Annotated in this window: 54 protein-coding genes and 2 pseudogenes (1 of these 56 running past the window's edge); 37 read left to right on the plus strand and 19 right to left on the minus strand. The window is 57.0% G+C overall.

The features are described from left to right. The first annotated feature begins 76 nt into the window (after window positions 1–76). A complete protein-coding gene (locus ACR1XY_RS17250; RefSeq protein WP_480594919.1) occupies window positions 77–2,356 on the plus strand; it encodes a CoA transferase in 2,280 nt (759 codons plus the stop codon). Between the two features lie 89 nt (window positions 2,357–2,445). On the opposite strand, the gene betA is transcribed toward ACR1XY_RS17250, so the two are convergent. After that, the gene (betA, locus tag ACR1XY_RS17255; protein WP_480595132.1) at window positions 2,446–4,182 is read right to left on the minus strand and encodes a choline dehydrogenase; all 1,737 of its coding nucleotides are present in this window, start codon (window positions 4,180–4,182) and stop codon (window positions 2,446–2,448) included. Between the two features lie 5 nt (window positions 4,183–4,187). Beyond that, a complete protein-coding gene (locus tag ACR1XY_RS17260) occupies window positions 4,188–4,547 on the minus strand; it encodes a cupin domain-containing protein (protein WP_480594921.1) in 360 nt (119 codons plus the stop codon). Window positions 4,548–4,690: 143 nt separating this feature from the next. Between ACR1XY_RS17260 and ACR1XY_RS17265 the strand changes: the two genes are divergently transcribed. After that, window positions 4,691–5,287 carry a TetR family transcriptional regulator C-terminal domain-containing protein gene (locus ACR1XY_RS17265; RefSeq protein WP_480594923.1) on the plus strand — a complete coding sequence of 199 codons (597 nt, stop codon included), beginning with the start codon at window positions 4,691–4,693 and terminating at the stop codon, window positions 5,285–5,287. Between the two features lie 39 nt (window positions 5,288–5,326). On the opposite strand, the gene ACR1XY_RS17270 is transcribed toward ACR1XY_RS17265, so the two are convergent. The 6 genes from ACR1XY_RS17270 to ACR1XY_RS17295 form a co-directional block, all read right to left on the minus strand. Further along, window positions 5,327–7,087, minus strand: coding sequence for a SulP family inorganic anion transporter (locus tag ACR1XY_RS17270; protein ID WP_480594925.1), 1,761 nt, complete (start codon window positions 7,085–7,087; stop codon window positions 5,327–5,329). Window positions 7,088–7,172: 85 nt separating this feature from the next. After that, entirely contained in the window at window positions 7,173–8,852 is a 1,680-nt protein-coding gene (locus ACR1XY_RS17275) for a bifunctional protein tyrosine phosphatase family protein/NAD(P)/FAD-dependent oxidoreductase (RefSeq protein WP_480594927.1), read from the minus strand. Window positions 8,853–8,873: 21 nt separating this feature from the next. Further along, the gene (locus ACR1XY_RS17280) at window positions 8,874–9,758 is read right to left on the minus strand and encodes an MBL fold metallo-hydrolase (RefSeq protein ID WP_480594929.1); all 885 of its coding nucleotides are present in this window, start codon (window positions 9,756–9,758) and stop codon (window positions 8,874–8,876) included. 46 nt (window positions 9,759–9,804) lie between these two features. Next, window positions 9,805–10,017 (minus strand): YgaP family membrane protein, encoded by a 213-nt coding sequence (locus tag ACR1XY_RS17285; protein ID WP_480594932.1) that lies wholly within the window; start codon window positions 10,015–10,017, stop codon window positions 9,805–9,807. A gap of 103 nt (window positions 10,018–10,120) precedes the next feature. Then, window positions 10,121–10,792, minus strand: coding sequence for a Crp/Fnr family transcriptional regulator (locus ACR1XY_RS17290; RefSeq protein ID WP_480594934.1), 672 nt, complete (start codon window positions 10,790–10,792; stop codon window positions 10,121–10,123). A 598-nt stretch (window positions 10,793–11,390) separates the two neighbouring features. Then, window positions 11,391–12,620, minus strand: coding sequence for an alpha/beta hydrolase family protein (locus tag ACR1XY_RS17295; protein WP_480594937.1), 1,230 nt, complete (start codon window positions 12,618–12,620; stop codon window positions 11,391–11,393). 583 nt (window positions 12,621–13,203) lie between these two features. Here ACR1XY_RS17295 and ACR1XY_RS17300 point away from each other — a divergent pair. Then, complete coding sequence (locus tag ACR1XY_RS17300) at window positions 13,204–14,184, plus strand: hypothetical protein (RefSeq protein ID WP_480594939.1); 981 nt, start codon at window positions 13,204–13,206, stop codon at window positions 14,182–14,184. 107 nt (window positions 14,185–14,291) lie between these two features. Here the strand turns inward: ACR1XY_RS17300 and ACR1XY_RS17305 are convergent, their stop codons facing one another. The 3 genes from ACR1XY_RS17305 to ACR1XY_RS17315 are packed head-to-tail and all read right to left on the minus strand — an operon-like array spanning window position 14,292 to window position 16,359. Further along, window positions 14,292–15,089 (minus strand): iron chelate uptake ABC transporter family permease subunit, encoded by a 798-nt coding sequence (locus ACR1XY_RS17305; protein ID WP_480594941.1) that lies wholly within the window; start codon window positions 15,087–15,089, stop codon window positions 14,292–14,294. Next, window positions 15,089–15,829 (minus strand): metal ABC transporter ATP-binding protein, encoded by a 741-nt coding sequence (locus ACR1XY_RS17310; protein ID WP_480594943.1) that lies wholly within the window; start codon window positions 15,827–15,829, stop codon window positions 15,089–15,091. The genes ACR1XY_RS17305 and ACR1XY_RS17310 overlap by 1 nt, the downstream gene beginning before the upstream one ends. Window positions 15,830–15,831: 2 nt before the next feature. Next, complete coding sequence (locus tag ACR1XY_RS17315) at window positions 15,832–16,359, minus strand: transcriptional repressor (RefSeq protein WP_480594946.1); 528 nt, start codon at window positions 16,357–16,359, stop codon at window positions 15,832–15,834. 41 nt (window positions 16,360–16,400) lie between these two features. On the opposite strand from ACR1XY_RS17315, the gene ACR1XY_RS17320 reads away from it, so the two are divergent. From ACR1XY_RS17320 to ACR1XY_RS17340, 5 genes are all read left to right on the plus strand, one after another. Continuing rightward, window positions 16,401–17,492 (plus strand): zinc ABC transporter substrate-binding protein, encoded by a 1,092-nt coding sequence (locus ACR1XY_RS17320; RefSeq protein WP_480594948.1) that lies wholly within the window; start codon window positions 16,401–16,403, stop codon window positions 17,490–17,492. A 228-nt stretch (window positions 17,493–17,720) separates the two neighbouring features. Beyond that, window positions 17,721–18,830 carry a CobW family GTP-binding protein gene (locus ACR1XY_RS17325; RefSeq protein WP_480594951.1) on the plus strand — a complete coding sequence of 370 codons (1,110 nt, stop codon included), beginning with the start codon at window positions 17,721–17,723 and terminating at the stop codon, window positions 18,828–18,830. Window positions 18,831–18,833: 3 nt separating this feature from the next. Beyond that, on the plus strand, window positions 18,834–20,048 hold the full coding sequence (locus ACR1XY_RS17330; protein WP_480594953.1) for a GTP-binding protein: 1,215 nt from the start codon (window positions 18,834–18,836) through the stop codon (window positions 20,046–20,048). Next, the gene (locus ACR1XY_RS17335) at window positions 20,045–20,680 is read left to right on the plus strand and encodes a DUF1826 domain-containing protein (protein WP_480594955.1); all 636 of its coding nucleotides are present in this window, start codon (window positions 20,045–20,047) and stop codon (window positions 20,678–20,680) included. Before ACR1XY_RS17330 ends, ACR1XY_RS17335 begins: the two co-directional genes overlap by 4 nt. After that, window positions 20,680–20,937, plus strand: a complete 258-nt coding sequence (locus tag ACR1XY_RS17340; protein ID WP_480594957.1) for a DUF6525 family protein — start codon at window positions 20,680–20,682, stop codon at window positions 20,935–20,937. The genes ACR1XY_RS17335 and ACR1XY_RS17340 overlap by 1 nt, the downstream gene beginning before the upstream one ends. 290 nt (window positions 20,938–21,227) lie before the next feature. On the opposite strand, the gene ACR1XY_RS17345 is transcribed toward ACR1XY_RS17340, so the two are convergent. Together ACR1XY_RS17345 and ACR1XY_RS17350 are read right to left on the minus strand one after the other, a co-directional pair. After that, window positions 21,228–22,109, minus strand: a complete 882-nt coding sequence (locus tag ACR1XY_RS17345) for a fatty acid desaturase (RefSeq protein WP_480594960.1) — start codon at window positions 22,107–22,109, stop codon at window positions 21,228–21,230. A 269-nt stretch (window positions 22,110–22,378) separates the two neighbouring features. Next, window positions 22,379–23,200: a class I SAM-dependent methyltransferase gene (locus tag ACR1XY_RS17350; RefSeq protein ID WP_480594962.1), complete on the minus strand. Its 822-nt coding sequence runs from the start codon at window positions 23,198–23,200 to the stop codon at window positions 22,379–22,381. A gap of 112 nt (window positions 23,201–23,312) precedes the next feature. Here ACR1XY_RS17350 and ACR1XY_RS17355 point away from each other — a divergent pair, with 112 nt between their 5' ends. Beyond that, window positions 23,313–24,041 carry a DUF5765 domain-containing protein gene (locus ACR1XY_RS17355; protein WP_480594964.1) on the plus strand — a complete coding sequence of 243 codons (729 nt, stop codon included), beginning with the start codon at window positions 23,313–23,315 and terminating at the stop codon, window positions 24,039–24,041. Window positions 24,042–24,173: 132 nt separating this feature from the next. Here the strand turns inward: ACR1XY_RS17355 and ACR1XY_RS17360 are convergent, their stop codons facing one another. After that, window positions 24,174–24,902 carry an adenylate/guanylate cyclase domain-containing protein gene (locus ACR1XY_RS17360; protein ID WP_480594966.1) on the minus strand — a complete coding sequence of 243 codons (729 nt, stop codon included), beginning with the start codon at window positions 24,900–24,902 and terminating at the stop codon, window positions 24,174–24,176. A gap of 219 nt (window positions 24,903–25,121) precedes the next feature. On the opposite strand from ACR1XY_RS17360, the gene ACR1XY_RS17365 reads away from it, so the two are divergent. From ACR1XY_RS17365 to ACR1XY_RS17375, 3 genes are all read left to right on the plus strand, one after another. Continuing rightward, window positions 25,122–25,829 (plus strand): response regulator transcription factor, encoded by a 708-nt coding sequence (locus tag ACR1XY_RS17365; RefSeq protein WP_480594968.1) that lies wholly within the window; start codon window positions 25,122–25,124, stop codon window positions 25,827–25,829. Between the two features lie 326 nt (window positions 25,830–26,155). Beyond that, complete coding sequence (locus tag ACR1XY_RS17370; protein WP_480594970.1) at window positions 26,156–27,970, plus strand: ATP-binding protein; 1,815 nt, start codon at window positions 26,156–26,158, stop codon at window positions 27,968–27,970. 493 nt (window positions 27,971–28,463) lie between these two features. Continuing rightward, entirely contained in the window at window positions 28,464–29,462 is a 999-nt protein-coding gene (locus tag ACR1XY_RS17375) for an isopenicillin N synthase family dioxygenase (protein ID WP_480594972.1), read from the plus strand. A 137-nt stretch (window positions 29,463–29,599) separates the two neighbouring features. Here the strand turns inward: ACR1XY_RS17375 and ACR1XY_RS17380 are convergent, their stop codons facing one another. Further along, entirely contained in the window at window positions 29,600–30,472 is an 873-nt protein-coding gene (locus ACR1XY_RS17380; RefSeq protein WP_480594976.1) for a LysR family transcriptional regulator, read from the minus strand. A 45-nt stretch (window positions 30,473–30,517) separates the two neighbouring features. Between ACR1XY_RS17380 and ACR1XY_RS17385 the strand changes: the two genes are divergently transcribed. From ACR1XY_RS17385 to ACR1XY_RS17405, 5 genes are read left to right on the plus strand one after another with little or no spacing between them, the layout of a single operon-like run. Continuing rightward, entirely contained in the window at window positions 30,518–32,017 is a 1,500-nt protein-coding gene (locus ACR1XY_RS17385) for an aldehyde dehydrogenase family protein (protein ID WP_480594981.1), read from the plus strand. Then, window positions 32,017–32,991, plus strand: a complete 975-nt coding sequence (locus tag ACR1XY_RS17390) for a membrane dipeptidase (RefSeq protein WP_480595137.1) — start codon at window positions 32,017–32,019, stop codon at window positions 32,989–32,991. The genes ACR1XY_RS17385 and ACR1XY_RS17390 overlap by 1 nt, the downstream gene beginning before the upstream one ends. 4 nt (window positions 32,992–32,995) lie before the next feature. Beyond that, the gene (locus ACR1XY_RS17395) at window positions 32,996–34,684 is read left to right on the plus strand and encodes a hypothetical protein (RefSeq protein WP_480594984.1); all 1,689 of its coding nucleotides are present in this window, start codon (window positions 32,996–32,998) and stop codon (window positions 34,682–34,684) included. Beyond that, window positions 34,681–35,310: a DUF3726 domain-containing protein gene (locus tag ACR1XY_RS17400; protein ID WP_480594989.1), complete on the plus strand. Its 630-nt coding sequence runs from the start codon at window positions 34,681–34,683 to the stop codon at window positions 35,308–35,310. Before ACR1XY_RS17395 ends, ACR1XY_RS17400 begins: the two co-directional genes overlap by 4 nt. Before the next feature lie 12 nt (window positions 35,311–35,322). Next, complete coding sequence (locus ACR1XY_RS17405) at window positions 35,323–36,333, plus strand: Ldh family oxidoreductase (RefSeq protein WP_480594993.1); 1,011 nt, start codon at window positions 35,323–35,325, stop codon at window positions 36,331–36,333. 90 nt (window positions 36,334–36,423) lie between these two features. Here ACR1XY_RS17405 and ACR1XY_RS17410 read toward each other — a convergent pair whose 3' ends face one another. Next, window positions 36,424–37,302 (minus strand): DMT family transporter, encoded by an 879-nt coding sequence (locus ACR1XY_RS17410; protein ID WP_480594997.1) that lies wholly within the window; start codon window positions 37,300–37,302, stop codon window positions 36,424–36,426. Then, a complete protein-coding gene (locus ACR1XY_RS17415; protein WP_480595000.1) occupies window positions 37,299–37,469 on the minus strand; it encodes a hypothetical protein in 171 nt (56 codons plus the stop codon). Before ACR1XY_RS17415 ends, ACR1XY_RS17410 begins: the two co-directional genes overlap by 4 nt. Before the next feature lie 347 nt (window positions 37,470–37,816). Here ACR1XY_RS17415 and ACR1XY_RS17420 point away from each other — a divergent pair, with 347 nt between their 5' ends. Beyond that, on the plus strand, window positions 37,817–38,521 hold the full coding sequence (locus tag ACR1XY_RS17420; protein WP_480595003.1) for a DUF1868 domain-containing protein: 705 nt from the start codon (window positions 37,817–37,819) through the stop codon (window positions 38,519–38,521). Window positions 38,522–38,600: 79 nt separating this feature from the next. On the opposite strand, the gene ACR1XY_RS17425 is transcribed toward ACR1XY_RS17420, so the two are convergent. After that, complete coding sequence (locus ACR1XY_RS17425) at window positions 38,601–39,407, minus strand: class I SAM-dependent methyltransferase (RefSeq protein WP_480595006.1); 807 nt, start codon at window positions 39,405–39,407, stop codon at window positions 38,601–38,603. A gap of 98 nt (window positions 39,408–39,505) precedes the next feature. Between ACR1XY_RS17425 and ACR1XY_RS17430 the strand changes: the two genes are divergently transcribed. From ACR1XY_RS17430 to ACR1XY_RS17490, 13 genes and pseudogenes are all read left to right on the plus strand, one after another. Next, window positions 39,506–40,198, plus strand: coding sequence for a winged helix-turn-helix transcriptional regulator (locus ACR1XY_RS17430; RefSeq protein ID WP_480595008.1), 693 nt, complete (start codon window positions 39,506–39,508; stop codon window positions 40,196–40,198). A 696-nt stretch (window positions 40,199–40,894) separates the two neighbouring features. Further along, the gene (gene queC, locus ACR1XY_RS17435; protein ID WP_480595011.1) at window positions 40,895–41,596 is read left to right on the plus strand and encodes a 7-cyano-7-deazaguanine synthase QueC; all 702 of its coding nucleotides are present in this window, start codon (window positions 40,895–40,897) and stop codon (window positions 41,594–41,596) included. Beyond that, complete coding sequence (gene queD / locus ACR1XY_RS17440) at window positions 41,596–41,949, plus strand: 6-carboxytetrahydropterin synthase QueD (protein ID WP_480595014.1); 354 nt, start codon at window positions 41,596–41,598, stop codon at window positions 41,947–41,949. Before queC ends, queD begins: the two co-directional genes overlap by 1 nt. Then, window positions 41,946–42,656: a 7-carboxy-7-deazaguanine synthase QueE gene (gene queE, locus ACR1XY_RS17445; protein WP_480595017.1), complete on the plus strand. Its 711-nt coding sequence runs from the start codon at window positions 41,946–41,948 to the stop codon at window positions 42,654–42,656. The genes queD and queE overlap by 4 nt, the downstream gene beginning before the upstream one ends. 15 nt (window positions 42,657–42,671) lie before the next feature. After that, the gene (gene queF, locus ACR1XY_RS17450) at window positions 42,672–43,136 is read left to right on the plus strand and encodes a preQ(1) synthase (RefSeq protein ID WP_480595019.1); all 465 of its coding nucleotides are present in this window, start codon (window positions 42,672–42,674) and stop codon (window positions 43,134–43,136) included. Window positions 43,137–43,371: 235 nt separating this feature from the next. Beyond that, a complete protein-coding gene (locus ACR1XY_RS17455; RefSeq protein WP_480595022.1) occupies window positions 43,372–43,665 on the plus strand; it encodes a ribbon-helix-helix domain-containing protein in 294 nt (97 codons plus the stop codon). A gap of 104 nt (window positions 43,666–43,769) precedes the next feature. Continuing rightward, window positions 43,770–44,165 (plus strand): VOC family protein, encoded by a 396-nt coding sequence (locus ACR1XY_RS17460; RefSeq protein WP_480595024.1) that lies wholly within the window; start codon window positions 43,770–43,772, stop codon window positions 44,163–44,165. 26 nt (window positions 44,166–44,191) lie between these two features. Then, a pseudogene (locus ACR1XY_RS17465) lies at window positions 44,192–44,676 on the plus strand (Twin-arginine translocation pathway signal). Between the two features lie 51 nt (window positions 44,677–44,727). Beyond that, window positions 44,728–46,299, plus strand: a pseudogene (locus ACR1XY_RS17470) (GMC family oxidoreductase). A 283-nt stretch (window positions 46,300–46,582) separates the two neighbouring features. Next, window positions 46,583–46,972 carry an adenosylmethionine decarboxylase gene (speD, locus tag ACR1XY_RS17475; protein WP_480595026.1) on the plus strand — a complete coding sequence of 130 codons (390 nt, stop codon included), beginning with the start codon at window positions 46,583–46,585 and terminating at the stop codon, window positions 46,970–46,972. After that, window positions 46,932–48,284, plus strand: a complete 1,353-nt coding sequence (locus ACR1XY_RS17480; RefSeq protein ID WP_480595029.1) for a rhomboid family intramembrane serine protease — start codon at window positions 46,932–46,934, stop codon at window positions 48,282–48,284. The genes speD and ACR1XY_RS17480 overlap by 41 nt, the downstream gene beginning before the upstream one ends. Window positions 48,285–48,302: 18 nt before the next feature. Next, entirely contained in the window at window positions 48,303–48,890 is a 588-nt protein-coding gene (locus tag ACR1XY_RS17485; RefSeq protein WP_480595034.1) for a hypothetical protein, read from the plus strand. A 76-nt stretch (window positions 48,891–48,966) separates the two neighbouring features. Then, the gene (locus ACR1XY_RS17490; RefSeq protein WP_480595039.1) at window positions 48,967–50,517 is read left to right on the plus strand and encodes a polyamine aminopropyltransferase; all 1,551 of its coding nucleotides are present in this window, start codon (window positions 48,967–48,969) and stop codon (window positions 50,515–50,517) included. Window positions 50,518–51,173: 656 nt separating this feature from the next. On the opposite strand, the gene ACR1XY_RS17495 is transcribed toward ACR1XY_RS17490, so the two are convergent. Next, complete coding sequence (locus ACR1XY_RS17495; RefSeq protein WP_480595044.1) at window positions 51,174–51,326, minus strand: hypothetical protein; 153 nt, start codon at window positions 51,324–51,326, stop codon at window positions 51,174–51,176. Window positions 51,327–51,850: 524 nt separating this feature from the next. On the opposite strand from ACR1XY_RS17495, the gene ACR1XY_RS17500 reads away from it, so the two are divergent. From ACR1XY_RS17500 to ACR1XY_RS17525, 6 genes are all read left to right on the plus strand, one after another. After that, window positions 51,851–52,747 carry an AfsR/SARP family transcriptional regulator gene (locus ACR1XY_RS17500; protein ID WP_480595049.1) on the plus strand — a complete coding sequence of 299 codons (897 nt, stop codon included), beginning with the start codon at window positions 51,851–51,853 and terminating at the stop codon, window positions 52,745–52,747. Window positions 52,748–53,148: 401 nt separating this feature from the next. Continuing rightward, window positions 53,149–54,747 carry a phage tail sheath family protein gene (locus tag ACR1XY_RS17505; RefSeq protein WP_480595054.1) on the plus strand — a complete coding sequence of 533 codons (1,599 nt, stop codon included), beginning with the start codon at window positions 53,149–53,151 and terminating at the stop codon, window positions 54,745–54,747. A 26-nt stretch (window positions 54,748–54,773) separates the two neighbouring features. Beyond that, complete coding sequence (locus tag ACR1XY_RS17510; RefSeq protein WP_480595058.1) at window positions 54,774–55,301, plus strand: phage tail protein; 528 nt, start codon at window positions 54,774–54,776, stop codon at window positions 55,299–55,301. Between the two features lie 6 nt (window positions 55,302–55,307). Continuing rightward, window positions 55,308–56,030 (plus strand): T4 family baseplate hub assembly chaperone, encoded by a 723-nt coding sequence (locus ACR1XY_RS17515; RefSeq protein WP_480595062.1) that lies wholly within the window; start codon window positions 55,308–55,310, stop codon window positions 56,028–56,030. Then, window positions 56,027–57,079 carry a hypothetical protein gene (locus ACR1XY_RS17520; protein WP_480595067.1) on the plus strand — a complete coding sequence of 351 codons (1,053 nt, stop codon included), beginning with the start codon at window positions 56,027–56,029 and terminating at the stop codon, window positions 57,077–57,079. Before ACR1XY_RS17515 ends, ACR1XY_RS17520 begins: the two co-directional genes overlap by 4 nt. Further along, on the plus strand, window positions 57,076–57,671 hold the 5' portion of the coding sequence (locus ACR1XY_RS17525; protein ID WP_480595073.1) for a Pvc16 family protein. The gene runs 706 nt beyond the window's last position; the window shows 596 of its 1,302 coding nt (coding positions 1–596); it begins with the start codon at window positions 57,076–57,078; the stop codon falls past the right edge of the window. Before ACR1XY_RS17520 ends, ACR1XY_RS17525 begins: the two co-directional genes overlap by 4 nt.

Here is a 57,671-nt window from a genome sequence, read left to right on the forward strand (position 1 = left end):
CGCGACGCATTGAATTTGAAAGGCATCCCAGCATCCCGCAGTCAATTCGAAGGACCAGCTATGCATCGGAAACGATTTGTGCAACACGCTCGATCAGGGGCGGGAAACCGCGATCGAACTGGCCAAACGCGCCGATGTGGTGATCGAGAACTTCCGACCGGGGATCATGGATCGCCTTGGGTTGGGGCCGGATGCTCTTCGGGCTGCAAATGATCAACTGATATACCTTTCCATGCCCGGGTTTGCGTCTACCGATACGGAACTGGCCGCACTGCCCGCGTGGGAGGCCGTAATCGCCGCCTACACCGGGCAATTCACCGATATGGGCCTGAACCGGCGGCTGATGGGCATCAACCCGTCCTTCACGCCGCTGACGCTGGCCTCAGCCTATGGCGCAAGCTTCGGGGCCATGGCGGTTCTGTTTGCCCTGAACGCGCGCGAGCGCATCGGTGGGGATCATATCGAAGTCCCTCTGGCCGCCGCTCTGCTGGAAGGTCTGATCTACAATTGCGAGCAGATCGAGGATTACCCGGAGCGCTACAAGTCCCCGCGCGAGGTCGAACTGGATCGGCGCGCAGCCGAAGGCCTGCCGATGAACCTCAAGTTCGATGAGCTGTCCGAATTCCTCGACCCGTTCTATCGCACATATACCTGCGCCGACGGGCGGGGGTTCTATGTCGTCTCGGGCTCAGTTGCCACGCATCCCCGGCGTGTGCTGGAGACGTTGGGGCTCAAGGATCTGGCGGATGCGCTGCCCGATTTCTCGGCTTATCTAGACACAAAGGACTGGCCTGCGGAATGGTCGATGCGCAACTACCCCGTCGGCGCCTCTGATCGGGCGCGCGTGTCCTCGGCGATGAAAGAGGCATTTTTGACCCGCCCCGCGCATGAGTGGGAAGAGCTGTTCGGAACCGCCAAAGCCCCTGCCACGGCACAGCGGTTCAGCAAGGAATGGTTAGCCGACTCGCATGCTCTGGCCTCGGGTCTGGTTCTGCGAGTCGAAGATGCCGACTACGGAGAGATGCGCCAGATGGGCAACGTGGCCTGGCTGTCCGGGGATGAGGCGGCAGTGGACAAGACCGGCCCGACGGTTGCGAACTTGGACGCGTTGCTGGCCGAAGTCCCGCGCGCCAGCGGCACGACAGGCAGTGGTGGTTGGCTGGAAGGTTTGAAGGTTCTGGACCTCACCAATGTTATTGCAGGCCCAACCATCGGCTCAACTCTGGCGCGTTATGGGGCTGAAGTAACGCTGGTGCAGCCGGTTGAGCCCTCGGTCGATCCCTGGAACACGGTTGTTTTTGGCATTCACGCGCAACGGGGCAAGGAGAGCATCCTGCTGAACCTGCGCAGTGACGAAGGCCAAGAAGTTCTAGCCAAGCTCATTGCCGAAGCCGACGTGATCACGATGAACGGCACGGATGAACAGCGCGACAAGTTGGGGCTTGCACCCGAACAACTTAACGCGCTCAACCCGCGCCTCATCCTTGTTCAACTGGATGCGTTCGGCGGACCGATGCGGGGGCCGAAATCTGATCATTTGGGTTATGACGATCTGGCGCAGGCGGCCACTGGTGTCATGGTGCGATTTGGTGGCGGCATGGATACTCCCGAAGAACACGCACATTTCGGCACCATCGACGTTCTGACCGGTTTCTGCGCCTACGTGGCATTGGGAGGTGCGCTGTTGCGACTGCGCGAAACCGGAATCGGCGGCGTTGCACGGGCATCTCTGGCGGCGGCCGGCAACCTCATTCAGGCACAGTTCATGTATGATTATGACGGCCGTGCGCCCTTTGACGAACCTTCTGGCGGCGAGGCGCTGGGTTGGGGTCCGTTCTACCATTGCTATGAAGCGGCGGATCAGTGGATGTTCTTCGCCGCCCCGACCGAACGGCAAGCCGCCCTTGCCCGTGTCCCCGATCTTGCCGATCTTGCAGAGGCACCATCTGATGTTCTGCATGACGCCCTGGCGGAGCGTTTCAGGACGCAGCCCCTTTCTTACTGGCAAAAGGCATTCTCGGTCGGTCAGAGCACGGTTGCCCCGCTCGCATCCCTGCACGAAACACGCGACAAGGCCCTACAGCTTGAAAGCGCAGGTGACATCGACCTTTCTGATGCGACCTTCCGCGTTATTCGCCATGATCAACACCCGATGGGGCGCTGGTGTGATCTGGTCGCCCCGAATGCGGTGCGGCCTAAGTCCGGACGGATCAGTATTCCGAGGCCCATGCCGAAATATGGGCAACATACGCGGACCATTCTGGCGCGGCTGGGTTATGCGGGTCAGCAGATCGACAACCTAATCGCTACCGGTGCTGCAGGAACAAGCTGGTCGGAAAAATACCTGCCCGAATAATCTGGCCTAAAGCGGCGTCTCCACGCTGAGCTACTTGCCCATCAGAAGGCAATGCCTGATTTCCTCAACTGCCAGTTCTCGGCAATTGGTTATGGATACGTTGTGCCACTTACATGGTTTCGTTCTTCGGCAAACAGCGCACAGGTATCCCTGCCGCTCAGGTCCAAATCGATTGTCTGTGACCGCTGACAGCTCTGCCAATTGGCATCCACCATCACCGGCGCCGGATCGGCGGCGGGCAAGCTGGTGCTTCTGATCAGATCAGCGGCGCGTTCGGCCAACATCAATGTCGGCACATTGAGGTCCCCGGCCGTGGCCTGTGGCATGACTGAGGCGTCCACAACGCGCAAGCCCTCTATTCCGTGTACGCGCATCGTGCCCGGATCAATGACGGATTGAGAGTCCCCGCCCATCCGGCAGGTGCCGCAGGGATGATAGGCGCTTTCGACCCTGTCTTTGATGAACTGATCAATCTGCGCGTTACTGCTGCAATCCGACCCCGGAGCAAGCTCTTGCCCGGCGAAGGGGGCCAGGGCGGGTTGCCGGAAAATCTCGCGCGTCAAGTGGACGCAAGCACGCATTTCCTGCCAGTCGTCTTCGTGGCTCATATAGTTGAAACGGACGCGCGGGGCGCCTAGCGGGTCAGATGCATGTAGCCGCACCCTACCCCGGCTTTTCGATCGTTTCGTGCCCACATGCACCTGATACCCGTGGCCCTTGGCCAGCGATTTCCCGTCATACGAAATGGCCAGCGGCAGGAAATGAAACTGAATGTCCGGGTAAAGGATACCGGCGCGGCTGCGGATGTGAGCCCCGGCCTCGAAATGGTTGGTGGCCCCCAAACCATCGCGGCGCAGCAGCCAGCGAAATCCGATCCGGGCTTTTGCCCAAGGGCTCATATACGGGTAGAGCGATACCGGCTGCGTGCATTCCTGCTGCACGTACAACTCCAGATGATCCATCAGGTTGCCGCCGACGCCGGGTAAGTCATGGACAACAGCGATGCCAGCTTGTTGCAGCGTGTCTCCCGGCCCAATGCCCGAGCGCTGCAGGATCGCCGGCGACATGATCGAGCCTGCCGACAGGATCACCTCAGATCCCCGTGCCTGAACAAGCTTTCCCTTGTGGTCATATTCGACGCCGACCGCCTTGCGCCCTTCTGTCAGAATGCGCGTTGTGTGGGCATGGGTCACGACCCGAACGTTGCCCCGCGCCATGGCCGGACGCAGATAAGCGGTGGCGGCACTGCAACGCTCACCGCCGCCCACGTTCATTTCCATCGGACCGAAGCCTTCATGCTGGATGTCATTCATGTTGGCGCTGCGAGCATATCCGGCCTGAACGCCCGCCTCGATGAACGCCTGATAGAGAGGGTTGGTTTCCGACCCCCGGGTCACCTTGATTGGACCACATTGCCCCCGATATGCACTCAGGTCCGAAGCACTTTCCAGTCGCTTGAAATAAGGCAACACATTAGCCCAGTTCCATCCCGTGGCACCGTGATCCGCCCAAAGCTCATAATCCATCGGATTGCCGCGTACGTAGCACATGCCATTGATCGAGCTTGATCCCCCCAGCCCCTTGCCGCGCGGCAAGTTCATGACACGCCCGTCCAGATGCGGCTCGGGTTCGGTCACGAACCCCCAGTTAAAGCGTTTGGTGTTCATCGGGATCGACAGGGCCGATGGCATCCGCACGATCATGGCGTTATCGCTACCTCCGGCCTCGATCACCAGAATACGCTTGCCTGTATCCTCACCCAGCCGGTTCGCCAGCACACAGCCTGCGGACCCTGCGCCAACGATGATATAGTCGTAACGCTCCATCCGGTTCAGCGGATCATCGCCATGAATTTGACAACGGTTTCGGGCTGTTTCCACGTACCCGTGAACCCCTTGGGCAGCAGGAACGCTTGGCCGGGCCCGAACCTGTCAGAGCTGCCATCAGGGTAAATCAACTCGACCGTTCCTGAGATCATGTACATGAACTCGTCATAGGCATAGTCAACAATCTCATCCGTGTAAGGCTCACACCTCCAGGTCCCAACGCGCACCTCATCCGAGGCGCGATCGATCACTAGGTTTTCCCACTCCTGCGGAGAGGCCACCTCGGGCGAGCTCATGACCATCTGGCGAGGGTCAGCCATCAGGGCATGTGTCCCGGCATCGGTCAGGTTGATGGCGCGGATCATTTGGACCTCCGGAATTGTGTTTCGGAACGGCTAGCATTGATTGAACAGTGGTTCAACGAAATATTGAACAGCGGTTCAATGATGTCTCTGGCCTTCGGCTCATGCCCCGTCTACTACTGCCTGAAGTCAGGAGATCTCAGCCCGTGTCCCGTTTGACAGACATTGAAACACGCAAACTTCAGATAATTGAAGCCACCATGGACGTTCTGAATGATCAGGGGTTTTGTGCGCTGAAGATCAGGGATGTGGCGCGTCAGGCGGGTGTTTCTGCCGGGCTGGTCTGCCACTATTACGACACCAAACAGGGGCTGCTGCTGGCGGCGATCCGCCATGCGGTGACGTCCTACGGGGAGCAACTGGACCTGATCGCGGAACAGGGCACCCCTCCTCGGGACAAGGTGCTGGCGCTGGTGCGCATGGCGCTGGCGCCCGAGCAATCGAACAAACGGCTGTCGTCGGTGTGGCTGACGCTCTATTGCCTAGCCGGGTCGGACGCGGAGTATCATCAGGAACTGCTGCGCTATCAGCAGCAAAACCTTGTCGTTGTTCGCGCGGCAATTGCGCCGCTTTATTCCGGTGAAGAGGCCGGGCACATAGCGCGCATGATCGTTGCGCTGATTGACGGAGTATGGCTGCAACACGCAACTCGCGTCGAGCCCGTCGACCTGAAAGCGGCCCAGAATCTGGTGGCCACCCTGACAGAACAGGCGCTATCAGCGCACCGCTCAGACGGACCTTAGACTGCCCGCGCGACGCGATCGAAGAACCGGGATCGGGAGTTACCCGCTAACCGAGGACAACCTCGTCGCGCCAACCGCGTGTGTGTCACTTTCGGCAAGGCTTTTCCAAGCGTCATATTGCGACAGAAACACCCGGCCGTTCAGAACTTCGGGAAAATGTGTGCGGTTCAGCCTGTCCATGACCGGCCCCTTGACCTCGGACAGATGCAGACCAACCCCCATATCAGTCAGCCGGTGGTTTATCGCCTCAAGGCTTTCTAGGGCTGAAAAGTCCACCTCGTTCACCGCCGAGAACATCAACACCACGTTTCGAACCGCGCTGCCTTCGGCCACGCGGCTTTGGATCAATGTCTCCAGAAAACGCGCATTCACGAAATACAGGCTTTCGTCAACCCGCAGCGTCACCAGCGAAGGCACCGTCTCAACCTCATGGCGCAGGATGTTCCGGAAATGCTGGGTTCCGGGGACAAGGCCCACCTCGGCCACATGCGGGCGTGACGTCTTGTAGAGGTGCAACAGAACCGAAATCGTCACACCGGACGCCACCCCAACCTCGACACCTAAACCCAGTGTCAGAAGGATAGTTGCCGCAACGGCGGTAAAGTCAGCCCGCGAATAACTCCATGTCTTCTTCAGAATGGTCAGGTCCACAAGGCTGAGCACTGCGACGATGATAGTCGCAGCCAGCGTGGCCTTGGGCAGGTAGAAGACCAATGGCGTCAGCGCGACCGCGGCAATGGCCAGACCAATGGCGGTAAAAGCACCCGCCGCTGGCGTTTCCGCCCCGGCGTCGAAATTGACGACCGAGCGGGCAAACCCGCCGGTTACCGGATATCCTCCGGTAAAGGCGGCACCCAGATTTGCGGCCCCAAGACCGATCAATTCCTGGTCCGGATTGATGCGCTGGCGTTTCTTGGCGGCCAGAGTTTGCGCGACCGAGACGCTTTCGACAAAACCAATGATCGAAATCAGGATTGCGGGAACTGCAAGAGCGCTGATCAGGTCCGGGGAAAACCCCGGCAGGGTCAGGGGTGGCAGGCTTTGGGGGACGCTCCCGACGATCTGCACGCCCTCGGCAGCCAGGTCGAGTTGCCAGACGGTAACGGTTGTGGCGACCACCGCTGCGACAGGTCCGGCTTTGGTCAGAATATCGGCCAGCACCGGCGGCACACCCAGCCGGTTCAGTAACGGTCTAAGGTTTTTTCTGACCCAAAACAGAAATCCGGTCGCCAAAGTTCCGATTGCCAAAGTCACCCAGTTGACCTCGGGTAGATGGTCAAAGATCGAACCCAGCATTTCCGGCAGCGTGTGCCCATGTGCGCTGACCCCCAGTATATGCTTGACCTGACTGGTCGCGATCAGAATGCCCGATGCGGTAATGAATCCGGCAATCACCGGATGGCTGAGGAAATTGGCCAGAAACCCAAGGCGCAGTACGCCCATGAGTACAAGAAAGCCGCCAGACAAAAAGGCAAGCGTCAGCGCCGCAACCGCATAGCCCGCCGTGCCCTGTTCGGCCACCTGCCCGATGGCTGTCGCCGTCAAAAGTGAAACCACCGCCACGGGCCCAACGGCCAGCGCCCGACTTGTGCCAAAAATCGAATACAGAACGATGGGCACGATCGATGCGTAAATCCCCGCCTCGGGAGGCAACCCCGCCAGCAAGGCATAGGCCAGCGATTGCGGGATCAGCATAATCGTCACGATCAATGCCGCAATAAGGTCGTTCGAAAAGGCACCGCGCGTATAGGTTCGGCCCCAGTCCAGAACAGGAACATAGTGGCGGAGGTGTTCGATCATCAAATCTTTCCGGCGTTCTAAGCGGGAAGTGCTGCCGACACCGCCCGCATGTTGCTGCGCTCAAAAACACAGGCAGTTTCAATTCCTACTCTGGAGAGACCCTCAGCTTCTCGGGCCGTGCCATCCACTCCTTGCCGCGCAGCATGGCCTTCCAGTAAATCGGTGGCAGCAGGCTTTCCTTCAGGAACCATGCCATGCGGCTTGGCTGGGTGCCGTCGATCAGGAAACGCGGGAAACTAGGTTTCAGCGCACCGCCATAGCCGAATTCGGCCAGAACGATCTTGCCGCGCTCGACCGTCAGCGGGCAGGAACCATACCCGTCATATTGCGCCACAGCCGAACGCCCTGCGATGTCGGCCACAATGTTGCCCGCCACAGTTGGCGCCTGTTTGCGGGCCGCGGCGGCGGTTTTTGCATTGGGCGCATTCATCACGTCACCAAGCGACCATATATTGTCGTAGGTTTTGTGGCGCAGTGTCGATTGATCCACGTCGACCCAGCCCGCCGCGTCCGCCAGCGGCGAGACACGCACGAAATCGGGCGCAGTCTGGGGCGGGCACACATGGATCATGTCAAACTCGACCTCGACTGTATCCGGGTTACAATCCGGTTTGATCACTTCGAAAACCGCCCTTTTCGCAGGCCCGTCGATCGAAACCAGATTGTGGAAGAAGTTCAGCGTGGCACCGTATTTCTCGACGTAACGTTCCAGCGCCGGAACATAATCCTTGACCCCGAACAGCACGCCGCCCGCGTTCATGAACTGGATGTCGATATCCTTCAGAGCGCCGCTACGAAACCAGGCGTCCCCCGAGAGGTACATGGCCTTCTGCGGCGCCCCGGCGCATTTGATCGGCATCGGTGGCTGTGTAAACAGCGCCCTGCCCTCCTTCATCTCCTGCACCAGTTGCCAGGTGTAGGGCGCAAGGTCATAGCGGTAGTTCGACGTCACCCCATTGCGGCCCAGGGTCTCTTCCAGCCCCTCGACCTTGCCCCAATCCAATTTCAGACCGGGGCACACGAGAAGGCGGTCGTATTTCACCACCCGGCACCCATCCAGAACGACGGCGTTGTTCTGCGGCTCGAACGCCGCGACCGCAGCCTTGATCCAGTGTACACCCTTCGGGATCAGGCTACCCATGGTTTTCGCCGTTGTCTGGGCATCAAAGATGCCGCCGCCCACCATGGTCCAGCCGGGCTGATAGTAGTGGATGTCGGCGGGGTCGATCACCGCAATGTCCAGATCGGGTTGACGCGACTTCAGGCTGGCAGCGACCGAAATGCCACCTGCACCCGCACCAACAATCACCACCTGGAAATGCGCATCCCCTGTATCCGTAGGCGTTTTGCCACCATTGGCAATACGGCGGGCCACGCCGTTCATGTCATAGCCGGCCGCCTTGGTGGCCAACAGGATCTCGGACATCGGCCGTTTCTTGGCCTCATGAAACGACCACAGCGTGGCCGAGCGCGTGCCGGTCCGGCAATAGGCCAGCACCGGGCGCTGGACGTCCTCCAACGCCTCACCAAACGCCGAAACGTCCTGATCTTTCACCATGCCGGACTGCACCGGGACATAGCGCGCCTCGATCCCCGCAGCCTCGGCTGCGGCGGCAATTTCCTTGAAAGAGGGCTGATCTGCGCCTTCGCCATCCGGCCGGTTGCAGATGATCGCGCGGTACCCTTGTGCCGCAATGGTCTGGACGTCATCAACCGTGATCTGCGGGCTGACCGTGAACTTGGGCGAAATGATACGAAGTTCCATGGCTCTCCTCCCTTTTGCGGCTTACAGGCCGTTGACCGGCACTTTTAGCATCGGGTTGCCGTCAGCGTCGGTCGGCACCTCTCCGGCACGCATGTTGACCTGCAGGGATGGGATGATGAGGTTGGGCATGGCAAGCGTGGCGTCCCGGTCGGTGCGGAACCTGACGAACTCCTCCTTCGTCTTGCCGCCGCCAACATGGATGTTGTGAGCCTTTTCCTCAGCCACGCTGGTTTCCCAGGCGATATCGCGCCCGTTCGGTCCGTAATCGTGGCACATGAACAGCCGGGTCTGGTCAGGCAGGGCCAGAACCTTCTGGATTGAGTCATACAGAACGCCTGCATCCCCGCCCGGAAAATCGGCTCGGGCCGAGCCACCATCGGGCATGAACAAGGTGTCGCCGACAAAGGCCGCGTCGCCCATCACATGTACCATACAGGCCGGGGTGTGACCGGGCGTATACATGGCAAAGGCCTGCATAGTGCCGATCATGTAAGTGTCGCCATCCTCGAACAGCGCATCGAATTGTGACCCGTCGCGCTGAAACTCGGTGCCTTCGTTGAAGACCTTTCCGAACGTATCCTGCACTACGGTGATCTTCGATCCGACCCCGATTTTACCGCCCAGTTTTTCCTGAATATACGGCGCGGCGGAAAGATGATCGGCGTGGACATGGGTTTCGATGATCCACTCCAGCTTCAGTCCTTTTTCCGTTATCACCCGGATCAGCTCATCCGCATGATCAAAGGTGATGCGGCCCGCCGCGTAATCGATATCCATAACGCTGTCGACGATGGCACAGGCGTTCGAACCCGGGTCCTTGACGATATAGCTGATGGTATTCGTGGCCTCGTCGAAAAACGCGAAAACGTCTGGTTTTACGGCCATGTTTACGGGATAGGTCGTCATGTGTTGTCTCCTCCGGGTCGTATTCAGGGTGTGGCAACCGTTCCGGTCAGCCGCAGTCGCTGCAGGTTCTCAGGCCAACGATGCGGTAAAGCGGGCAGTTCCCCACAAAGGCCGTTAGCGTGAAAACCGCTGCGACGATCAACGCCAGCCAGAACAGCGCGCCGGTACCAAGCATGGTTGTTCCAAAGGCTGCAAAGGCCAGGGCTGCGGCAATCACGATGCGCAGGGCGCGGTCAGTTTTTCCCATATTTGTGGTCATGTCTCACTCCATCGAGAATCGATGGACATTCAATCGCACAGACGGAAGCGGAGCTTTGGTGACTTGATCACCAAAGCCGTGAGATTTCGCAATTCAGAAGGGTTCAGGTGGCACTGGCCGCTTTCACCATATGCTCCAAGCCTTCCCGTTTAGTCAGGCAGACCTCGCCACGGGCCTGCTCGACCCAGCCGCGGCGCTGGAATTCGGACAAGGTACGCGAGACAACCTCGCGCGCGGTTCCAAGTTCAGTTCCCAGAATGGCGTGGGTTGCGTGCACCACGTTGTCTTCATCCGCAAGCTCCAGCAATCGCGCGGCCAGACGTACATCCATGCGCTGAAAAACGATGTCGTCGATCAATGTGAACAGATCGGTGATCCGCCGGGAATAGGCGGTGAAAACAAACTCGCGGAAAACCGTTGATTTTGCAACCAATCCGTCAAAGGTATTTCGCGGGATGGCCACGGCAGTGATGTCCGTTTCAGCGATCCCGTCGGCCGAATAGTCCTCGAACGCCAGCATGCAGGCGGTGGTCAAAACACAGCTTTCACCGGCATGAACCCGGTACAAAAAGACCTCTCGGCCGGTATCCGATTTCTGCTGCACCCGTACGGTGCCGTCCAGCAACAGCAAAAGGTTGTCCGCCGTCTGGCCGGGCGCAAAGACCTGAGTGCCCGCCGGCAGGGAAACGACCTGACTGCCTGCGACAAGCTCTGCCCGAATGTCTTCAGGCAAGCGGCTCAGGCCTTTGAATTTGTCGATCCACGCGTGATCCATGTCTTCCTGCTCATCTATGGTGGCTTGGGACGTTCCACAATAAAACGCATTCGTTAAGGTGAAAGCGTATCTGGTGCCCAATGTAAACCATTCAGGCAAATCCCTGATGGATCGAAAATGTGATTGTCTTGTGCCGATAGCACAGATTCAGGGTGGCCGGTAAAACCGCAATTTGGCTCAGCCCTGATTTCGTTCGCGACCATGAATTCTCGTGTTTTTTTCGGGTTCGGGATGCCCTCGGACACCCTTTGAGCGAAACCGAGTGCTGTAATCGAGCGTCCCCGAGCAAAAACCAAGGATTTCGTCAAACCAGACCAAACCTGATCGCCAAAAGCACCGCCTAAACGCCAGCCGGGTTTAGCGGATTTTGTGCCCCTGACCCGCATCTGTGCCCGAATTCACCCGATGTTCGGATGCAAATCGTTTGAGTCCGCCTCTGTCATACTAGTTGGGGCTGAAGTTGAACGCGAAGTCCGAAAGGGTCAGTTTGGATTTGGATATTGCTCATTCATACAGTTCATGAAGCTAGCCGCCTGAACTCAGTAAATATCAGCCAGTTTCCATGCTTCACGGAAGTTTGCGACAAGATTCATGCAAGTCACTCAAGTCTTTCGAGAAACTTGGCAACGACCTCCTCCCACAGGCTCGGCACGTATAGTGCCCAATGTCCGTCTCCGTAGCCCGGAAGCTTGACCAAATGGAGCTGGCTATCGGCACCAAGCGCCTCCATTTCCGCCAGGTTCGCACTGAAGTGTTCAACGCTGTAATGCGAGTCTTGCTCACCATAGACCGATAGGACCGGACCGCCGAATGATCTAATCCGCCTGAACAAGGTTGGGTTGATCGACGGATCACCATGTATTTCGTTCACCCAGCCCCCAACAAAGTTGATCACACCCGCAAAATCCTGCGGGGCTTGTCCGGCTTGCATGATCGCTACCACACCCCCGCGCGACATGCCCGCCAGCAAGGTTTTGCTTGCGTCTACGTCCGGCCTTTGGCGCAGCGCCAACAATGCAGCGTTTGCGTCGGCCAGTGCCCGTTCGGCCGCCGGTAGGGACAGGGCAGAATCTCGGGAATACCCCAGCGATCTGTCCTCGGCGAAGCCTTCATCGTACAATCCATCGGAACCGCCCCGGCCGCGTCTTTGCGGGTACGCAACCAACCAGCCATCCGCATTCAGAACATCCGCAAACCAGTCGTATGACCAGACCCGCCCGAAGTCATTCGGGTTTGTGCCCCGACCGGTTGACCCGTGATGGACAATCGCAAGTGGGAACGGCCCCTCTCCTTCCGGGCGATAAACCACAACAGCGAGCCGGATGTTGCTGCCGTCTTCAACCAACCCTGTCTGCAGGAATTCAAGCTCACCAATCGAAAACCAGTCACCCGCCGGAGAGGCCAACAGTGCTGGCAGGTTTTGGCGCTCGAGGATTGCGAAACCCTTGTCGTCCGCGAATACACCGCGCAAACGCCCCGAAGCCGAAAGCCAATACCGTGCGGGAAAACCGTCATCGGCAAAGATCAGTATATCACCTTCGATCCTTGCTTTGCGCCGGAACCACCGACTGCGGTTATTCAGGTCATTTCCCACCGCATAAATGACGTCCGCACGGCCGTCATGTCCAAGGTTCTCAACGATAAATATGTGGTTCTTTCGATTGTCAAACTTCCCGACCCACGTCCCCGAGAACGGCAAATCCACCCGCTCGAAAGAAACCGCATCGTCGGGCAGTGGAACATCGCCCACGAACATGGATTCCTGCGCGCCAGACATTTCGGTGAGCAAGATTGAAACGAAGATAAATCGCCCAAAAAAATACAGCATGTCTAAATCCTACGCCGCGCAGTATGGCCGATCCAGAGCTGGTTTCAAAACGCGGCTGCACCAGCAAGCACCGCAGTGGATTGGCTGTCGTTCATATGGTTTAACTTAATCGGATCAAGTTGTTTCAGTACGCAGCAAAGCCCGTGTTCCACCTGAAACAGGTCTGCGCAATGATCATAGCGGCGGGGTGCTGGACTAATTCAGTGTTGCGGCCAGGTCGTCGGCTACGCCGTTCGCGTCGGTCCACTTTGCCCCGCGCACGGCCGAGGAGGCGGTGCTGGAAGGGTTGCGGGCCGGATTTGCAATCTAGCTGGAAACGATGTGTCCACCAGATCACCGACGCTGTGCTGGACCTGATGCATTAGGGATATGAAAAAGGACATAGATCTGCGATCCTCCTGCTGACCCAGTCAGACATGGCCCGTATCCGATCGTAAACCCGATCTGCGGGATTGATGATATTCGACATTTCTACCGGGATGGATTGATGCGCTTTGCAAGAATACTCCTTCTGGTCATTGGGGCCTTGGCCGTAAATGTTGTTGCGACCCGACCGGCTGACGCGTGTTCGGTGTGCATAACGATGCCCGAAGCATCCCTTGCTGATCACTTGCTTTCTGCTGATGCCATCGTGTTGGCCGGACCAGGAGCGGACAACCCGTTTATGTTTGTTCCAAAAGAATTGCTTAAAGGAACGGCACAGGACCTCGCAATGTTGCCCGAGATTCCCTTTCTGATCGACAGCGCAACACGGGCCGCCTTTCGGGCCGACCCGCAAAAAGCTGTTCTTTTGACATATGGCGCCACGGACAAAGATGATGCGGGGCGCAGCCTGTCCCGAAAATGGCGCCGAATCTTCATGATTACACCGGAGAGAACACGGTTTCTGAAAGCGCTGGTCTCCGCAGAAAAGGGCTGGCAGCCGGACAATGTCGGCACTGCCGAACGTATCGATTTTTTTGCCACGTATGTCTCTCACGAAGACAGGGTATTGCGGGATACCGCGTTGATTGAAATCGATCGCGCTCCGTATGAGCTTGTTCGATCGTTGCGAATAAAGGTTCCCAAAGATCAACTGCTGCAAGAGTTGCGCGATATCAATCGAGTCGGTTTTGTCCCAGTTTCCATTCGCCTTTTGGGCTTGCAAACAGACGATGCCCAGGCTGTCGCGATTGTTCGGTCACGTTACCCCCGCGCCTTGCGCACAGGCAGCAGCTATTTGTACGAATGGACACTGGCGGGGATAGAAGTGGATGGGTCGAAGGCGGTAAACGCCGCCGACGATGCGCTTGGTACCGGGAACCGGAATCTGGAATATCGGCGCGCTCTTGTTCGTGCTTTGGCGGATGGCGGCACCGCGTCACCAATGCTCCAAGAGCAGATCATCCAGATTTTCTCGCGAGTATTGAAAGACCAAAGCGAGTTGGCGCTGGATATCGTGATTGCTTCGCGTGACTGGGGTGAGACGCGATTGGACGATCAATTCAAAGCGTTATTGGAACAGGAAGACACCGATCCGATAACGCGGTTCGTTATCCAAACCAAGCTCGCGCCACGAGAGTGAATTCGCACCTCAAACTTCACCGACGGCTTGTCGGGACTGAAACTGGCATCAGCAACCGGACAAGTGTAACGGGTTGCCATACACCCAGAACCTTCTGCCCAAGCGGCTTAAGTTTGGCGCCGTGTCTGCCAACCAACCAGACTTAAGCAACCAAACAAGATCGCGGCGACGCAGACTATAGACGGGCCCGCAGGTGTATCGAACACATAAGCAGCCCTCAGCCCCGCAACAGCGGAAAACGCACCGATGACGGCGGCAATCAAAGCCATGGTTTCCGGGGACTTTGCAAGGCTGCGCGCCGCAGCAGCCGGTATGATCAACATCGCCGCGATCAGCAATACTCCCACCACCTTGATCGCCACGGCCACAGTTACAGCCAGAGAAAGCGTCAGGATCAACTGCTCGCGCTTGGGGTCAAAGCCGCTGGCATAGGCCAGTTCTTCGTTCAATGTCGCGGTCAGCAGTTGAGACCACCGCCACGCAATCAGCGCTACGACAAGCGCAGCACCTCCCCAGATCACCACAAGGTCAGAGCGAGAAACCGCAAGAATATCGCCGAAGAGATATGCCATCAGGTCAATGCGAACGCCCGACAGGAACGAAACCGCCACAAGGCCAAAAGCCAGTGCGGAATGGGCTAAGACCCCCAATAGCGTGTCCATCGCATAGCCACGACCGGCCAACAGGGTGACGGTTAGTGCCATGACCAATGCAACAGCCAGTGCCCCGGTGAAGACCGACAATTGAAAGGTCAGCGAAAGGGCGACACCAAGGATTGCTGCGTGGGCTGTTGCGTCTCCGAAATACGCCATCCGGCGCCAGACGACGAAACACCCAAGGGGGGCCGCGGCAAGGGCAACGCCAACACCCGCAAGTGTCGCGCGAGTCATAAAATCATCAAGCATTATTCCGCAGCTTCCTGAGAGTGGTCACAGTTGTCGTGATCGTGGTCATGATCATGCCGATAAAGGGCCAGCGCACCGCCGGTACCGGTTCCGAACAGCGCGCGGTATTCCGGGGCCGAGGCGACAACGGCGGGCGATCCTTCGCAGCACACGTGTCCGTTCAGACATATCACCCGATCCGAGGCACTCATGACCACATGCAATTCGTGGCTGATCATTAGAATGGCACAGCCGGTTTCGCGCCGTACATCTTCGATCTGGCGATAAAACGCAGCTGAACCCGGCTGGTCGAGCCCTTGGGTCGCTTCGTCCAAAAGCAGGATATCCGGCCGATTGATCAGAGCACGGGCCAGCAAAACCCTCTGAAACTGCCCGCCGGATAATTGTGACATCTGGCGCTGCAAAAGATCAGGCACCCCAGCCGTTTCAAGCGCCTCGGCGCAGCTTTTGCCTGAAACACGGTGGGTCAGACCCATGAAACGTTCAACAGAAATCGGCAGTGTCGGATCAATATGTAATTTTTGCGGGACATATCCGATCTTCAGACCGGGCTTGCGGGAAACGTTCCCCACGGATGGCTTGGTTGCACCAATGATAGCGCGCAAAAGGCTGGTCTTGCCCGAGCCATTTGGTCCGACAATGGTTACGATCTCTCCAGGTTCAATTGCCAAGTCCACGTGGTGTAGAACGGTGTTTGCGCCATAGCGCACGCTGAGGTTCTCAACCGTAATAAGGGTCATTTCTACGCCTTTTCGGTGCAGTCTGGGCAGAGTCCCTCAGCTTCTACAACCGTTCGTTCAATCTCGAAACCCGCTGCACGCGCTGCCGCACCCAAGACGCCCTTGGCCGGGGTCGACTGAGCCTCGGCCACGGCATCGCATTTTCTGCAGATCATGAAGGCCGGAGAATGGGCTGCGCCAGGATTTGAGCAGGCGACAAACGCGTTCAAACGCTCGATCTTGTGCACAAACCCGTTTTGAACAAGAAAGTCGAGGGCCCGGTAAGCCACCGGAGGCTGAGATCCAAATCCTGCGTCGCGCAATCGGTCAAGGATGGAATAGGCCCCAAGCGCCCTATGCTCTTGCAGCAACATCTCCAGAACCTTGCGTCGCACCGGGGTCAGACGAAGCCCTTCCTGTTTGCAGTGGGCTTCCGCCGTGGCCAGCGCGGTCTCAACGCAATGCTCGTGATCATGTTCCTGGAACCCGACCGGGGCCGTCTTGTCGACTGGCAGGGGTTGCGCGTCACTTGTCATGTTATTCCATATCATGTATGCGGCTCGTAACGTTATAAAATCACACAGAGGGTCTGATGTCCAGAAAGCTTCTCCCAGTATCGATCTCGGCTGCACTTGTGGGTGGCACGGCCATGGCGGATGTTCCGAACGTGGCAGTCGATATCGCGCCACTCCATTCGCTGGTGACCCGTGTCATGGATGGTGTTGGAACACCTGACCTGATCATCCAGCCGGGTGCGTCGCCCCACGAATACAACCTGCGCCCATCGGAAGCCGCCGCACTGCAAGAGGCAGACCTGGTGTTCTGGGTCGGTGAAGACCTGACACCTTGGCTGGAAGACGCAATCGGGACTCTCGCTGATGGCGCCACAGTCACATCGTTGCTTGCCTCGGACGGAACAGTTCGACTGGATTTCCGCGAAAACGTCTTGTTCGAGGCACATGATCATGCCGACCACGGCGACAAGCATGCCGAAGACGGTGAGCATGCGCACGAAGATGAACATGATCACAACGACGACGATCATGATGACGAGCACGCGCATGAAGACGAGCATGATCACAATGATCACGCCAAGCACGACGATCATGACCACGAGGACCATGATCACGCAGATCATGCCGACCACGATGATCACAACGATCACGCACATGGCAACCATGACCCCCATGCCTGGTTATCTCCGGCAAACGCCGAAACCTGGCTGAACGTAATTGCGGCGCAACTATCGGCTGCTGATCCGGACAACGCGAGTGCATATTTTGCAAATGCCGCGGCTGCACGCGAAGAAATGGCGGCACTGTCTGCCGAAGTGGTCGAAACCCTGGAGCCGGTCCGTGGCGGCAGCTTCATCGTGTTCCATGACGCCTACCAGTATTTTGAGGATGCATTCAACTTCCCGGCCTCGGGCGCGATTTCCCTCAGCGACGCATCCGACCCAAGCCCGGCGCGTATCGCCGAAATTCAGGACCGTATCCGCAAAGAGGGTATCGACTGCGTCATGACCGAACCTCAGTTCAACCCCGGGATCGTTGCAACCGTTCTGTCTGGCACCGAAGCCAACACCGGGGTAATGGACCCACTTGGTTCTGATCTTGAGCCCGGTGCGGAACTCTATCCGCAAGTTATCCGCAATATGGCCAATACACTGGCCGAGTGCCTCTAAACCGCATCCCGGCTGAAGTTGGGATTTCGGCCGGGCCAACCACCTCCTACTGCACGCGACGAACCGTATGCCATACTCCAACCGACCGCGCCCCTGCATCATTTCCCAAGGCGCTTTAGGTTTCGTCTCTACCAGCATGTTTTAGCCTGCGTTGTGATCGTGCATTGGACAGCTTGTGTTGTTTTTCCATTTTGTTATGATATCACATTCCGAAAATAGGAGAGAATGGTGATTTCCCAGGACGCACAAGACGTAGACCTTACGAAAGACAGACGGCTACCCGTCACTGTTCTGACAGGCTTTCTGGGTGCCGGGAAAACAACGCTCTTGAACGCGGTACTATCAGAGTCATCTTCCGAGAAAATCGCGGTCATTGTGAATGAATTCGGCGAGGCCGGGCTGGACCATGATTTGATCGAAACCACTGAGGATGAGGTCATCCTGATGCAATCCGGCTGTCTGTGCTGTTCCATTCGGGGGGATCTGGCCGGAACCATCGCAGATTTAATCGATCGGCGGGACGACGGGCTACTTCAGTTTGAACGAATTGTAATCGAAACGACGGGTCTTGCTGACCCCGGCCCCATCCTGCAGACGCTATTGATTGAACCCGAACTGGGGCGCACAACCCGCATGGATGGCTTGGTGACCGTCGTCGATGCAGCCAATGGACCCGAGACTCTGGATGCGCAGTTCGAAGCGGTCTCACAGGTCGCGATGGCCGATCTGATCCTGCTCAGCAAAACCGATCTTGTTTCCAAGACGGCGGCGGATACCTTTTCCAAGCGATTGAATACGCTCAACCCCACTGCCCGGGTTGAGTGCCCTATCGCTGGGCAATTCGATCCAAAAAAACTATGGGGGCTGAGCGGCTTGCGCAAGGGTGTAGCTCAGGAAGACGCAATCCTGTGGACGACGCCGAACGCCGACCCCAAGGCAGACTCATTTGCTAACCTGTCCGGGCTGTCCAAGCCCAAGCCGGTGGCGTTTGCACCGACGCCTCATGATATCCGGATCAGTTCCGCGTCGATCATTCTGGATGCGCCAATCAAGGACACTGTTTTTGACTACTGGCTGGACACCCTGATTGCGCTGAAAGGCCCTGACATTCTGCGCGTGAAAGGCATTGTCTTCCTAGAAGGCATCGAGGTGCCATTCGTGTTTCACGGCGTGCAGAACATCTTCGACCCGCCCATTCCGCTGAACAACTGGATCGGGGATGACCGCCGCTCGCGCATTGTGGTCATTGCCCGTGATCTCAGCCATCCCGAACTGCAGCGCAGCCTCGACATGTTGCGCGCCCATCAATCCAACACCGCAACGCAGGAAAACTTCTGAGCCATGACTGATACCCGTCTTCCCGTCACCGTCCTGTCCGGCTTCCTCGGGGCCGGAAAAACCACGCTGCTGAACCGTGTGCTGAACAACCGCGAAGGCCGGCGCGTTGCCGTGATTGTCAACGACATGTCCGAAGTGAATATCGACGCTGACCTGGTGCGCGCCGAAACCGTGCTGAGCCGCACCGATGAAACGCTGGTCGAGATGTCGAACGGCTGCATCTGCTGCACCCTGCGCGATGACCTGCTGAATGAAGTACGTCGGCTGGCGGCTGAAGGCCGGTTCGACTACCTGCTGATCGAGTCCACGGGCATCTCGGAACCCCTGCCCGTTGCTGCAACCTTTGATTTCCGGGACGAGGATGGCAACAGCCTCTCGGATGTCGCCCGCCTTGACACCATGGTTACGGTCGTTGATGCCGTGAACCTGCTCAAGGACTTCTCCAGCCATGATTTCCTGCATGACCGAGGCGAAACAATGGGCGAAGGCGATGAGCGCACTCTGGTGCACCTACTGACGGATCAGATCGAATTTGCAGACGTGGTCATTCTCAACAAGATTGACGATGCCGGGGCGGAACGAACCGATGCCGCGCGCAAGATTATCCGCAGCCTGAACGCGGACGCCGTTATCTTGGAAACAAACCATTCCGACGTCGACAGCGACGCCATTCTGGACACCGGCTTGTTCGATTTCGAAGCGGCTCATCAGCACCCAATGTGGGCCAAAGAGCTCTACGGTTTCGACGACCATGTTCCAGAAACCGAGGAATACGGTGTTTCGTCCTTTGTCTACCGCGCACGACAGCCGTTTGAGCCCGAGAAAATTCTGGCCATGCTCAACGGCGAATTGCCCGGTGTGATCCGTGCAAAGGGCCATTTCTGGATTGCGACGCGGCCTGAATGGGTGGCTGAGTTCTCCCTCGCGGGCGCCCTTTCGAGCGTTCAACCGATCGGCACCTGGTGGGCGTCCGTGCCGGATAGCCGGTGGCCCGACCACCCATCGGTGCTGAACTACATCAAACAGCATTGGAGCCAGCCATGGGGCGACCGGCGGCAAGAGATCGTCTTCATCGGCGCGGGTATCAACTGGCCGGTGCTGAAGTCCCGGCTCGATTCCTGTTTGCTGTCCAAGAACGATGCACCCGGACCGGACGCCCTTCCAATGGATCTGCCCGACCCGTTCCCTCTCTGGCGCCGGGTGGAGGATGCCGCGTGAACTTTGTCCGAACAGAATTGAAAGATGTGACGGTGGGTGTCGGTGTTGCAGACACCCCTGAGGGATTGGCAGAAATCGAAATGCCGAGATGCGCCGCGACAATCTGGCGGCGTCAGCCTGATACCGAGTTTCAGGTATGGATCGACGCGCTCGGCCCATCACAACTTCCCAGCGCACGGCTCATCCTGCGTCCGGAGGCAATATCAATTGCCGTGCAACATCTGTGCGACATTGCGGGTTTGGAAGACACGGCTGAACGCAGCTGGTTCGAAAACGATATCTCCGATTTGGCTGCCTGTTTTGCCAAGATGATGCGCGCGCCTTTTTTGCGCGTGCGTCTGGACGCGATCACCACCAACGCCTGCCGGAAGTTCCACATTGACGCAATCTATGCCCGCCTGATCTGCCCCTATCGTGGCACCGGCACACAATACGGAATTTTGACAGATGGTGCAGACCCAATGCGGGTTTTCAGTGTCCCGACCGGCGCGCCGATGATCATGCGCGGCACTCTCTGGCCGCAGGATCCACCCGTTGGTCTGGTGCATCGCTCACCACCGATCGCGGGTACGAGTGAAACGCGTCTTATTCTTGTGCTGGATCCAATTTTTGACATCGACGAGGCCGAATGATGGGCCGCAATCTTGGTCAGACAAACCTCAGGAAACGGCGCCGCCGAGAGGACCCGATGCGCGAATTCGACCGCCTTCCCCCAGTTTTACGCGCGTGGGTGGCGCAAGCCGCCCTGCCCTGGCGTCCACGCTCAGTTCTTCGGGCCTACAACAATGCGCTGGCTCGGACGGGTGACCAAAGACACGCGCTGGAGGAGTTGAGACGCCTTGAGTCTATGCAGTTAGCGAAAGACACGGTAACAACTGCGGTCATGTGATCACCACCGGATGAGTATGGGGCCTGTCGCCAGTTTACCCTCAGGCGGATCGGGCAAATGGTGCGGCGATGGTCAGTATGTGCTTGATGAATCCTGCGGTTTCCTACCGCGCCAAAGTGATCTTGGCCTTGCCCGGGTGATACATTTATCAATACCGGCAGGTATGCGGCCATTATCATTGCCACCACAGGGGCACGGATCGTCGATGCCTGCAGGAGCTTTTTGCCCAATGTGTCGTTGCAAATGACTAGCACCCTGGAATTGATGGGCGCCAAACAAATTTGCTGAAATTACCTCTCACGTGACTCCTTTGAATTGACCAATCCAAAGCGGATGTCGTGTCGGAAAGACTGCGGAAACGGTATCATTCTGTTCGCATCTTCATCCCATAGCCGCCACCGCAGGCATTCCACAGAGTCTTTCACTCCAATAGCCGCGCTATTCCAATCTTCGGCTATCGCTGCGTTACATTCCTTCAGGTGATAACACGGGATCTTTGCATTGTAGTGATGCAGATCGTGAAACCCAAAATTCAAGAGTACAAAGTCAACAAGAACTCCCATCCGGAGAGAACTTGCGCCATTCAACGCCGCGGCCTGAGCGTTTTTTTCGCCTGTATCCCGCCAATAGGTTTCTTCGAAATTGTGACCAACATAGACGACAAAAATCCCAAAGCTGCCCGCAAAGACGCTCCCTAGGATCAGGGCAAAAAACGCCCACCACCCCAGAAACGTGATCACCAGAAACCAGAACCCAAACATTGCGATATTCTGAAGCAAAACATCCCGAACACTGACTTTCAGCGTATTTCTGGGCCAGCGATACTGCACAAAGTAGATCAGCAGTGGCCCCAGAAGGAACAATGTGATCGGATGCCTATAGATGCGATAGAACAGTTTTCTGGAAACGGGCGCGGACTCATATTCGCGCAGTGTCATTACAAAAACCTCGTGGACATCCCGGTGTTCCAGATCACCAAGGTGCAGGTGGTGTAGATTGTGATTGTACCTCAGAACACTGTGCGCAATTCCCGAAAAAATAGACAGACCGTTGCCGAGAAGGTCGTTCAGCTTTCGATCCGAGAAATAGCTGTAATGCCCACAATCATGCTGGATTGAGTAAAGCCGCAGAATCCCTGCGCCGAAGAGAAGCGCGCCGCCAATCAGTGCCAACCAGGATCCAGCAAAGACGGCGGGGACACCCAACCCAAGCGCGACGATAATCACACTGATCGCCAAAGCTTTGCAGGCCGACCGATCGTCTGCTCGTGCAAACTCGCGCGGAACTTTGATCGAGTTCATACTTAGTCGCTGGACAAAATCTGCTAATTTGAAAGCACTGTGCCATCAACAACCTGACCTTAGCAAGGGTTGGGCCGCCTATCGATTGCCTGGTAACACAACCTGACTTGGTACGATGATCGCGCGGACAGGACCTGATGTCACTGGGATACGCGGGAAAACTCCAGAAACATGTAAGGTTGAATGTTCTCAAAAGGCCCAAGGCGAAACGCTTGCGTTAGACCAAGTGCCTTAGCTGCGCGCCCAACCCTGTTGAACACTCCGATGTGTTTTTGAAACACAGGATCGGTGTTGAACCGGTCAATCATCCGGTCCGTTATCTCGTGCCGCACACGCAAATTCAGCTGGGACGCGGCCAGATACCGCTTGATTTCGGACAGTCGGACAAAGTTCAGACTGTTCCACAGACCATGTACCCCATAGGTATCTTCAACCCAGTCAATGCGCCGCCGGAACAGTCGCCCGGTGGTCACCTTTGAGCCGACAATGGGGATGTTGAAATGCGGCTCGTAGGGGAACCCATAGTTGGGACACAGCACGACGCATCGCCCTTTGGGCTTCAGAAGTCGCGGCAATGTACCCAGAAAGTGCCTCCAGTCCGGAAGATGCTCCAGCACATTGACCAGATAGACCAGATCATACGCGTGTGAGGCGTTATAATCCTCGTAGGTCGAGCGGTATATCCTGGCCCCCAACCCCTGGGCATGTTGCAGCACACCTTCCATCGCCTCAAACCCTTCGGCAAAAGGTTCGATTCCTTCCAGGCTGACATTTGGGTGCCTTTGCGCCAATAACGTCAGCAGTATTCCGGCACCGCAACCGACTTCTAGCGCACGCGCGCCCTGCGGCAGGGCCGAAATCTCAGGGTCGAGGTTTTGGAAATGAAACCGCGCGGCGCTAAGCCAGATGTCTTTCAGCGGAAAATCAAACCTTGCGAAATCATCCAGAACCTCGTCGATCAAAAAAGGCCTTTCTCGGCGGTTCAACGAATGCATACTGATCCCGACATGGTAAGTTTCGGAAATTGATAGAACAATGTGTTGGAGTGGGCCAGCTTCATATACGATCGCCGCCGTGGGGGTCGTCGCCACAGTAAAAGCAATACGTCAGGGCGACAGCGCTTTGCTCTGGACTCCGCTGGTGTATTTTACTGCGATCGAGGTGCTACAGGGGTATTCCTATTCGGTGGAAGGCCAATGTGCCCTGCCCCAGAACCAGGTTGCAACATTGCTGGCTTATTTGCACATAGCGTTTCAGCCATTGTTTACCTGTATCCTGGCGCTTTATTTCATCCCCAGCGACGTACGCCGGATAGTCATGCCGGTTGTTCTGGGCATAGGTGCACTGACCGGGGCGTATCTGCTGATACAAATCTACCCCTTCGAATGGGCCGGCGCGTGCAGACCTGGTCGGCTTTTGTGCAGCGACCATCTGTGCGTGAAGAAGGAAAGCTGGCATATCGGCTGGCATTTACCGCTGAATGACCTGGGTGAACGTCTTCCTGCCACGATACTCGGTCGGCAATATGATTTGAATTTCCCGGTTTACTTCACCGTGATGTTCATACTTCCGACCCTGTTGGGCGCGTGGAAAATAGCAGGCTTTCAGCTGTTGATCGGACCGACGCTAGCCTGGGCAACAGCATCCAGCCCAACGGAAATGCCCGCCATTTGGTGTCTGTTCTCACTTGGAATTGTGATGATAATTGTCTTCACGCCGCTACGGGAATTCCTGTTCGTGAAATCGTGGCCGTTATGGGATGTGCTGCGCAGGGTGAACGGTAGATATAAAAGAACACTCTAGAAACCGAACAACCCGTTCACCCGCGCATCACCATTTCTTCCCTCATCATGCTTGCGACCTGAATGCGTTCTTCGCCGAACATTCAGACCCCCCTTGAGCTTTTGAGAGTCGAAAACACAAACTGACGCGGCGCTATGCCGTGTCTTCCTCAACCAGTTGATAAAGAACCCACTCTTCCGACAGCCCCTTCAGTGGCTTTGACCCCATTTTGGTGAAATCCAGACCAGACCCAAGAACCAGATCACGTACGGTGCTGGAAACCCAGACATGCCCGCCCGGCGTGAGGCTCAGGACACGGGCCGTAATTGCAATCGCGATCCCCGTCACGTCGTTAACTGTTCGCAAGCATTCTCCAGCGTGAATCCCGGTGCGGATCTTGAGGCCGGATTTACTTGCCGCAGCCTGAAACGCCCGGGCACAGGCAATCGCAGCGCTGGGTCGTGGGAATGCCGCCAGCAACCCATCCCCCATCAGTTTGATAAGCGAGCCATCGTGCTGGGCAACAGTCCGGATCGCGGCCGCATCAAGGCAGTCCATGATGTCCCGCCATTTTGCATCACCAAGGCGAGCGATAATTTCGGTCGAGTTCACTACGTCTGTCATCATGATCGTGATCAGAAGACTGTCGTTTTCACTGTCACCAGAGCAAAGCGAGATGTTTTCTTCAAAGGTCTGGTCGATCAGGTTGCCTTGGTCAGACGGGGTCTTGCCGGGCTGGGTCGGAAATCTTTTTACGACCGACTGATCGTCTCGGTTCATATCCACGACACCCAAAGAACCAAGGTTCTTCCAGGGGCTTAACGGCTCGGGCATCTCGGGGTAGTCAACAGGCTCAATAATTGAAAACGAAGTGTTCAGCATTTGTGCACCACAAAATAAAGTATTTGCACCGCAGGCTACTTGCATATTGTCAACAAGCCGCGACGCAAATGTTAATGAAGTGTTAACAGCGGCTGGTTTAGCGCACGCTAGGCTTGTGCCTCACCGGATACATATTCCAAAAAGAGGTTAGAGCACTGCGGGCCGCGACACCCATCCATGTGAAATCGCGTATCGAAACATAGTGTTGAGGACTGAACCTTGAAAAAGCTGAATGTATTGTTGGTAGAAGATGATCCGTCATTGCTCGCTTTGACGTCTGCGCTTCTCAAGCCTCATTTCAGCGTCCTTCAGGCGTCCAATGTCGCGGATGCCCGCGCGATCCTCGCCTCGAAATCCGTAGATATTGCGCTGCTTGATCTGGGGTTGCCGGACGAAGACGGCTTGGTGCTGGCGCGTTCGATGCGGGCGAAATCGGCGCTGCCGCCCATCATTTTTGTCTCCTCCAGAGACAGCGCCAGTGACAAGATCAGCGGGCTGGACATCGGGGGCGACGATTACCTCACCAAGCCTTTTGATCCTGATGAGCTTTTGTCGCGCATCAACGCGGTTCTTCGCCGGACGAACGCCCATGCGTCGGCTCCTCGCCGGGAAACCCGGGTGCGCCTTGGCGAAGTGGAAATTGACCTCGACACCCGACAAGTATGGAACGAACAGCTGGAAACGACCCCGTTCACCCGCGCTGAATTTGATGTGCTGATGGCTATTGTCAATGCAAACGGTCGCGTGTTGTCCCGCGCGGTCCTACTGGACGCTGTTGCTCTGTCGCCGGATCATGATGCCGGTGAGCGCACAATCGACGCATTGGTGGCGAAAATTCGGAAAAAGCTGTCGAGCGGGCGTGATGGACCCAAAATCATCTCAACTGTCCATGGTGTCGGCTATCGGCTGGGGCTGGTGCGAAGTTGATCCCGCGCGCCTACATATATGACGAGCCTATCAACGCGCTTACCCAGAACTTCGTTGATAAGACTGTCGAGGGCAAATACCGCGAGTGGTATTTCGAATCCACGCGCGGTCAATTCAGGACGGCCTTGTTGTTCGGGGCGTCTTTCTATGTCGTTTTCGCCTTTCTGGAGGTCTTTGTCCTACATACGCGCGCATTCTCTGGACAGGATCTGGCGGTCTGGGGCGCCAGGCTTTTCATCATCTCTTTCATCTTTGGGCTTTTCTTTTTCTCCCACAAACTTCCCGCGCGCACATTACCCGTCATAATTTCAACGGGATGGTCTTTGATGTACCTCGTTATCTGGGCTGCGTTTGCGTTTTCGGGCGACCATGAATCGAAAGATTTCCTGTATCGCTTTGCGCTGATCAGCTTGGCCGGCACTGTTTTCCTGCCTTTTGTGTTTTCCCATTCGGCAGCGCTGCAGCTTCTGCTTTTTGTCCCGGTATCCTATTATCTGGTGTTTGATAATTCCGGCGCCAGCAATGGCATCGACACCTGGATCGGTCCTTCCTTTGTTCTTTGCTCAGTGGTTCTGATTGGCCTGTATGCAAAGTTTTTTTCGGAAAGGACGTTACGGGCAAACTTTGTTCAAAGCGTCTATCTTGAAAAAGCGCGCAACGACGCGGAGAAAGCGAATGAAGCAAAATCGCAGTTTCTCGCAACCGCAAGCCACGAGCTGCGCACACCGCTGAACGGCATCGTCGGGAATATCCGGCTGATCAAACTGATGCCGCAAGACCGCGCATCGCTGGATCAGAGACTGGATGAAATCGAACGCTCCAGCCTTGCGATGAGAAACCTCATCGATGACGTTCTGAACATCGCAAGGCTGGAAGAAAAAGCCGAAGACCTCGAATATCAAACTTTCAACCTGTCTGAAATCCTTCAGGATCTAGAGGCCGTACTTCGCCCCCTTGCCCGTTCCAAAAACCTGCAACTGATCATCCCTCAGTTCGACGATGGCGTTTATCTTAGCGGAAATAGTGGTCACCTGAGACACATCTTGCTGAACCTGCTTGGAAATGCGGTGAAATTCACCCAAGAGGGTTCGGTGACCTTGTCGTTTGAGCAATCAAAACAGTCCGTGGCCTTCACCGTCAGCGACACCGGGATCGGTGTGCCCGAGGATCAGGTTGCCAGTATTTTTGAACCGTTCACGCAAGCGTCAAACATTGATTCCCGCAAAATTGGGGGAACCGGGCTGGGGCTTTCGATCGTGCGCGGACTTGTGTCCTCACTGGAAGGACAGGTCACCGTGAAAAGCAGCCTCGGCGAAGGAACAGTTTTCCGGGTGGAAGTGCCGTTTCAGGCCGCACCAGCCCCGTCGCCTCAATCCGAGGCAGCGGGGATGGCCGTTACGGTGGGTTCACAGCAGAACGTGCTGATTGTCGAGGACGACCCCACCAGTATGGAAATCCTCAAGAGTCTGCTGGAGCGAGACGGACATGAAGTCACTGCAGCGGCAAATGGCCGTGACGCGAAAGAGGTGTTCAGACCAGACAAGGTTGATTGCATCCTGACAGATATCCGTCTTCCAGATACGACAGGCGTTCAATTGGCGCGCGACCTCAAAGGAATTGCAAAGGTCAAGCGGCCCGACAAGACGATTGCGACCATAGCCGTCACTGCAAACGTAATGCCCGAAGATCTTGATGAGTATACTGCAGCAGGCTTCGACGCGGTCGTCTCCAAGCCGTTGGATGAACGTGTTCTGTACGGCGCGATCCGGGCGTCGATCGAGAAACACCCCTCGGACGCGCCATACGTGTCCTCTCAGTCAGAAGTCACCAAGGCGCGCCTCAGCAAGTTCTTGAGCGGTGAAGAAATGGAGCAAGTCTTTCTGGCGTTCAGTGAGTCATTGGAAGAGTGCCACTCGCAACTCAGGAAAGCGCAGAAACAGGGTGATCGGGATCGGATTGAGTTTCTGGTTCACCGAGTTTACGGCAGTGTGTCGAGCTTTGGTGAAACTGAACTTGCGAACATGGCAAAATCTGTCGAGACGCTTTTGCAAAGTGGAACTGAAAACTATGGCGTCGAGTTGAAGGAACTGATCGATTCATGTGGGGCCGTGCTAAAGAGCCTTAAAAAACGAACAGCTTGATATGTTGCGCGCAGACAGCCAACCTTCTTCCGTTCGGGCATAGAGCCCCGCCCTACATCAGTTTTGCGAAGCATCGCTTGAACGCGTCCAGACCAACGAACAGGGGTCGGGTCAGCGTCACGGTGGTTCTACAGGGCCTTCACCAAAACTGTCGTCAAAGGAGACGCTCCGCAAGCCCGATAAACGGGGAGCACAACGAACCCAACAAGAAAAATCAGGCTTTAGGCCGGGGGTTCGGGTGCTCCATACTAAAGCGTTCAAAAATAATCGACTGCTTCATAGGCATACAATCCTGACAATCCTCGCAATCATTACCATGATTTCAGGTCATTTTGAGCTTTCGAATGTACCTTTGGGCCCATGAAAGCAACCAAACACAAAGTCATCAGTTGATCTCATTTCATTCGTCTCTGAAATTTTGAAATATTGAAAAAGGGGCAAGCCCTGTCAGGTTGCGCTTGCAATCAGGCCTTTCTCAGGACGGAAAACCCCAATGGCACAAGACCTCGTTGCGCAACTGGATGACAAGTTGCGCGCAAAGCGTGAATCCTTCGACAAACTTCCCATAATCGACGTAGCTCCGCTGCTGGACGGCAGCGACAAACTGAAAGTGGCAAAGGAAATTCGCTGGGCACTGTCGAACGCCGGCTTCATGTATGTAAAGAACCACGGCGTCGCGCAGGATTTCGTCGATCAGGTCTTCGACGTCACCCGCCGTTTCTTCAATCTGCCGATGAAAGACAAGATGAAGCTGCATGTCAGCAACTCTGACGTGGCGCTGCGCGGCTATATCGAACCCTATGGAGAAAACACCGATCCGACCAAGACCAAAGACCTGAAAGAGTGTTTTGATATCGGGCCCGAGTGTGAAGCTTTGGAGGGCCCGTTTTTCGGACCCAATCAATGGACGGACCGGCTGCCCGAATTTCAGGACCTGGTTTACAGCTATCACCAGAAAATGGTCACACTGTCCAAACAGCTACTGGGTGGCGTCGCGCTGAGTTTATGCCTGCCTGAAACCCATTTCGAAAACCTGATGAAAAGCCCGATCAGTATTCAGCGTCTGCTGCACTACCCACCGCAAAACGGCATGATAGATGAAAAGATCATCGGCATCGGCGCGCATACCGATTATGGCAACCTGACCATTCTGGCGCAGGATGATGTTGGCGGTCTTCAGGTGATGAACCGCGAAGGCAATTGGGTCGAAGGGTCTCCGATCTCCGGGACCTTCGTGATCAATATCGGAGACCTGATCCAGCGTCTGACCAATGATGTCTATCTGGCCAACATGCACCGCGTCATCAACACCTCGGGTCGTGAACGTTATTCGATCCCATTCTTCATTGATGCCGACTATGAAGCTGTGTTCACGCCCCTGGACTCGTGCATCTCTAAGGACAACCCGCGCCGCTATGAAAGCGTCACGTGCGGAGCACATAAGTTCGGACGTTTCGCGGCCAGCTACGCCCATCTGAAAGAAGCTGTTTAAGCAGATGGCCGGAACAGGCGGGGTTCAGAAGCTTGAATAATTACCTGATGTTCCGGCCTTCGCCTTATTTCAGTTCCTGCGACATAATCGAGCGCGGATCTGGCAAACCACAGAAATCCCATACTTCATTAATCGCCTCAGACCAGATTTCTGCTCAAAATGAAAGCGCTGCACTCATCCGTCAGTTCCTGGAACCGGGGTTTCTCCTTAACGTACAAATAGACCTGCCGTTTGTCGGGAAGGTCCGGCAGGGTGCGAAAAGCGGTGGTTTCGGGAATAAAACGCGCGACGGTCTGGGGGAGCACGGTCACCCACTTCCCGGTTCTGACCATGGTAATAAGCGAATGCGTGTTGTGAATGGTGACATCGGCATCCGTGATCGCATCGACAAATTTCGGCGTTTGGATAAGATCGCACAGGGCATTCCGAACAAACGCAGCCGCCATCACATCATCCAGGGTCGGCGGCGTAGCGCTAGTGATAAGCGGATGGTCAGACGCGCAAACAAGCCCGAATTGATCCTCGAACAGGGGAATGGCCTTGATCCCTTTCAACGGATGAAAGCCCGAAGCAATTCCGATGTCTGCCTTGCCGTCCACAAGCGAATCCAGCACCTGTTGCGTATCCGTATCGCGCAATTCGACCCTCAGCCCGGGAAAGCGGTGGGTCATATGTTCAAGCACCGAAGGAAAGACCAACGCAGCGACCGAAGGAACCGACACGATGCGCATCAGGCCGTGGGTGGCATCCGCAGCCGCCTCGATCGACTGCACCGTCTGATCAAACTGGCGAACCTGCTTCAAGGACAATTCGAACACCTGCTCTCCCAGTGCGGACAGATGAGTCTTTCGTTCTCCTTCAAACAGCTTTTTGCCCAAATGGCTCTCGAGTTGCTTTAGTGTCATCGACACGGCCGATTGAGTGCGACCCAGACGGTCCGCCGCCTCGGTCAGGTTGCCCGTTTGCGCAACAGTACAAAAGCAGCGCAGCATTTCGATCTTGATGGCCATACTTCAAGTTTCCTGAATTTTCATTCAATTGTTTGAGTTTGACTGATGTGGATTGCGGAGTCCATTCTCGGCCCGACCAATTATGACGTGGGGCCTGTTGTGACTAAACTGAACCTGATCGCCGGCGAGTGGCTGGCCGGCGAAAGCGAGATCGAAAACCGCAATCCTTCTGATCTGAGCGACCTGATCGGTCATTTCGCCCAGGCCAGTGCGGATCAGCTTGAGGCGACTTTGGATCAGGCCCGTGTCGCGCAGGCAGAGTGGGCCGCCTATGGACTCGAGCGCAAACAGACGGTGCTGATGAACATAGGCACCGAACTGATGACCCGCGCTGAAGAGTTGGGAACCCTGCTCAGCCGTGAAGAGGGTAAACCTCTTGCAGAAGGCAAAGGCGAAGTTTACCGCGCCGGGCAGTTCTTCACCTACTATGCTGCCGAGTGTTTGCGCCAAATCGGCGAGAACGCGGATTCAGTGCGCCCGGATATCGAAATCGACGTGCGCCGCGAGGCGGTCGGTGTTGTTGCCGTCATCAGCCCATGGAATTTTCCCACAGCCACAGCATCGTGGAAAATCGCTCCGGCGCTGTGCTACGGCAACGCGGTGGTCTGGAAGCCCGCCAACATCACGCCGGCTTCGGCCGTCGCCCTGACCGAGATCATCAGCCGTCAGGACATCCCCAAGGGTCTGTTCAGCCTTGTCATGGGATCGGGTCGGTCGATCGGACAGCGGCTGGTCGAAAGCCCCAAGGTCAATGCCATCTCGTTCACCGGCTCTGTCCCGGTTGGCAAGGGCATTGCTGCGGCTGCCATTCAGAACCTGACCAAGGTGCAGATGGAAATGGGATCGAAAAACGCGCTGGCCGTCATGGACGATGCCGATCTCGACCTTGCTGTCTCGCTGGCGTTGGGGGGTGCGTTCGGGGGGACCGGTCAGAAATGTACCGCGTCATCACGGCTGGTGGTTCATGCCGCCGTGCACGATGCCTTTGTCGAAAAACTGGTGGCCGGTGCGCAGGCGATGAAAGTCGGCCACGCGCTGGCAGAGGGCACCCAGATGGGTCCGGTGGTCAGCGCACAGCAGCTGGCCGAAAACCTGGCTTATGTCGATCTCGGCAAGTCCGAAGGGGCCGAACTGGCCTGCGGCGGCCAGCGATTGGAGATGCCTCAGGATGGCTATTACATGAGCCCAGGTGTGTTCCTGAACACCACCAATGACATGCGCATCAACCGCGAAGAGATGTTCGCACCGCTGACCTCGGTCATCAAGGTCGGCAGCTATGACGAGGCTCTGGCCACCGTCAACGACACCAATTTCGGCCTGACCTCAGGTATCGTCACTCAGAGCCTGGCCCGCGCCACGCATTTCCGCCGCAACGCACGCACCGGTGTCGTGACCGTGAACCTGCCCACCGCAGGTACTGATTATCACGTGCCCTTTGGAGGACGCGGGGACAGCTCATACGGCCCGCGCGAACAGGGTAAGGCCGCAGCCGAGTTCTACACGACGGTCAAAACCGCCTATATCAGCGCTGGAAAGCCGATTTGATGCGGATCGACGGGCTGCAATACACCAATTGGTCCGAGAAGATCTTTCGGCAATTGCGCGAAGGCGGCGTGGACGCAATCCACGTCACCATCGCCTATCATGAGAATTTCCGCGAAACCGTCCTGAACTTTGAAAAATGGAACCGATGGTTCGAGCAATACCCCGATCTGATCATGAAAGGGTTGTGGGCCAGCGACATAGACAAGGCTCGGGAAGTCGGGCGTACGGCCGTGTTCTTTGGCTTCCAGAACCCGTCTCCCATCGAGGACGATATCGGGTTGGTCGAAATCGTGCACACTCTGGGCGCACGGTTCATGCAACTGACCTACAACAACCAGTCCCTGCTGGCCACGGGCTGTTATGAGGCCGAAGATACCGGCATCACTCGCATGGGCCGCCAGGTCATCAGAGAAATGAACCGGGTCGGGCTTGTGGTGGACATGAGCCACTCGGCCGACCGGTCCACTATTGAAGCCGCCGAGCTTTCCGAGCGTCCGATCGCCATCACCCACGCAAACCCGCACGAATGGTCGCCCGCCCTGCGCAACAAGCGTGACGATGTGATCCGGGCGGTGACGGAAAACGGTGGGATGTTGGGATTTTCGGTCTACCCTCATCACCTGAAAGACAAGTCGGACTGCACATTGGACAGCTTTTGCGAGATGATCGCCCGCACAGCGGATAAATACGGCGCAGAGCACCTCGGGATCGGCACGGATTTGTGTCAGGATCAGCCCGACAGCGTGGTCGAATGGATGCGGGTTGGGCGTTGGTCCAAACAGATCGACTATGGCGAAGGCTCGGCAAGTAATCCGGGCTTCCCTGCGATGCCAGCCTGGTTTCGGGACAACCGCGACTTTGGAAATATCGAACAAGGGTTGCGCGCGACCGGCCTGAACGATGACGAAGTGGTCGGGATAATGGGAGGAAACTGGTACAGGTTCTTTGCCGAGAACTTCGTTGCCCGGGGGTAGCCGAATGGAAACACAGGCACAAATCCACATTGACCGACGTGACCCCGCCACCGTCATGCGGTTGTCGCGACTGGGATCGCTACACCAGTGTCGGCTGAGCTTCATGCGGCAGCTGACCCGCCGCATGGCGCGGGAGAACTGGTCGTTTTCACGCCCCGTTTTCGCCCTTGATGCCAATGGCGTCGGGACGGCAGTCTACACCGCCCACGGTCCGGAAAGAGCGTATTCGTTGGTTGCCTTCGCCCATGACCTGCCGTCCGAGAAACGCTCGGACCGTGTGATCGCCGACGCCTGGGACGCTACCTTCGCTTTGTTTGATGGCATCCCGACCGAGGCCGATATTGAGCGTCTTTCGAAAAACGTCCCCCTGCAGGAAGCGGGGCGCGTCAGTGAGACCGAGCTGTCCTTATCTCGCGCCAACCGCTCGGTCCGGCTTTGGGAGCATGTCGTTGATGCTCTGGCCGCAGGGCGGCAGCCGGATGTGCAGCAAATCTATCAGGTCGGTTATCTGATGCGAACGACGGCCGTCTATGGCTCGGGCAAATTCGGTGCTGCAGATCGCGAAAACATCGCAAGCCGCCCGGAAACGAGCGCACCCTTTCAGGCCGAGATGCTGTCAGTGTTTTTGACCCGAGCCTTCGTGCGGGATCTGGTGCAACACATGGCCAACGCCAAGGGCGGCAGTCAGGCCGCGACACTGGACCCGAACATTGCCCATTGGTTGGGTATCGGCAATTCCACCGGCCTTGGCATGGCACCGTACATTGTCAATCACCCCATCCTGTTCAACAACTGGGTCATGGCACGGGAAGAGGCAATTGCGCGCGTCCGATCCGTGGAATCCGCGACTGCGGACGAGATCGATCACTTTCGTCAAATATTCGAACGCAGCCAGCTTTCGATTACGTGGTGGCGGTCTGACCATCCCATACAAATCGAAAAACTGGCGGCGTTGAAGACCGACCTCCAGGCGATCTCGGATTATCTTGACCAGGACGGTTTGACCAGCGGCCACCCCTGGAACCGGTTGGTGATCTGGTCTCAAACCGCGCTCAGCGCAGAAGGACAGGAGTATCTCGCCTCGCTGATCCTTGAGCCCTACGCAGATCTTGTGGACGGCTTGGCCTCGTGCATGGCTGACGGTAATGCCGAGGCATTTGTGATCAATGGGGCTATGCCGATCAGCGAAGTACGTGACTTGATTCGAGGCGCGTTTGGTTGGGCGCTGGATCTGGATTGGGCATCCCGTGAAAACTGCGCCCGCGCTTGGTACGTGTCCGAAGAAAAGCTGGAGCCTCGCATGGGTGAACGGTTCGAGGAACCCATCGAGGACTACGAACAGCCACTGGCCCCGGCCCGGGACGCAGCGGCGGCCCATGCGGAGTTGATCGAATGGGATGGCGCCGTGCCAGTTGCAGAGTTCCTGCTGCGTCATCCTGAACATCGCCACACCGTCCGGCGATCCCAGATGACCCGCACCGCGCCCTATGGCGAAATCCGGGACAACACGATTGGCGAAACGGTTGTGCCTCTCGACATGTTGCGGGCCAAGCTGTCGTTCTTCGGTGCCACACATTTCGATCCGCGTTCAGATCGCTGGGTTCGCATTTGCATGTATGCCGGTGCACCCTACCCCGAAGAACTGACCATCGAAAACGCCGATCTTTGGGTCTATCCAGAGGTGCCAGCATGAGTTTCTCACTGAACGAGATGGAGGCAACGGCCAAACGCGCAACCCGCGGGGCGGGCTATTCCTGGGGACAGGCCGAAGAGGCGTCAAAAGCAGCACGTTGGCTGTGTGCGCAAGGTCTGGATGGCGCCGGGGCTCTTGCCCGGTTGTTGTCGCTCGGGCTGGCTTCGGACCTTGCCGCGCACCGCCCCCAACAGGTTGATGGCCTGTGGCAAGGCGACAGTGACCTGTGTCCGTTGTCGGCGGGGCCTCTCTTGTCCGACAGTGCTTATCTGCTGAAGGCCGCCCCGGTTGAGATGCGGGACGTTGTTGCACCTGAGATGCTGCTGCCCTTTGCCGCCAATGCGGCGCGTGTTCTGAAATGCTGGGTAAGCGTCGAAATCGACGGCACACTTGCAGTCACAGACGGAGATCACCTTGCCGTCCACGATGTTTTGCCCACCGCAGCCCGACGGGTCACCGTTTCACCAGGTGTTGCACCTGAGCTTCTACGCAAACGGCAAACGCGCGCGCAACCCGCGCTGGATGATTGGGATGCTCTGAACCGAATTGCCCACCGCACATACGCCCCCGCAACCGAGGAATCCCGCCTGCTGGGCGCAGGGGCCGGGCTTTCTGACAACGACTGAAGAGAGACCCAAGTGACCGACACACGGACCCTTACCCTCGCCGAAATTGAAGAGCTGTCCTTCCGAGCGCTGGTCGCAGCGGGCACATCCGCGGACAACGCCCGCCCATTGGCGCAAGCAACCGCCGCGACCGAGGCGGACGGCGTCGCAAGTCACGGTCTGGCATATATCCCGATCTATTGTGAGCATGTGCAGTGCGGCAAGGTCGATGGGCTGGCAAAGCCTGTACTGTCGCACCCCCGACCGGGCGTTTTGACCGTTGATGCGGCAACCGGCTTTGCCCATTCCGCCATTGATCTGGGGTTTGACGCTCTGATCGCCGCCGCGCGGGAACAAGGCGTTGCGGTTCTGGCCATCAAGAACAGCTACAACTGCGGTGTTCTGGGCTATCACACCTACAGGCTTGCACAGGCCGGAATGGTCGCGCTGGGGTTTACCAACGCGCCGGCCTCGATTGCCCCGTCTGGTGGCTCGAAACCTGTCGTGGGCACCAATCCGTTTTCTGTTGCTGTCCCGGGGACTGACGGGCAACCAGCGTTGCTGATCGACCAGAGCGCCAGCACGATTGCCAAAAGCGAGGTCATGAAACATGCCCGCGAAGGCAAGCCGATCCCGGTTGGCTGGGCGCTAGACGCCGAAGGCAACCCGACCACCGATCCCGAGGTTGGCCTCAAGGGATCAATGGCACCATCGGGCGGATACAAAGGCGTTGGCGTCGCGCTGATGGTCGAGGTATTGGCTGCGGCTTTGACCGGAGCCACCTTGGGTATCAATGCCTCGCCGTTTTCAGGAACTGCAGGTGGCCCGCCGAAAACCGGCCAGTTCTTCATAGCGATAGATCCGGGCGCAACAGCCGGAGGATCGTTCGAGACAGGTGTCGCCGGTCTGGTCGAATCCATCCGGTCTCAGGACGGGGCGCATCTGCCCGGTGACGGTCGCAGGGCTAAACGTCTGGCAGCCCAAAAAGAGGGTGTCGCAGTGAACACGGCAACTCTGTCCAGGATTGAGGCACTTTTGCGCTAGGTGATCGGCACAGTGAGGCTTTCATCTGCCACTTTTCGAGCCCACGTGGCCCGCGAGGACTTAAGGAACCATGGACCTACCGCCAAGTGTTCATCCCTTGGCGGCTGAAGCCCATTTGTCCGATTGATGCAGGATCAGAGACCCAAGCCCGGAAAATGCGATCAGCGCGAGGCCAAACAAAGAATAGGCATCCGGCCAATCTCCGAAAACGAAAATACCAAGCACCGTTGCAGAGACCAATTGGCTGTAGACCAATGGCGCGATGAGACTGGCCTCGGCGGATTTGTTTGCGATCACCAACAGGTAATTGCCCGCGGCAGAACCAATTGCGCTTAACAGGACCAACGCAGCGACCGAGAGGTCGGGCGTGTGAAACGTCGCTGTCAGGCCGAGCGGCGTCAATAGCACCGAACCGATCAGAAGTTGGGACATCAGCAGGAACCGGGGCCGGTAGGCACCTGCAAGTGTTCGCGTCATCACCAGATAGGCCCCATAAAATCCACCAGCCGCAAGCGCGAAGATCATGCCGGAAGATACGCCAAAGCCCGGCTTCACAACCAGCATTACCCCTGCGAATCCAATTGCCAGCAGAATAGTGCGGCGGCGCGATGGCTTTTCCCCCAGAAACAGGATGGCGAGAACATAGGAAACCACCGGCCCGATGAAAAATGCACCAAAGACATTAGCAATCGGTTCGGTTCGTAACGCCGTCAGGATGCAGCATATTCCGCCGGTGATAAAACACGCCCGCAACAGAACACGCCAGTCTCGGAAACTTGGGAAGTCCTTTGCCGAGAGCCCACTGAATGGCGACAACAGAATTGCGCCCAGGGCAAAGCGCGTCCAAGCAACGATGACCGGATCGACACCGCTGCTGGTCAGAAGCTTTCCCGCGGTGTCACCGATCACGACAAAGGTCACCGCGGTGAAGACAAGCAAGGCAAGTTTAACAAGAATTGGCGATGTCATAGTTGATGCGCCTCTGAATACCACGAGAGTTGCTTTGCCACGCCTCGCGCAAAGGCTATGTCCGCCCGCTCGACTACCACCTTCTGATCGATTCCTCGGCTAAACCCGGCCGAGATACGCGTGTCGAATGTACGTCGTGCTTCGGCCACCTGTTTCTGGTTCGTCATTTTGCCTCCCTTCTTCTTGCTCATCGCAGTCGACGATCTTTGTGTCCAGGTCGTGAAGACAATCCTGCAAAGTCGAGATCCGGTCTTGCACCGTATCTCGATGGGTTTCCAGCATTGCCTGACGCGGCGGACCGGTGTGATCCCCCTCGACGCGTACAACAGCGAGCTGACGCTTGATGAGTTCACGAGTTTTCATTGCAGAGAGTTCTCCGCCAAGACGCTTTTTTACCAGTTAGAGCGCGCTCAAAGTCCAATCGACGAAAGGAGTTTTCTAGTGCCAAAAACTCGATCCGGTCATGAACTTGCAACAGACCTCGGATAGAGTGTTGAAAAAACGGAGCTTTACCTTGTCTTTCAGCATTGACGTGGCACCATTCGCAGCCAGCAGAAACTCGGACCCTCCACGGCGGCTTGGCCAGCGATACAATACCGAAGAATTCCTTCCCGAGGCCGGCAACACCGTTGTCTGTCATCTTGATTTCGATGACCCGGCTCACAAGGCAGTACTGGACGCCCGCAAAAGAGTGATGGCGTTGCCAGAAGCCGAGTGCTTTCTTTTCACGCCTGTCGAAAGCTTGCACATGACCGTGTTCGAAGGGGTTGTAGAAACCCGCCGCACACCCGACGCATGGCCCCGTGATCTAGACCGGGATGCATCTGTAAGCAGCATTACCGACGCCATGGCCGATCGCCTCGCCGGTTTTACAGCTCCCCCGGATTTTGATGTGCGTGTGGCAGGCTTAAGCCCCACGGGCCTTGCACTCAAAGGTGCCACAGATGAAGACGAGGCGAAGATGCGGGCCTGGCGCGAGGCACTGACCGAACCATTCGCGTATCGTCACGAGAACCACGACGCTTACCGACACCACATGACCTTTGCCTACCCGATCAAGTGGCTGCCGGATTCTGTGCTGCCCATCTGGGAAACTGAACTTGGTGCAATCCTTGCAGATCTTGCAGATGCCGCGCCTGTCATTCCACTCACGGCCCCTGCCTTTTGTCAGTTTGCTGACATGACGCGGTTCGAAGAAATCCAAGTTTTGGATACCTGAGCAGCCAATTCAACGGCACGCGCATAAAAAGCGGTCGGATTGGGCCGCCAACGTATGCACCTGATTCCTGCGTCTTGCGTCATTCAGCTGTCCACACAGCCAGATGCGCGGGCGCAGGAAATTCCACCGATCCGTCCTGGCCAGCAAATTGTCCGAGCCGTTTTTCCGCTTCCGCGACCAATGCCTCGTATCCGGCATCGTCGATGAACTCAGCCAATGTCCACCCGCGGACATCCATCCGAACCCATTCGCGGATTGATGCAAATCGCGCGGCGCCGGTGATGGTGGTCACGGTAGCGTCCTGCAATCCCCCTCCGCCAAGAACATTGGCAAAAGACTGCTTGCGCCCAAGGACAAAAGGTGCTCGCAGCGCATTTGCGGCGGTGGCTCCGAACATCTCGTCTATCAGCTCGATCATGCGGGCATATCCGAGTGAGTTTTCGGCTTTATCCCAGACGGATACCGCAATCCTTCCACCGGGCCGCAGCACGCGCCGCATTTCCTCAAGGGCTTGGCGTCTGTCGTCAAAGAACATCAGCCCGAACTGGCAGAGAACGACATCAAATGAACGGCTCGAAAACGGCAGAGCCTCGGCACGGCCCTCGATCCAGTCGACTTCTGGGGCACGCCTGCGCGCCACGTCAAGCATATCCGGATTTCGGTCCAGACCAACGACGCGGCCTGCCGGACCAACCCGAGCGACGGCGTCACGTGCTGTGGCACCGGTACCGCAGGCAACATCCAGAACGGCATTTTCCGGTGTGATTATGGCACGTTCACATAACCGCCCTGCCCATTCGCCAAACAGTGCCGGAACAAAGAACTCATCGTAAATCTCAGCTGCGGTTTTTGATACCTGACCCGCAGATGCAGCATCTTTTATCATGATCCACCCGCTTCTTTTTTGCATTCTGGCCAATAGTGACACGCTGTGGTTCCAAGGATATAGTCCAAAATCTGTAGTAACGGGACAGGTGGCGCGGGATGAAATCCTATGGCCAATTCTGCCCGGTCGCCAAGGCGGCTGAGCTCTTTTGCGAGCGCTGGAATGCTCTGATCATCCGTGATCTTGCGGCTGGCCCCCGCAAGTATTCCGAATTGAAGCGCGGCGTGCCGTTGATGTCGCCGTCCCTTTTGTCTTCCCGGTTGAAATGGCTCATTGAAGAGGGGGTCGTTGCGCGCCAGGAAATTGGCGAAAAGCGCCCGGGCTATGCGCTGACCGACGCGGGACGTGAGTTTGTTCCCCTGGTCGAGGCTCTTGGTATCTGGGGGCAGCGATGGACAAGGCGCCAACTCAAAGAACATGAGATCGACCTGGGATTGCTTGTTTGGAGCCTTGAAAGCACAACCGACGCCAACGCATTCGGCACGAAACGCTGCCTCATTCGGCTGGAACTGACCGATCAAACGAAAGCTAAACGGTATTGGTGGTTTCTGAACAGGAATGGGCGGTGTGAGCTTTGCGTCGAGGACCCTGGTGGCGGCGTCAACTTATACTTGGCCTGTACACTTGCGGACGCCATCTACATCGTTAGGGGAGATATCACCCCATCCAAGGCAACAGAAACCCAGAAGCTGGAAATTCTTGGTGATGGTTGGGCAAAGCAGGCTTTCATAAAATGGCTTAATCTCAGCCCGCTGACGACCATCAAGTCATGCCGTCAGACTGATTGTTGAGGCTCCAAGCTGTCGTTGTCGGAAATGCAGCAACCTCTCCTGCGGTTCACGGCACACTGGGCCACAGACAGAAAAACACGCCGACTAGAATGACGCTCAGCGGGTAAGTAGAGTCGTCAGTCCATTTGCAAATACACATGTGCGCTACAAGCATCAAAACCCAACGCCAGCGGAACACCAAGAGAGGCTGCCAAATGGCTTGTCGCCTCTGCAAATTCAGCTGGAAAGGTTTGGCGTGTCAGGAGCTTGGTGGCCATACTACCCGGAACAAGAGGGTGAATCTTGATCGTACAACCCGCGTCCCTACCAGTGTCATGGAAAACAAGTAACGCTGGCTTGCTGTAACCGGGAGTACAGTTTTCGCGCAGGTGTCAGGCGTATTCCAGAAGAAGCTGCCAAGCCCATACACAACTGGTTTGCCGTCAACCCATTCCAACAGCTTGCTGAATGGGTCCCGTGGCCCGCAATCACCCTAGCCCCGGCTTAGATGAGTTCATGGGCAAGTTCATGCGCGCCTGCAGTTACACTGGCCTGTGATACCGCCGTACTTTCAATTGCAACATGAACCATTCTCCGCAGTTCGGATGCCGGAGAGACAATCTTTGCGCAAATCTGTCTTGGCACGCCCGGTTCCCGGGTATAACAGGACGCATCCCGGTCGCAGCCTACCCGGGTAACAAAACAAGGGTTCAAAACATGAAGACGATCGTAATCTGCTCAGGCGGACTGGATTCGGTGTCGCTGGCACATATGGTTGCACGCGATCACCAGCTGACGGGCTTGATTTCCTTTGACTATGGCCAGCGTCATCGCAAAGAGCTGGACTATGCCGCACTCTGCGCACAGCGGCTGGGTGTGCCTCATGACATCATCGACCTGCGCTCGGTCGGGGCAGTTCTGACCGGGTCGGCGCTGACCGACGATGTGGACGTGCCCGACGGGCATTATGCCGAGGACAGTATGCGCGTGACCGTGGTGCCCAACCGCAACGCTATCATGCTGACCGTGGCCTTTGGGGCCGCCGCAGCACGCGGGGCCGATGCAGTGGCAACAGCGGTGCATGGCGGAGATCACTTTATCTATCCCGACTGCCGCCCAACCTTCACGCAAGCCTTCGAGACGATGCAGAAACACGCGCTGGACGGCTATGCCGACGTGTTGCTGTTCACCCCGTTTGTCCATCGAAGCAAGGCCGACATCGTGACCGAGGGCGCGCGTGTGGACACACCCTTTGCGCAGACATGGTCCTGCTACAAGGGCGGCGAACATCACTGCGGGCGCTGCGGCACCTGCGTTGAACGGCGTGAGGCATTCCATCTGGCCGGTGTTGCAGATCCGACCACCTATGAAGATCCCGATTTCTGGGTCGCAGCAACGGCGCAGAAGGAAACCGCCTAATGTACCGGATCACCAAAGAGTTCCACTTCTCCGCCTCGCACCAGTTGACCCATTTGCCCGGTGATCACCAATGCGCGCGGATGCATGGGCACAACTATATTGTCGAGGTCGAACTGGCCGCGCCCGAACTGAACGCCGACGGGTTCGTGCGCGACTATGGCGAGTTGAATCCGCTCAAGACCTATATCGACGAGACCTTCGATCATCGCCACCTGAACGACGTGATGAACATACTGACCACGGCCGAGAACATGGCGCGTCATTTCTATGACTGGTGCGCCGCGCGCTGGCCGGAAACTGCCGCCGTGCGGGTCAGCGAAACACCGAAGACCTGGGCCGAGTACCGCCCATGACCCCCCTGCGCATTGCCGAGATATTCGGCCCCACGATCCAGGGCGAAGGCGCGCTGATCGGGGAACCCACCGTGTTCGTGCGCACTGGCGGCTGTGACTATCGCTGCAGCTGGTGCGACAGCCTGCACGCGGTCGACACCGCCTATCGTCACGATTGGGCGGCGATGGGCGCGGATGCGGTCTGGGACCGGGTGCGCACCTTGTCGGGCGGGCGGCCTCTGACCGTGTCGCTCTCGGGCGGCAATCCGGCCATTCAGGATTTCGGCCCGATTATCGCGCGGGGCCGGGCCGAGGGGTATCGGTTCGCCTGCGAAACTCAGGGCTCGATTGCAAAGCCATGGTTTGGTGATTTGGATACGCTGGTTCTCAGCCCAAAGCCGCCGTCTAGCGGTGAAGTCGTGGATTGGAACGCCTTCGCGGCCTGTATCGAGGCAGCGAAAGATGGCCCGAAGGTGGTGATGAAAATCGTGATCTTCGATGAAGCTGATTATGATTGGGCCCGCGCCGTGGCAGACCGCTATCCGGCGCTGCCTCTTTATCTGCAACCGGGCAATTCGGAAGTTGAGCCCGACCTGCCCGTCGATCCGCAATCCCTGTCGGACCGGTTGCTGTGGCTGGTGGAAAAGGTGACCGCCGATGGCTGGTTCGCCCCACGGGTTCTGCCGCAACTGCACGTCCTGCTATGGGGCAACAAACGCGGGGTCTGACCCTGAAAGGAGCACATGATGGAAACCATTTACAGCGACCTGACCCAGTTGGGCGGGAAAACCGAACTGCCCGCATCGCCCGAGCTGGCAAAGCTTGAGCGAGTGCAGAACCCTCAGGCCGATATCGACTATTGCGTGCGCTTCACCGCGCCCGAGTTCACCTCGCTCTGCCCGATGACCGGGCAGCCGGATTTTGCCCATCTGGTGATCGACTATGTGCCGGACGATTGGCTGGTTGAATCGAAATCCCTGAAACTGTTTCTGGGATCGTTTCGCAACCACGGCGCGTTTCACGAGGATTGCACCGTGTCCATAGCTCGCCGTCTGGTCGAATTCCTGAAACCGCGGTGGCTGCGGATCGGCGGGTACTGGTATCCGCGCGGCGGCATTCCCATCGACGTGTTCTGGCAAACCGGAACCACACCCGATCACGTCTGGATTCCCGATCAGGGCGTACCACCCTATCGAGGTCGCGGCTAGACAATCACAATAACTACAGAGCGGGGCCGCGCCAAAGGTGTATCACCGCGCGGCTCTGTTGCGAACGCATTTCCCGCAGGATTTACCGCTGTCCGACCATCTGACACCCCTTCTCCGGACTTTGATTTGACTTTGAGCCAAGTGCTGTTTGAATGCACGGCATGGCGTCGCGCAGTATCGAGATATTGCCGCGAAACGACAAAGCCACCCGGCTTTGCGGAAAGGGGCGGAGAACATGTGCCAGATTTTTGCCGGGCAGGACCCGGAACGGTACGCAAGTAAGACCCGCAGTTTAAGGTTGAACAGTCAAAGCACCAGCATCCGGCTGGAGAACGCCTTTTGGACAGTCATTGGTGACATCTCGAAAGGCGAAGGGACGAACACGCCAATTTTCATTTCCAAACTGCATTCCGTGGTTCTGGAGCTACAGGGAGAGCCCGAGAACTTTACCTCGCTTCTGCGCTGTGCCCGTCTCAAGTTTCTAGAAATGCAGAGCGCGGACAACGCCACAGACATCGCTGCCGAGTAGCGCCTGCTGACAAAGGTCATGATCGACAGGTAGTAAGTCAATACTACCCCAACCCGGCCATCGCCCCTGTAACCTGTCATAAAACACATGACGGGAGAAACGGCTTGGCCAAGAACATTCATTCCATGATCCGCGTTCTGGATGAAGCGCGATCCATCGGGTTTTACAGGAACGGCTTCGGCATGCACGTTGCCGACCGGCTTGATTTTCCAGACTTCACCCTCGTGTATCTCAGCAATGACGAAAGCGATTTCGAACTTGAACTGACGATCAACAAGGATCGGAGGGAACCTTATGACATTGGCGACGGCTATGGCCATCTGGCCGTGTCCGTTGATGATCTGGTTTCCGAACACGCCCGGTTCGAGGCCGAAGGCCTGCAACTCCGCAAGATCGTTGAATTCGCCCCGGCAGGTGAACTTATCGCGCGCTTCTTCTTCGTCGCAGATCCGGACGGATACCAGATCGAGGTTCTCGAACGCAGCGGGCGTTTCAAGTGACAAGAACAATGGGAGGAGAAACAGAAATGCACGACTTGGACCTGAAGGGACTCACACGGCGTCAGCTGTTGTCCCGCGCAACGGCGACGGGGCATCCTTTGTTATCGGCGCAGACTTTCTTGCCTCAAGCACCGCGGCCTGGGCGACCCAGACCCAAGTCTTGAAGCCGGAGACCTTTGCAACCCTCGTCCAGATGGCCCGGGACATCTATCCGCACGACAAGGTCGGCGACGAGTTTTATGTCATTGCGGTCAAAGGCTATGACACGACCGAAGCAGCCGAAGGCATCGAGGCCGGTATTGCCGCGCTGGATGCGGCGGCTCAGGGAAAGGGATATGCCAGCTATCTGGATGTCGGCTGGGAACGCGATCGGGTCGACATTCTGCGAGGGATCGAGAACGGCCCGTTCTTTCAGCAAATCCGGGGCGGGCTTGTTACCGGGCTTTATAACCAGAAAGCGGTCTGGCCGATCTTTGGTTACGAGGGCTCTTCATTCGAATTCGGCGGATAAATCAACCGCGGCTTCGACGACATAAACTGGCTATAAGCGGAGGTAGGCACCATGACGGCACCTTTTGACCGAACCGACGAAAGCGTTGTTGTCGTAATTGGAACCGGCGCCGGTGGCGGCGTTCTGGCAAACGAACTGGCGCAGAAAGGGATTAGCGTCGTAGCTTTGGAAGCAGGCGGCCGATACCTGCCGGATGACTACATCAACGACGAATGGGAAAGCTTTGGTCAGCTCGCGTGGTTGGACGCCCGCACCACGTCCGGGGACTGGCGGGTGGCCAAGGACTTCTCGGGCTTGCCAGCCTGGATCGTAAAAGCTGTTGGCGGCACGACGACCCACTGGGCGGGCGCATCGCTGCGGTTCCAGGATCACGAATGGAAGGCGGCAACCACCTATGGCGACGTTCAGGGTGCAAGCCTACTGGACTGGCCCATTGATGCTGCGGAAATGGAGCCCTGGTACATCAAGGCCGAGGACAAGCTGGGCGTGACAAGGACCGGCGATCGCCCTGGGCTGCCCGGCAACAACAACTAAAAAGTGTTCGAGGCGGGCGCCAAGGCACTGGGTTACGAGCAGGTTCACACGGGTCGCATGGCAATAAACTCAGACGAAAACCGCGATCGTCAGATGTGCCAGCAGACAGGTTTCTGCTTTCAGGGGTGCAAGTGGGGTGCCAAATGGTCGGCGGCCTATACCGACATCCCTGAGGGCGAAGCCACGGGCAATCTGGAAGTCCGAGAGAAGGCGCATGTTACCCGCATTCTGCATGACGAAACCGGAAAAGTTTCCGGCGTCGAGTATTTTGACGCCGACGGGAACCTTCAGATGCAAATGGCGCGGGTTGTCTGCGTGGCGGGCAATTCATTCGAAAGCCCTCGATTGCTGCTGAATTCCGCGTCGTCCATGTTTCCGGACGGATTGGCCAACAGCTCTGGTCAGGTCGGGCGCAACTATATGCGGCACATGACGGGGTCCGTCTACGCAGTTTTCGACAAGCCCGTAGGGATGTGGCGCGGTACAACCATGGCTGGCATCATTCAGGATGAATCGCGACACGACCCGAGCCGCGGGTTTGTCGGAGGTTACGAACTTGAAACCCTGTCACTCGGCCTTCCGTTCATGGCAGCGTTCCTTGATCCCGGTGCGTGGGGGCGTGAATTCACCACCGCACTGGACGGGTATGAAAACATGGCCGGTATGTGGATTGTCGGCGAAGACATGCCACAGGAGACAAACCGTGTGACGCTGAACATGGAGGTGAAGGATCAATACGGGTTGCCGGTCGCGAATGTGCATTTTGACGATCACCAAAATGACATCGCCATGCGCAACCACGCCTACAAACAAGGTCAGGCCGTTTACGAGGCCGCGGGTGCGACCCGGACATTCCCCACGCCGCCATATCCGTCTACCCACAACCTGGGCACCAACCGTATGTCCGATAACCCACGCGATGGTGTCGTCAACAAGTGGGGCCAAACCCATGACATCCCGAACCTGTTCATCTCGGACGGTTCGCAGTTCACAACGGGCGCGGCGGAAAATCCGACATTGACCATTGTGGCACTGGCAATCCGCCAGGCCGACCATTTGGCCAATGCAATGAATGCAGGCGACCTTTAGGGTCGAGGCATGTGAAACCCGTATGGCCTGTCGTGCAGTAGATTGGCCATACGGCATGTATCATAGCCAAGTTTATCCGCCGCAAATCAACTCCAAACGGATGCAGGAAACACCGAGAGACCGGGTCAAAACCAGCAACTGACTGAGTCACACATCTCCTTTTAGTTGTGTCTTTTTGTCACAAGATGATACTTGGCCTCAGATCAACACGAACTGATATTGACGATACGGAACAGTATATTAGACATGACCCAATAGTTTGAGTTTTGGGATATTGGTTTTTATGGACGGCACGTCGTCTTCGCTGGGTACACACCTTATAGCAGATTTCTTCGACTCAAGCGCACTTTACGATCCCGTTCCCGCCGAAGACGCTCTGACACGCGCGGCGATTGCCGCCAAAGCGCATGTTCTAGGGGTGAATACCCATGATTTCGGGCGACGGGCAGGGTTCACCGGGGTCGCGTTGCTGGCCGAGTCGCATATCTCGGTCCACACCTGGCCCGAACATGGATATGCCGCCATCGATATTTTCATGTGTGGCGACGCAAAACCGCAACTCAGCCTGGACGTTCTGAAATCCTATTTCCGACCGCAACGCGTGAATGTGCAGTCCATTCGTCGAGGCCTGATTGGCCACGCGACTCATCGGCTTGTGGCGGTGGGCCACTGAAAGGCGAACGGAAGAGCTGCGCAGTTTCCCGGTTACCATAGGCCTCATACTAAGCGCGATTGCGGGTTATGCGTTGCTGGGTCCGGTCCGGTATTCCGGGCCTATCGTGAGTTTTTCCGATCATCTGCTGTTCATGTTTCGACACGGCGATCTGAGTCACCTGACGCTCAATTGTCTTCTCATCCTTGTCGGCGGGAGCTTTACCGAACCCATCCTGGGCAGGATTCGAACACTGGGTCTGGTCGCCCTGTTCGCCCTCGCCGGAACAACGGTAGAGATGCTGTTGGTCGGGCCGGGGTTTATCGGCCTGTCCGGTGTTGCATACGGTCTGGTTTCCTATGGCTTGATTGTCGTCAGCCGACCGGAACGGCGCGGCTGGACGCTGGCCCTGATCTGTATCGTTCTCGGGGCCGAGTGGCTGTTCCTGCATTCTCAGATCGCTGTTTTCACCCATATCACAAGCGCCTTGATCGGCGGAGGATTGGCCATGTTTAACGCCCTTTTCGGCTCGAGTGGGCCCAAGCTCAAACCCATGGAGTGGCGACACGTGTCGTCCGCCATCCAGATCATCGCTCAGACCGATGAGGATGACGCGGCCGAGGCTGAAAGCACGTTCGTGGACCGCGGGACGGACAACATGTTCGTCCTTCAGGAAAAGGGCAACGTGGTTGGGCTGATCGGCTACAGCCTGGACGAAGACGTGCCAGACGTCGCATGGCTGTCCTGGACCTATCTGGATCAGGCCCACACCGGAAAGGGGTTGGGTGCCCTGATGCTGAACGATCTGCTGGGAAAGCTGGCGCAACTGCAGGTACGCAAGATATTCATCGAAACCAGCGACTATGAAGAGTTTGGCAAAAAACTCTATGCCGCTGCACATAAACTCTATGAAGAGTTCGGCGCCTCCATCGAATTGACCGTGCCCGGATATCATGGCCCGAACGAAGTCAAGATCATCTACGGGCTGGATAATCCCGAAGCTCCCGAGGCACTACGCGCGGATCCCTCTGCGAATACCGGCTTATCGATCTTTGAGATTCACAAGGCACCCGAAACTGACGACGTGGCGGGCCTGCGTTGGCGCGAAACCAACGCCGGGCTGAGCGGGCTGGATCAACAGCTTTCGCTGGCACGCAGTCAGAAATACCGCATGGCCGTTCTGGCCGTTCCATCTGACCTGTCCGACGTCAACGCGGCGGATCTGCAGGCGCAGGGCCTGACAAAATGCGGTGAGCTCAAAGAGTTCTACGGCAAAGACCTGCATCAGGTCTGGTGGAGCCGCGATCTTGGAACAACCCAAAAGACAGACTGAAGTTCATAGGAGTATTCAATGTTTGGTAAACTGAAAACGATCGTCATAATTGGCGTTCTGGGCTTTGCGGCCTATTCATATTTCCTGGCACCGAAATCGGAACAGACTGCTGATCTCGGGCAGGTTCTGGACCGCACCGAATTCACCATCATCCAATACCAAGAGTATTTGGACGCCAACAGCATCGCCGAAGCCTCTGACGAGCAGGTAGATGAATTCACCGGCTATCTGACGCAGGTGATGAACTCGGAGCCGCGGTTTTACGACAAACCGCTGGGTCTGGAAATTCTGTCCGACGCCAAGTTCTCGGGCTACGCCGATCCAAATGCCAACGGCATTCGTGATACGGGTGAAGGTGAGGTTTTCACCATCGAGATCGACGAGGCGAATAACCGCCTGATCGCTACCGACACGACCGGTCAATCCGCTGGCCTGCGGTTTTCGGGCGCAGGGTTCCTGGCGGGCGCGCTGATCGGCAACCTGATCAGCCGTCAGCGTTCGGCCGGCATCAGCGCCTCCAGTTTCAACAACCGCACCGTTACCCCGCGCACCAGCTACTCGGCCCCGCGCAGCGCCCGCTCCGGCGGTCTGCGCGCAGGTAAGTAAGAACTGCGCAAACACAACACCCATCAAGGCCCGGCGCATCAATCACGCCGGGCTTTCCAGTTTCTCGGATTTTTGTATGACCGACACTATGACACTACGCTACACGGATCTGCCCCGCCGGCAGGCAATGGTTCTGCTTGGCGCAATCCTGGTTGTTGCCCTGTGTGGCATTGTCTACGAACTGATCATCGGGACGGTGTCCAGCTACCTGCTGGGCAATTCGGTCTATCAATTCTCGCTGACTATCGGGTTTTTCATGTTCGCCATGGGCGTCGGGTCTTACGTGTCCCGCTTTTTCCACGGCAACCTGATCCAGACATTCATCTGGGTTGAGCTGATCCTGGCGCTGATCGGTGGTCTGTGCAGCGTGTCGCTGTTCATGCTCTTTCCATATGCACCTTGGTTCTACACGGTCGGCATGTTCACCTTTATCTCGGCCATCGGATTTCTGGTCGGGCTGGAGATTCCCCTGCTGATGCGGGTTTTGTCGGAGAGCAGCACTGCGCGGGAGTCCATCGCCGATGTGCTATCGCTGGACTATATCGGTGCGCTTGGCGGGTCGGTTCTGTTCCCCATTCTGCTGCTGCCGTCCCTTGGGCTGATCTCATCTTCGTTCGCCATTGGCCTGACCAACGCCATGGTTGCCGTCCTGAGCGTTCTGTGTCTGCGCGACCAGCTGGACGCGCCCAAACGGATGCTGGCCTGCGCAATTGGCACCATTGTTCTGCTGTTCGTACTGACGTTGCTAGCCGGGCGTATCACCGCCTTCGCTCAGGACCACCTGTATTTTGATCGCATCGTCTGGCGTAAACAGACGCAATATCAATCACTTGTTGTCACCAACACCTGGCAAAAGAACGACGTTCGCCTTTTTATCGACGGCCATCTGCAATTCGCCGAAGCGGATGAGTATCGGTATCACGAAGCGCTGGTTCACCCCGTCCTGTCCTGGGGCGAAAATAACCCCAAATCCGTCTTGGTGCTGGGCGGAGGTGACGGGCTCGCAGTGCGCGAGATCCTGAAATACCCAAGCGTGACGCGCATCGATCTGGTCGACCTTGATCCCGCGATGACCGATCTGGGGCGTAATCTGGCCCCCATCGCCCGTCTGAACGAAAACAGCATGGATGCGTCGTCACTGAACATCCACAACACCGACGCGTTCAACTATGTCAAATCCACGGATCAGACCTATGATCGGATCATCATCGATTTCCCCGATCCCCATAACGAGGCTCTGTCGAAACTCTACTCGGTCGAGTTTTATGCCATGGTTCAGAGCATTCTGACAGCGGACGGTGTGCTGGTCACGCAAAGCAGCTCGCCCTTCTTTTCGCCCCATACCTACTGGACCGTTTCAGAAACCTTGTCCGAGATTTTTCCGAAGGTCGTGAACTATCAGATGTCGATCCCCTCTTTCGGAATCTGGGGATACAATCTTGCTACCAATGATCCAGCATCAACGCTGGGTGACCTGCCCGATACCCTTAAGTTCATTACTCCTGAAGTATTCGCGGCCGCCCAGGTGTTTTCCGATGATCTTCGGCCCAAGCGTGAACTTGCCGTCAACTCGATTTTTGACCCCGGCATCTACCACGAATATTCGCGCGATGTATCCGGCTATTGAGGTACACTGGCAATTGAGTACTTCGGGCACCGTATTCTACGGTTAACAACGTAGAACAGAGTTTTGCCCAGTTTCCGCGATCAGCGTATTCGGCGCTGATTGCTTGCGATGCGCCCTATACATCACCCATCTGGCCAATTGCCCGCAACCCGGCTTCGGCACACAGGATGGGTTTTGTCCCAAGAGTTAAACTGGACGGCAGTGTTTCCGCCAAAGTTGATTAACCGGCTAACTTATTAAACTGCTGAAATGGACAGAGCCTGGGGGTGAGTTGACCTTTGCGGATTCTGTTGACCAGTTCGATCCCTGCCAATTTAGACGCCGCAGCCTTGTTCCGACGCTTGGACAGCATGAAACCAAGCGTCTTTCCGGCTTTGTCAACGGCCCGCTACGGGTATTTCCCTTGATCTCAGTTTGGTTCGGTTTCGATCACAGGTCGAAGATCAACTCAATCATTCTGTTTTACACCCTTTGCCCCTCCAGGTTGAAAACAAAGAATCTGGAAGCTGCGATCCTGCTCCAACCGGATGAGGTTTTGCGCTTTCCAATCACGTGTAGTTCAGCGCGGATTGTGTCTCCGACAAAAACCGGTTGTTCGAAGCGCCAGTTCCACCCAGGCGAAGTCAGGTCGCGCCTTGAACTGAGACTACAATCCATCAATCCCTGACGAGATCAAAAGCCCATGCGCCACGCGCCATGCCTCCCAGCAGGGTCAAGACCGCAACACACCCTACCCCATAGGCAGATGCAAGTAGCAGGTTACGAAGGGTTATCACCTTCTGTTCGATGTATTTCATGATGAATGACATGATGCCCTCCCTTTTCTATCAGCACACGGGATGAAAGGCGTTCGGGTTTCCCTCGGATATTTACGGACCCGGTTGAATATCACCATCGCTGCAATCGCCGACTACTACCTGCCTCACCGGGTTACCGGATCCTACTTTTTCCAACGCGACATAATGGATGAACAGGTGTTGAATGAGCGCCTGGACTTTAACGACGAAAGCATCATCGGGATTGTCCGCAAGGGTTAGTCACGCCCCAAACTGCGGCCCGGGATGCTTTTCAACACCACCCCCGGCGAATTTTCGCCGATCTTTCTGGCTATCTCGCACCGCCTGCGACCCCGTAAAAAAGCGTAACACCGCCAAGTCACGAACATTTCGCAGAATTTCAAAGGTGCGCAGATTTTGGGTGTGACCCGGGCCGTGAATTCAACCCAAGGGCATTACAAGGAAGAGACTTTGTGGTAGTATTGCCGCCTGTGGATTCTAGCAATAACGGGTCATCGGCTCGACTAGTCAATTTCTGGACGTCGGGACTACCAAAAATGATTCATATCCGTACATTTGGCGGTTTATCAATTTATGACGGGCCGCGCTTGGTCTGTAAGAATTTAGGCCCAATTACGCGCGAGTTGTTCAGCTATCTGGCGGTCCATTCGGATGCGTCCCAGCGCCGCGAGCGTATCGCCGAAATCTTCTGGCCGGAGAAAACGCGCTCACGGTCCCGAGCATCACTCAATACTGCGTTGTGGCGGATCAACAGTTCGCTGAAATCTTCCAACATAGACGATCAGGTCTCCATCGTTCGGGCCAGCGAAGCAGCGGTGGTTATGAACATGGGATCTGAGGTAGCTCTGGATTGTGCAAACCTTGCACGACAGGTCGAAATCTGCACGATTGCGGCTGCAAAAGGACCGCTTGTGCGTGAGATGCGAAACGAGTTGCAGTGCGCGCTAACCCAGTATTGCGACGGGTTTATGGAAGGTGCGGCAAGTGACTGGGTCATGCGGGAACGGGAGCGGTACCGCTGTCTCTTTGAACGGGGCATGACCATTCTCATGCGGGACAACGCATTATCGGGGCGTCTGGACGAGGCACTGGCTTGTGGATCGATCATTTTGGAAAGCGACGCTCTGAAAGAAACTACGCAACGCGCCGTCATGTGGCTTTATGTGATGAACGGTCAGCGCGGCAAGGCGATTGAGCAATACCTGACACTCAGGCGCAGACTGCGCGAAGAAATAGACGTGGACCCGATGGCGGAAACGACCATGCTCTATCGCTACATCCTCGGCAAAGACAGATCGACTGGACCAGACTTCTGCAGGAACGCACGCTCGACTACCGCCGCGTCCAGCATCAATCAGCGGCTGCGAGAAGTAGGCGCGCAGCGCAACGCAGTTCTCGGCACCATTCTTGAACCCGATCTCGGTGAGCTTTGAACCGATAGGGTTATCGAACCGAACGCTTCCTATCCATCCGTTATCAGAAGCTTGTGAAGCAGCGTTTTCGCTGGCGGAGATCACATAGACCAAAACTCAGCGTTTGAGAGTTGTGTGATGGCTGTGTGAGAGTCAGGCAAGAGCCGACAAACAGCAACGTGGCCCACGTTGGATTATCGAATAATCCGGTCGTTATAGCGTCGCGCTATCATGGGTGGAATTTCATCCGGAAGCGGAGTGTTCGACGTCATGCGACAGATCCGACCCCCCAACGACGAGATTGATCGCGGCCGTTTATCGGCCCGCTTTCGATCGGCTTCGCGCGGTATGCCTCCTTTGTCAAACCGCAATGTCAAAACTCCCATCAAACTTGATTTCCCCAATCGTAAGGAAGCTCAGCCATGCCCGCAGTCCTGACGTATCCCGGCGTCTATATCGAGGAAATTCCCAGCGGTGTCCGCACAATTGCAGGAGTGGCCACGTCGATAACCGCCTTTCTTGGGCGAGCGTCGAAAGGGCCCATCGATACGCCATTTATCATTAACAATTTCGGCGACTTTGAGCGCAATTTCGGCGGCTTGGGCATCGCTTACCCGATGAGTTACGCCGTGCGCGATTTCTTTGCCAATGGCGGCGGTCAAGCCATCATAGTCCGGGCCTACACTACCGCTGCCGGGGGTGGCTCCGATACTGCTCAGATCGACGCCAATGGATTAACACTTGCAGCTGCAAGCCCCGGCGCCTGGGCGAACAATCTGCGGGTGCGGATCGACCACGACGTGCCGACACAGGCCTCCCCGCACCCGCTGCCATGGGTGGATGCCGAAGGCCTGACCAGCGCTGATCTGTTCAATCTGACGGTGCGCGACACGGTCACGGGTGCGCAGGAGGTTTTTGTGAACCTGACGGTTGCCGAGAGCCAGCGTCGCGTCGACCGTGTTCTTGCCGCACAATCGGCGCTCATCCGGGCACCCAGCCCGCTTGCCGGAGCAATCCCGACGGCGGATGACCCCATCGTGGACCCCGCTACCGTCTGGACAGACGACTCATTATCCAGCCCGGTTTCGACAGATGGCGAGGACAGCGCGTTTCTGACATCGACAACCGATTTCACCGGAAGCCGGGCCGGGAAAACCCGGCTCTACGCTTTGGAAGACGCGGACCTGTTCAATATCCTCTGCATACCGCCCGATACGCGTGGCGGGGATACACCGCAGCCTGTCTACGATGAGGCATTGAATTACTGCGTCGAGCGGCGCGCCATGATGATCGTCGATTCCCCTGCGGCCTGGACCAGCGCGTCGGCGGCATCTGGCGGGCTGGCGGCGCTGAATCTCACCGGGGTTCGGGCCCGCAATGCAGCGCTTTATTTTCCCCGTGTAGTCATGTCCGATCCGTTAAGACAGGGTCAGCAGGACACCTTTGCCGCCTGCGGTATCATCGCAGGGGTCTGGTCGCGCACCGATGTCTCTCGTGGTGTGTGGAAAGCCCCCGCCGGTGTCGACGCAGCAACGCGCGGGGTCCAGCGTCTCTCGGTCAAGCTCACCGACGACGAAAACGGGCAGATCAATCCGCTGGGTATCAACTCGCTCCGTGCATTCCCGATTACCGGGCGGGTAGTCTGGGGCGCCCGCACGTTGCGCGGCGCCGATCAACTGGGCGACGAATACAAATATGTTCCGATACGGCGACTTGCACTGTTCATCGAAGAGAGCCTTTACCGTGGCACACAATGGGTCGTCTTTGAACCCAACGACGAACCGCTTTGGGCTCAGATACGTCTGAACGTCGGCGCCTTCATGCGTAACCTGTTTCGGCAGGGCGCTTTCCAGGGCAGTTCACCCCGCGACGCATATTTCGTCAAGGTCGACAGCGAGACCACCACGCAAAACGACATCAATCTCGGCATTGTAAACATCGTCGTGGGCTTTGCGCCTCTGCGTCCGGCTGAATTCGTCGTCCTTAAGATCCAGCAAATGGCCGGCGATATCGAAACCTGATCCGGCAGAAAGGAAATTGCAGGGCAATGGCACAGTTTTCCGTCAATACCGAACGTTTCGACCCCTACAAGAATTTCAAGTTCCGCGTGAAATGGGACGGTCGATATGTTGCAGGCGTCAGCAAGATCAGCGCGCTTGGCAGAACCACCGAGGTCGTCGAACACCGTGAAGGCGGTGATCCGTCTACCGTGCGAAAATCACCGGGCCAGACTAAGTTCGAGGCCATCACTCTGGAACGTGGGGTGACCCACGATACCGAGTTCGAGAAATGGGCGAACAAAGTCTGGAACCTGGGCTCGGGGCTGGGCGCCGAAGTGTCCCTCAGAGATTTTCGCAAGGACATCATCATCGAGCTCTACAACGAAGCCGGGCAGCTTGCGATCAGCTACAACGTGTTGCGCTGCTGGCCTTCGGAATATCAGTCCCTACCCGAGCTTGATGCAACGGCCAACGCAGTCGCGATCCAGACCCTGAAACTGGAAAACGAAGGGTGGGAACGTGATCAGGCCGTAACAGAGCCGACCGAAGAAAGCTTCACAGACCCTGAGGACTAATGCGCAATGTTGCCGCTGACGCCCCGTAAGATTTTGCAGATTTGGGAGGATGGACAAACCGCCGCCCCTTACGCGCGCGCTATGCTGTTACTCCAAGCCGCCGAACCAGACCTGACCCGACAGGATTTAACCCGGCTGCCCATTGGTGAACGCGACGCCCGGCTTCTGCGGCTTCGGCAGGCGGTATTTGGCAACGCGCTGAACAGCCTTGCAGACTGCCCCGGATGCGGTGAACAGCTGGAACTGAGCTTCACGGTTGATGACGTGGCATTACCGCCCCCCGAAACCAGCGGCCCCTGGACGTTTGAGGACGGTGCTTTGGCGGTCAAGTTTAAACTACCAGATACTCATGACCTTGAATCTCTGATACCGGGCGTCGATCCGAGCAAGGCGCTGCTGGCGGCTTGCGTTCGCGACGTGACGATTGACGGTGCCCGCGCTTCGATTGACGCGCTTGATCACGGGCAGCGGGTTGCACTGATCGAGGCAATCGGCGGGGCAGACCCCCGCGCAGACATGAAAGCCGGGATGATTTGCCCCCACTGTGCGCACCAATGGTCGGCGCAGTTCGACATCCTCGCGTTTTTCTGGGAAGAAATAGGGGCATGGGTACGCCGTTTTCTGTGCGAAGTTCACGTACTAGCCCGGGCCTATGGCTGGTTTGAGAGCGATATCCTCGATCTCAGCCCCTGGCGACGAAAGCAATATCTGGCGCTGGCAAGATCATGAGTGATTTCCTCGCCTCCCTTGCGGCTCGCAATCTGGGTCCGCCATCCGAAACACCCGCAGCAGAAGGTGGCAGCGTTCGTCCACGCCCGGCGGCGGCCTTTGAGGCCGAAGGCGCCGGTGTTCCGCCGGAACCTTTGGATCAGCACGAGGACATAGCCACCCCGGTTCGGACCGAGAATCTGGTTGTCTCTCCAACCCCGGTCGCACCCGAACGGCCCGCCCAGCCAGAGCCGACATATGCCAATATCGCCGATCGCTCAGACCTCCCGGAGGAAACCCCGATATCGCCGACGGTCGCACCGGATCCATCTGCCGAGCCGCAGATAGTTGCCCCTGAAACGCCGATAGCGCAGCTTCCAGAACCGCGCCCGGACACAGAAAAACCCATCCTGCAACCCAAGGCCACGGAAGCCCCCCTGCCCACCGTCGCAACAACACCTGAGGCAACGCAAAGCACAGCGGCCGAAAACACCGAAGTTACATCGAAACTCAAACCTGCAGCACCGGAGCCGCCAAAGCCTCCTGAACATGATCGCGCTGCGCCGCAAATCGCAACCGAGCCTGCGCCGATGAAACCTTCGAAGCCGGTTCGACGCGTGGATGCACCGCTCGAACGGATCGTCAGGCAGATGGTTCTTACCCCGAGGCGTGAGACGCGAAACACGGACGAACTCGAAGCCCGGTCGAAACACAACGTTTACCCCGACCGGAATTCGAAAAGCGATCTGTCCGAAGAACCTATTGAACCTGTGCCAAAGTCAACTCAGCCGATCCCTGAGCCAGAAGGCGATGCACGAGACATTGCACCGCTTCGCCCGCGCAGGGTTGTCGAAAACCGGACATCGCCGCTGGCGCCCGTGCCGGATCTTCGTGCGCCGCTCGAGCCAAAAGCCGCTGAAACAACGATCCGGATCAGTATCGGGCGTATTGAGGTCAAGACCGAAGTACCGGAACAGCCAGCCACCGACACCCGACCAAAACGCCCGGCGCCCAAGCTGATGAGTCTCGATGAATATCTTGAAACCCGCAGTTCAGGAGGCGGATCATGAGTACGCCCCTTGCCATTGCTGCAACAACATTGACTCTGCGCAATCTTCTCAACCCTGTTGCAACAGCGGACTACAGTGCACTGCCGATAGATGCGCGACCGCTCAACCAAATCGACATCACAACGCAACCGCCCGATCAGGTCCGGCCTGATGCCACCCGCAACCGCATAAATCTTTTTCTCTACCACACGGAATACAACGCGGCCTGGCGCAATACCGATCTGCCACGTCAGGGTCGTCCGGGCGAGAGGCTCCCGCCGGTGCTGCCGCTAAACCTGTACTATCTGCTCACGATCTATGCCGAGAATGACAATGAGCTGATCGCACAGGTTCTGCTCGGCAATGCCATGCGTATCCTGCACGATCACCCGGTGCTGGGACGGGCCGAAATCGAATCCGCCCTGGAGGATGCCGAACTGGACGAGCAAATCGAGCGTGTCCGCGTGACCGCGTTGACCTATACGCCTGACGAATTGACAACAATTTGGTCGGGGTTCCAGTCGGAATTTCGACTATCTGCCGGGTACAAGGTTGGCGTTTTGCTGATCGAAAGCGCCCTTCAGCCTTCGGCCGCGCTCCCTGTTCTGCGTCG

It is taken from the genome of Ruegeria sp. AD11(2025) (assembly GCF_056542405.1).

Bases quoted from the DNA above. Each gene is read 5' to 3' on its own strand.
- betA (WP_480595132.1), bottom strand. From the start codon at position 4,182: ATGGAGCGTTACGACTATATCATCGTTGGCGCAGGGTCCGCAGGCTGT.
- ACR1XY_RS17260 (WP_480594921.1), bottom strand. From the start codon at position 4,547: ATGATCCGCGCCATCAACCTGACCGATGCCGGGACACATGCCCTGATG.
- ACR1XY_RS17270 (WP_480594925.1), bottom strand. From the start codon at position 7,087: ATGATCGAACACCTCCGCCACTATGTTCCTGTTCTGGACTGGGGCCGA.
- ACR1XY_RS17275 (WP_480594927.1), bottom strand. From the start codon at position 8,852: ATGGAACTTCGTATCATTTCGCCCAAGTTCACGGTCAGCCCGCAGATC.
- ACR1XY_RS17280 (WP_480594929.1), bottom strand. From the start codon at position 9,758: ATGACGACCTATCCCGTAAACATGGCCGTAAAACCAGACGTTTTCGCG.
- ACR1XY_RS17285 (WP_480594932.1), bottom strand. From the start codon at position 10,017: ATGACCACAAATATGGGAAAAACTGACCGCGCCCTGCGCATCGTGATT.
- ACR1XY_RS17290 (WP_480594934.1), bottom strand. From the start codon at position 10,792: ATGGATCACGCGTGGATCGACAAATTCAAAGGCCTGAGCCGCTTGCCT.
- ACR1XY_RS17295 (WP_480594937.1), bottom strand. From the start codon at position 12,620: ATGCTGTATTTTTTTGGGCGATTTATCTTCGTTTCAATCTTGCTCACC.
- ACR1XY_RS17300 (WP_480594939.1), top strand. From the start codon at position 13,204: ATGCCCGAAGCATCCCTTGCTGATCACTTGCTTTCTGCTGATGCCATC.
- ACR1XY_RS17305 (WP_480594941.1), bottom strand. From the start codon at position 15,089: ATGCTTGATGATTTTATGACTCGCGCGACACTTGCGGGTGTTGGCGTT.
- ACR1XY_RS17310 (WP_480594943.1), bottom strand. From the start codon at position 15,829: ATGACCCTTATTACGGTTGAGAACCTCAGCGTGCGCTATGGCGCAAAC.
- ACR1XY_RS17315 (WP_480594946.1), bottom strand. From the start codon at position 16,359: ATGATATGGAATAACATGACAAGTGACGCGCAACCCCTGCCAGTCGAC.
- ACR1XY_RS17320 (WP_480594948.1), top strand. From the start codon at position 16,401: ATGTCCAGAAAGCTTCTCCCAGTATCGATCTCGGCTGCACTTGTGGGT.
- ACR1XY_RS17330 (WP_480594953.1), top strand. From the start codon at position 18,834: ATGACTGATACCCGTCTTCCCGTCACCGTCCTGTCCGGCTTCCTCGGG.
- ACR1XY_RS17340 (WP_480594957.1), top strand. From the start codon at position 20,680: ATGGGCCGCAATCTTGGTCAGACAAACCTCAGGAAACGGCGCCGCCGA.
- ACR1XY_RS17360 (WP_480594966.1), bottom strand. From the start codon at position 24,902: ATGCTGAACACTTCGTTTTCAATTATTGAGCCTGTTGACTACCCCGAG.
- ACR1XY_RS17370 (WP_480594970.1), top strand. From the start codon at position 26,156: ATGTACCTCGTTATCTGGGCTGCGTTTGCGTTTTCGGGCGACCATGAA.
- ACR1XY_RS17375 (WP_480594972.1), top strand. From the start codon at position 28,464: ATGGCACAAGACCTCGTTGCGCAACTGGATGACAAGTTGCGCGCAAAG.
- ACR1XY_RS17380 (WP_480594976.1), bottom strand. From the start codon at position 30,472: ATGGCCATCAAGATCGAAATGCTGCGCTGCTTTTGTACTGTTGCGCAA.
- ACR1XY_RS17385 (WP_480594981.1), top strand. From the start codon at position 30,518: ATGTGGATTGCGGAGTCCATTCTCGGCCCGACCAATTATGACGTGGGG.
- ACR1XY_RS17390 (WP_480595137.1), top strand. From the start codon at position 32,017: ATGCGGATCGACGGGCTGCAATACACCAATTGGTCCGAGAAGATCTTT.
- ACR1XY_RS17395 (WP_480594984.1), top strand. From the start codon at position 32,996: ATGGAAACACAGGCACAAATCCACATTGACCGACGTGACCCCGCCACC.
- ACR1XY_RS17400 (WP_480594989.1), top strand. From the start codon at position 34,681: ATGAGTTTCTCACTGAACGAGATGGAGGCAACGGCCAAACGCGCAACC.
- ACR1XY_RS17410 (WP_480594997.1), bottom strand. From the start codon at position 37,302: ATGACATCGCCAATTCTTGTTAAACTTGCCTTGCTTGTCTTCACCGCG.
- ACR1XY_RS17415 (WP_480595000.1), bottom strand. From the start codon at position 37,469: ATGACGAACCAGAAACAGGTGGCCGAAGCACGACGTACATTCGACACG.
- ACR1XY_RS17425 (WP_480595006.1), bottom strand. From the start codon at position 39,407: ATGATAAAAGATGCTGCATCTGCGGGTCAGGTATCAAAAACCGCAGCT.
- ACR1XY_RS17430 (WP_480595008.1), top strand. From the start codon at position 39,506: ATGAAATCCTATGGCCAATTCTGCCCGGTCGCCAAGGCGGCTGAGCTC.
- queC (WP_480595011.1), top strand. From the start codon at position 40,895: ATGAAGACGATCGTAATCTGCTCAGGCGGACTGGATTCGGTGTCGCTG.
- queD (WP_480595014.1), top strand. From the start codon at position 41,596: ATGTACCGGATCACCAAAGAGTTCCACTTCTCCGCCTCGCACCAGTTG.
- queE (WP_480595017.1), top strand. From the start codon at position 41,946: ATGACCCCCCTGCGCATTGCCGAGATATTCGGCCCCACGATCCAGGGC.
- queF (WP_480595019.1), top strand. From the start codon at position 42,672: ATGATGGAAACCATTTACAGCGACCTGACCCAGTTGGGCGGGAAAACC.
- ACR1XY_RS17455 (WP_480595022.1), top strand. From the start codon at position 43,372: ATGTGCCAGATTTTTGCCGGGCAGGACCCGGAACGGTACGCAAGTAAG.
- speD (WP_480595026.1), top strand. From the start codon at position 46,583: ATGGACGGCACGTCGTCTTCGCTGGGTACACACCTTATAGCAGATTTC.
- ACR1XY_RS17485 (WP_480595034.1), top strand. From the start codon at position 48,303: ATGTTTGGTAAACTGAAAACGATCGTCATAATTGGCGTTCTGGGCTTT.
- ACR1XY_RS17490 (WP_480595039.1), top strand. From the start codon at position 48,967: ATGACCGACACTATGACACTACGCTACACGGATCTGCCCCGCCGGCAG.
- ACR1XY_RS17495 (WP_480595044.1), bottom strand. From the start codon at position 51,326: ATGTCATTCATCATGAAATACATCGAACAGAAGGTGATAACCCTTCGT.
- ACR1XY_RS17500 (WP_480595049.1), top strand. From the start codon at position 51,851: ATGATTCATATCCGTACATTTGGCGGTTTATCAATTTATGACGGGCCG.
- ACR1XY_RS17505 (WP_480595054.1), top strand. From the start codon at position 53,149: ATGCCCGCAGTCCTGACGTATCCCGGCGTCTATATCGAGGAAATTCCC.
- ACR1XY_RS17510 (WP_480595058.1), top strand. From the start codon at position 54,774: ATGGCACAGTTTTCCGTCAATACCGAACGTTTCGACCCCTACAAGAAT.
- ACR1XY_RS17515 (WP_480595062.1), top strand. From the start codon at position 55,308: ATGTTGCCGCTGACGCCCCGTAAGATTTTGCAGATTTGGGAGGATGGA.
- ACR1XY_RS17520 (WP_480595067.1), top strand. From the start codon at position 56,027: ATGAGTGATTTCCTCGCCTCCCTTGCGGCTCGCAATCTGGGTCCGCCA.